The organism is Citrobacter braakii (genome assembly GCF_009648935.1).
In the GTDB taxonomy this organism is placed as follows: Bacteria; Pseudomonadota; Gammaproteobacteria; order Enterobacterales; family Enterobacteriaceae; genus Citrobacter; species Citrobacter braakii.
In genome coordinates, this window is sequence record NZ_CP045771.1 from 3,283,146 (window position 1) to 3,340,816 (window position 57,671).

The window sequence follows — 57,671 nt, forward strand, 5'->3', positions numbered from 1 at the left end:
AGCTTCCGGATTTGACCATCCGGGCGCATCTCTGCGCGATGTTGCTCTTTTTCGCCACATTAATACTCTTGCGCACGGTGATGTCTTCGGATTCAGGGAGTGCAATGACCGCGCCGCCATAGACTTTTTTACACACGCCATCTTTACTCAGTTCATGCAGGTCGCGGCGGATTGTATGTTCCGAAACGCCTAACCTGCTGGCGAGTTCGGAACAGATGACTCTGCCGTTTTCCTGCAGGATCTGATAGATAAGCGCCTGGCGCTGTTCAGGGAATGCTGCGTAATCGAGCATCAATACTCCAGTGAAATAAACATCGAGCAATAACAAGCATAATTGTGCATTATGGTTCTCGATGTCAACATCCCTTTAGGGAACCTATTGTTTGGATACAACAAGAAGAGGTTAGCTATGAAGGTTGCGCATATGGCGTTATGGACACGGGAGCTCGAGCAACAAGCTCAATTCTGGGTCACGTTTTTTGACGCAAAGATCAACGAAAAATACTGCAGTAAAACCAATCCAGGGTTTGAATCCTATTTTGTCAAAATTGGTGAGGATATCGCGATTGAGTTAATGACTAAGCCTGGACTGACAAAACATGCTCCCGACAATAACACCTCAGGCTGGGTGCATCTCGCCATTTCAGTTGGCGGCAGTGAAAACGTTGATGCCATGGCGATGCGAGCAAAAGGACAGGGAATATTAGTTTCTGGCCCGCGCACCACCGGTGATGGCTATTACGAAGCGGTGATACGCGATCCTGACGGCAATTTGATTGAAATTGTGGCCTAAGGCTTCACGCCATCTCCAGTAGAAACGTCGTATCTGTTACCGACTATTGATGAGCATGATTCATAAGGTTGTCCTTCTTTTCACCTCTAATCACCCGCCTGTCGAGTCTCTATAATTTTTATAGTTTTCAGCATCCGGTGGCGCGTGCTGCCACCGTTTTGGAGAGTCGAAATGCAAAATCAACGGAATACCGTCTCCAGCGCCGGCGCGGAGATTATGAATCAACAATTTGATGGTAACAGCGTCTTTCCTCGCGGAGAGAAAAATGAAGCGTATGCGAAATATTTCACTGGCGACAGCTATCTGACCATGCTCTCCATGGAAGGCGTGGTGATTGGTAACGTAGCATTTGAGCCGGGCTGTCGTAACTTCTGGCATATCCATCATCAAGGGGGACAAATCTTGCTGGTGACCGGCGGCAGAGGCTGGTATCAGGCGTGGAATCAACCGGCGCGTGAACTGAAAACCGGTGACGTCGTACACATCCCGGCGGGAATGAAACACTGGCACGGTGCCGCGCGTGATAGCTGGTTTGCCCATATCGCTGTGGAAATCCCGGCAGCTGGCGCATCGAACGAGTGGCTTGAACCGGTAAGCGACGCTGAGTACAACCTGCTCCCCTGAGCTGTGCGGGGCACGCGTTCTGCAAGTAAAGCCCGAAGTGAATCAGTTTGAGCTGATTATTGATACAGTCCCGTATCTACATGACCTGAATCCGTATATTCCAACGCTGACGCTGGTACTGCTTTGTCATTGATATTGCCTCATTGAAATAAGTGCAGAAAAAAGACGCGGATTTCCGCGCCTTTTCTTTTGTTAGTGTGTCGATGGCGATGCTTCAGGATTATCCATATACAGCGTCTGGCTGGGGAACGCAAAGTCGGCGTCGTTTGCCTTGACTATCGAAATAATCTTTAAATAAACGTCCTGCTGTACCGCAAGCCATTCCTGCCACACGGTGGTTTTCGTGAAGCAATACACCATGATATTCAGCGATGAATCGGCGAATTCATTAAAATAAACCAGCAGGGTTTGTTTCTGGTCTATTCCCGGATGGTTTTGCAGCATTTCTCTGACCGACTCGACAACGGCACTGACTTTATCAGCATCTTCATATCGTAACCCGATCACCGTTTTGATGCGGCGATTCGTCATCCTTCCTGGGTTTTCTACGCTGATAGAGGAGAAAATCGAGTTTGGGACATATAACGGACGATGATCGAAGGTGTTTATTTTGGTCATTCGCCAGCCGATTTCCGTAACTGTACCTTCAATATTGCGGTCCGGGGAGCGGATCCAGTCGCCGATGCTAAAGGGTCTGTCGAAGTAGAGCATAATCCCTGAGAAAAAGTTGCTCAGAATGTCTTTGCCTGCCATACCTACAGCGATACCGCCGATGCCGCCGAAGGTTAACAGGCCGGATAAGCTCATTCCGAAATGTTCGCCATACAGCAAAATGATGGCAACCACGATGGTAATCTTGATGATTCGCGACAGGATCCTCGCGCTGGTGATATCTCTGCCTTTATTAATCTGCGTCTTTTCAAACTGATTAATTACCAGAAAAAGTTTGATGGTAAGGATCAGCGCAATCAACGAGGTGCAGATAAAGTCGACCACGCTGGATGAGATAAATTTCAGGCTGTAATTTTCGATAACGTTATTAGCAATACTGCCTAACGTCCCGATGATAATGGCATAGACAAAAAATTGCGCGGCATGAAATATAAATCCTTTGCAGCGACGCTCTCCACGATGATACCAGACGCTCATCAGAACCAGCGCGGCACAGCAGCTGAGAATTACCGTCAAATTAAACGCATTATTTATAAACAGTTCAGCGATCATGATTCTTCCAACAGCTCCGTGGTAGTGAAATATCTTCTGATATCCTAATCCTCGAATATTTTACTCAGTTCTGGCGGTCAGATCATTAATCCATAGGGGAGATATATAATGCAATTAGCGCTATTTTCGGCGAAATAGCGCTGGTATCGACCCTGAAAGCGGTTTATGTAGCAGACAGTCAGTTGATGTCATGGTATTGTTAGCGCAAAGTAACAAGGTTTTCATCTGCAAAAGGACAGTACTATGATCATGGCTAAGCTGAAGACAGCGAAGGGACGGAAGTTTCTGTTGTGCCTGCTTGGGGTGTTTATTATCGCAGCGTCGGTCGTGACGCGAGCGACGATCGGTGGTGTGATTGAACAGTATGACATTCCGCTATCCGACTGGACCGCTTCAATGTACGCCATTCAATCGGCAATGATTTGTGTCTACAGCATGGTGTTTACGATTCTGTTGGCTATCCCGCTGGGAATCTATTTCCTCGGCGGCGAGGAGCAACACTAAGCGTTTGTTATGCCGGATGAGATCGCCATCCGGCATTGAGTTGTGTGGTTAATCGTCTTCTTCATCATCCAGTTCAACTGGCGTCTGATATTCATCCGGCTTGATGACCAGCAGGTCGCAGCGTAGGTGATCGATAACCTGTTCAGCGGTGTTACCAAGAAACGCGGCAGAAATACCGGTACGACCGACGGTACCCAGTACCACAATACCCGCCTGCAAGTGCTCGGCTAAATCAGGAATGACCTCTTCAGGTAATCCTTTTTCAACGTGCGTCACTTTCTCATCGATACTGAATTTCTGGCGCAACGCCTTCATGGCCAGCAGATGCTGTCCACGGATCGCGTCGTTATAAACGCTGGGGTCAAACTCAGGTAGTTCAATTGCGATATTGATTGGCGTAACAGGGTAGGCGCCAACCAGATGCACTTCAGTATGGTTAACCTGTTCTGCCAGTTGCAGCGTCTCTTTGACCAGTTTTTCATTGAGCGCGTTGTGATAAGGCTCTTCACTGGCGAGGTTCACCGCAACCAGCGCTTTACCCTCTTCAGGCCATGGCTGGTCTTTAACCATCCATACCGGGCTTGGACATTTGCGCAATAAATGCCAGTCGGTAGGCGTGAAAATTACGGCTTCGAGGCGGTCGTGTTGGTGTGCCATTTTGAGGACCAGGTCATGCTGAGCGCTAATGACTTCCTGGATGATGGCTTCAAAGGGACGGTTATGCCATACCACTTTAATTTCAAGAGGGATCCCTGCTTCGATGTAGTATTTTGCTTGTTCACGGATCCATGCTGTTCGCTGGCTGATGACCCCCTGACGCATTGCCGTACGCTCATCGGGCGACAGCAGGGTAGTCATCTCGTAGGAAAAGTCATAGATTGGCAAAAAGGCTTTAATTTTGCCACCAATCCGTTGATGCAAATAAACAGCTCGCCGTAATGCTGGTTGATCGTCCTGGTTTGGATCGATGACGACCAGCATATTTTTATACATAGCCATACAGGGTCTCCTTACAACTGTCATCGCAGTTTGTAATTAAAAGAGTAACCCAATAATGTGGATTGAAACAGGGGAGAACCTCCTGCCAGATCAATAAATCGGGAAAATCTATAGATTTCGTTCACATCTCGCTAAAACTAAACGACTTTTCTCATTATTTGTGCCCCTTTGGGAACCCCTGGGGGCAACGCTGTCGGCATGCGGTTATTTAGCATACTGATCTGATCCTGGTTCATATCACCAATCCATTTTGAATAGACTTCGTAAACCATACGCGCATCTTCGTGTCCCATCTGACTGGCAATAAACGAAGGATTTGCCCCAGCGGAGAGTTCGCAGCAGGCATAAGTGTGTCGGGACTGATAGGCGTGCCGGTTTCATCTATGAGCGAGCCTGATGCCACGGCGCCATCCATAAGAAATCGATGCTTTACAAAAATAGCCGTTCTTTTTTGGAGTTAGATCTTGGGACAAAAACAAACCTGATTGCCTGCTGCTCAGTTTTCCCGTGCTTTCTGTGATGCATGCTGAATGTTCTCTATGAGGGTACTGCCACCCACGAGCCCCTGAAGGGTATTAATGCCGGATTTTATGGTGATGAAGGATGCTGCGGATACCTCAAGCGCCTTAGATTCAGTAAATAGATTTCAGTAAATAGATCGTATAACTCTTTGAACGTTGTTATCCGCTTCGTACAGCTAACTTACTGAGTGCCTTTGTTTACATGGTTCAACAAAGTACGAGTCACGGAGGCTGTCTAAAGACTCACCGGGAGGCACCCGGCACCATACTCCATTAGCCCCGACTCCTCTGCTGAGGCTTTTTCATTCATATTGTATGTTTTCTGCTTATTTTTATTCCCAACTATTACTGTCACTCAGAGTGCCAGATATGAAAGAAATTATTTACAGCACTATGCTAATAAAGCATCGACCATTTCAGGATAACTGCGCTGGGCGGATTATTCACCTATGTCGCAATAGATAATATATCCATAATTATAATGAGTGTGATTTTAATGATTCATTTTTAATATAAAATATTTTTGTTGATATTTGTCAATATTCAATATTGTAGTGAGAGTATTAATAATGATGGCAATGCGTTAATAAATGAAATTTCTTGGTGCATGGAGGGAGTAATATGCTAGATAAAAAATCATGGGTGTATCCGGTATATAAAGTTGTTTATGACTCTTACAGGCGCGAAGTCGGAATGACAAATGAAGACTCGTTTATGGCACAAATACGCCCAATAGGTGTGAATGACTTATCAGTTCAGGAAAAGGGAAGGCCGGAAATTACAAATGGCAAAATGGAACTGATGGGCTGTGCAACTCTTCGGAATGATACAAATGAACCTCAAGTACTGACTTCAGGAGAGTTTGAGAAGGAAATTACTAGCTCATGGTCAACTACAGCCACAGACACAAGAACTTTTGGCGGGGAGTTAGAGTATAAGGCTTGCATAGGGCCAAGGTGGTTTCGTTCTGAAATTAGAGTGGAATTTCATCTTGAGTTTAGCCATTCTGAAGCAAAAACCCGGTCAGGTTCTGAGACACTGAGATATAAATTACCGGGACAATCTATTACTGTCCCGCCCCGAAGTGTTCGTTATATATCTTGTTATTTAGTCAAAGGGAATGCAGTGGGTGCAGTTGATTTATTAGTTAAAACTGAAGGTGCATACAGATCGAGTGGTGTTAACTGGAAAGGCGAAAAAATATCTAAAAATGGCTCGATTTATAATATTATTGATGAAATGAGCAAGGTTAGTGAATACCCAAAATTTAAATTAATACCGGCTGAAAAGAAAGTTCAGTTTGTTGGTACTGCTCAATATACAATTGATGCTGCGTTTGAAGTATCAGTTCAGGTAACTGATACTCCACCGAATATGGGTGAGAGTAACGATGGTGTTCTGGAAGAATACCGTGTAATACCAGAAATCTTAGCTAGTTAGACGTGTCTTAACCAATTAAGCCTACCTGCGTGGTGGGCTTTTTCTTGTGCACAGAAAACCCCCAGCTAGGCTGGGGGTTCCGGAAAGCTTTCAGCTTTGGGCCAGTTATTAAAACCCCTTTTGATTTGTTAAAACACATTGCGGTCTGGCAACTGCAAATGTTTAACAAGAAATCAAAAGGGGGTCCCAATGGGGGACGAAAAGAGCTTAGCGCACACCCGATGGAACTGTAAATATCACATAGTTTTTGCGCCCAAATACCGGAGACAAGCATTCTACGGTGAGAAACGCAGGGCGATAGACAGCATCTTAAGAAAGCTGTGTGAGTGGAAAAACGTGCGGATCATATCCATATGCTTGTGGAAATCCCACCCAAAATGAGCGTATCCGGCTTTATGGGGTATCTGAAAGGGAAAAGCAGTCTGATGCTGTATGAACAGTTTGGGGATATGAAATTCAAGTACAGGAATAGAGAGTTCTGGTGCCGGGGATACTACGTAGATACGGTGGGTAAGAACACGGTGAAGATACAGGAATACATAAAGCACCAGCTTGCAGAAGATAAAATGGGTGAGCAGTTATCGATCGCTTATCCGGGTAGCCCGTTTACGGGCCGTAAGTAACGAAGTCTGATGCAAATGTCAGATCGTATGCGCCTGTTAGGGCGCGGCTGGTAACAGAGCCTTATAGGCGCATCCGAAAAACCTCCGGCTATGCCGGAGGATATTTATTCCGAAAATCCCTTAGTTAACCATCAACTTTCGAGCTTGATCGTTAAACCCAATCTGCGGGATTTTCAGAAAAGCCCGTAAAGTAAATTGAATCCATGGCTTTCGTAATTGATGAATTTCTAAATGGATGTTAAGTACGTTATGCCATTGGGATGGCCATAACAGATAGCTGAGAGGGATTGTTAGGGCAAATTTGGGTCTCAGGGGCAGGTTTTGGGGCAAAAAAATAGCCGCTATTGTCAGAACCCACTGTTCTGTATGTGTATGAAATACAGGTAAATCATTGAAACAGGAGAAAACCTTCTGCCAGATCAATAAATCGGGAAAATTTAGCGATTTGACAGAAGGATAACAGAAATGCTTGCGGAAAGATTACGCAACGTTACGCGTGTGGCCAGCAAGAACTGCCAGCGCGTCGCTATTCTCAATAGTTATGTATTTGCCTTTCACTGCCAGCATGCCGCTTTTCTGGAAACGACCCAACAGGCGGCTGATGGTTTCAACCGTCAGACCCAGGTAGTTACCGATGTCGCCGCGGGTCATGGTCAGACGGAACTCACGAGGCGAGAATCCGCGCTGGGCAAAGCGGCGAGACAAGTTGTAGATAAAGGCCGCCAGGCGCTCTTCTGCATTTTTCTTCGACAACAGCAGGATCATATCCTGGTCGCCTTTGATTTCGCCACTCATCAGACGCATCATCTGCTGACGCAGATTCGGCATTTTTCCGGACAGGTCATCAAGGGTTTCGAAAGGAATTTCGCAAACCATTGAGGTTTCCAGCGCCTGGGCAAAGCTCGGGTGATGTCCGCTGCCAATCGCGTCAAAACCGACCAGATCACCCGCCAGATGGAAGCCGGTAATTTGCTCATCGCCTTGTTCGGTAATGGTATAGCTTTTAATCGTTCCGGAGCGGATAGCGTAGAGTGATTTAAGTTCATCACCTGCTTTAAAGAGCGTTTGCCCCTTTTGGATAGGCTTTTTGCGCTCGATGATGTTATCGAGCTGGTCAAGCTCATGCTCGTTAAGTGTGAACGGGATGCAAAGCTGGCTGATGCTGCAATCCTGGCAATGGATAGCACAACCGCCAGACTGAATGCGCCGTATAATTCGCTTTTCCGGGATCATAGGTCTGCTCAAGCCGTAATTGATATTTGTCAATTTTAACATCTTTTTGGTGAGCACGTAAGCCTGAGCTACTCCCAATAGAGAATAATTCAGGTATAACCGGAATGAATGTTTGTATCTCCTTGATTAACCGCATTAAATTTGTGGTCACATTATGCGAAAGTGTGACGAATAAGGCATTAATTGCCTGGAATCTAGAGTAGCAAATAGCCTTCGTGACGCAATAACCACTCTTTTCGCTGTACCCCGCCAGCATATCCAGTCATGGTGCCGTTACGCCCAATGACGCGATGGCAGGGGACCACAATGCTTACCGGGTTGGCGCCATTGGCCGCACCGACGGCTCTTGCAGCACCGGCGCGCCCTAACTGTTCGGCCAGTTGACCATAGTGCATGACCTGCCCACACGGGATAGTGCGTAATGCTTGCCAGACTTCACGCTGGAAAGGCGTGCCAGCCGTTGCCGTTTCCAGCGTGTCAATAATGCTGAGATTCCCGGCAAAATACTCCGACAGTTTATCGCTTAATCCGCCTGGGTTTTTAGCTGTAATACGCTGATAACCTTCTGTGCGGTAATGAATATCCAGCAATTGTTCCATGCGATCGCGGTGCTGATCCCATTCCACCGCGCGCAGGCGAAATTGCTCATCACAAATAACCCACAGCGGGCCCAGCGGCGTGTCGATGGTATCTTCCAGTAAGTTCAGCATCCGTTTCTCTCATTACAGCGTTCAGGCGAGGTTACACATTATCACGCCAGCGACAGTCGCAGCTATACCCCTAAAAACGGATATCTGTATGTCGTTAGTAGATCTTTTCAGCGGAGCGAGCCGGGTGAATTATTGGAAATAATCGTAAACCGTTGTCGGTATAATAGTGCGCGGTTATGATAATGCTCGTCGTAATTCGCTGGAGGAAGAAACATGAATCTTGATGATGCTTCGCTGTTTCTGGATGCTATGGGGGATGTCCAACCGCTGAAGGGCTGCGCCGATGTACATTGGCAGCCAACGCGTAATATCCGCACTCCGGCGCGTATCGATACGCTTCAACTGGATAACTTTCTCACGACGGGGTTTCTCGATATTATCCCGTTGAACGAGCCGCTGGAGTTTCGTCGCGAAGGTTTACAGCACGGCGTGACTGACAAACTGCGAACCGGAAAATATCCGCAGCAGGCGAGCCTTAATCTCATCCGCCAGCCCGTAGAAACATGCCGCCAGATGCTATTCAGTTTTATTCTACAGGCACAGCAAGATGGATTACGTAACGTGCTGGTGATACACGGTAAGGGGCGTGACGATAACGCTCATGCCAATATTGTTCGCAGCTATGTGGCGCGCTGGCTGACAGAATTTGATGACGTCCAGGCCTACTGCGCCGCTTTGCCGCATCACGGCGGCAGCGGGGCATGCTATGTGGCATTACGTAAAACCGCGCAGGCAAAACAGGAAAACTGGGAGCGTCACGCTAAGCGCAGCCGTTGAGCCACGTATTCATCAGGCGGCCAATACTCTGTTCCTGCCTTCGTGCTTGGCTTTGTACAACGCGTCGTCCACGCGTTTGAATAATTCATCAATACTTTCGTTCGTTTCGTGCCGCGCAACGCCAATGCTGACGGTAAAGCGGGGAAGACCAGGGAGAGTAACCTTGGCTACCGTCGCGCGGATCACTTCTGCAAGATTGAGGGCGACATCCAGCGAGGTTCGCGGTAGCAGCAGCACAAATTCTTCACCACCCCAGCGAAAAATAAGATCGTCTTTTCGTGCACAGGATTCCAGTGTGCGGGCCAGAGCGCAAAGCACTTCATCGCCTTTTAAATGACCGAAGAGATCGTTAATGCTTTTAAAACGATCGGTGTCGATCAACAACAGGCTGTAGTCCTGCGTCAATGACACCGCATGCGTCTGCTCCGGCTCGGTTACCTGATAAAAATGTCGGCGATTAAGTAATCCCGTTAAAGGGTCACGCAGAGCGGCATGCTCAAGTTCCTGTTCCAGCCGTTTTTGTTCGGTAATGTCATGAATAATGCACAACATGAGTTTATTACCGTAAATTTCAATCGGTCCGGCGTAGGTTTGCACATGACGTGAGGTGCCGTCTGCCAGTTTATGGACAAAGTGCAAAGGCTTATGGCCGCCGGGCAGATGGGCGATTTCATGCATCACCGGCAATATATGGCGGCCCAGCATGTTGATCTCCCAGGTATGTTTCTGGCACATCACATCAAGCTTGTAACCATAAAAATTCAGGGCACTGAGGTTTGCATCAACGATCAGGCCATCGCGGGACGGATCAATCAGTAACATTGGCGCGGAGTTTGTCTGGAAAAAACGCGCATAAAAGCCCTGTTTTTTTCGTTGATAAGTTGCTGAACGGCTGGCTTTCAGACCTTGCGCAGTAGGCGTTTCAATGCCTTCGAAAAGGATAACATCCCCCACGCCCGGCAGAGATTTAATGGACAGGCGGCTGGCCAACGCGATTTCCTCACCATCGCGGTAAACCGTGAGGATCTCAACAACGTGATGATGATTGCTCAAGTCACTGAGATACATGGTTAAATCATTTTGAGAATGCGTTGAGAATATGCCCTTGCGCAGTGGGGAAAAACAGAGATCCCGCATTAACTCACGTGCAACGATATTAGCGAACACCAGTTCTTCGGTTTGTGGCGAAACAATCCACACCGGAAAGGTTAACAAATCCAGTGAATGCAGCTCGGTTGTGCTCATCGATAATCCCGTTATCTTTATCTGCTGTGTTGCCCGTTTAATGGCGAATATTTTAGATATTACAGTCTCACAAAGTTATTGATTGTCGGTGAGACAAGGGTTGTACGACTGGCTTTTGTTTGATGCTGTTTTCTGATTGGATCAGTTCATGAATCTTATGCGCTGGCAGCGGTTTTGCAAACAGGAAACCTTGCAGCATGCTACACCCCATCTGGGTAAGAAGTATTTCCTGCTCCTGGGTTTCTATTCCTTCAGCCACCACGCGCATATTCATGGAGTGAGCTATGTCAATAATGGTAGACACAATTTTTGTATTTTTACTGTTCTCGCTAATATCTTTGACAAATATCCTGTCGATTTTTAATTCCCGTGCCGGCAGTGACTTCAACATCAATATATTTGAATAACCAGTGCCGAAATCATCAATAGAAACGGTGATCCCCAAAGCCGAAAAAGCATTCAGGATTTCAATACTGCGTTTTAAATTTTTAAGTGCAGTGCTCTCCGTGAGCTCCAGCGTGAGACAGGCCGGTGAAAGTTGGTATTGCGCCAGGGCGTTGCAAACAACATCAATAATATCATGCTGTTCAAACTGGGCGGGTGAGAGGTTAACGGCGAGCGTCCATTCTGTATTCCCTTGTAATGTCCACTGATGCAACTGCAAACATGCCTGTTGGATAACCCATTTGCCGACGGGAATAATCAGGCCCGTTTCTTCCAGCGCAGGCAGAAATTCAGCCGGTAGCAGCATGCCGCGCTCCGGATGATGCCAGCGTAATAACGCCTCAAAACCAGTCAGGGAATGATCTCCGGCGGTATATTTAGGCTGATACCATAGCTCAAACTGGTTGCGTTCAAGCGCTTGTGAAAGTTCCTGTAGAAATGTCGGCGGCGTATCAGCGATAGCTTCCATCTGGGGACTATAAATAGCCCAGCCGTTTCTGCCCGCCTGTTTGACATGATACATCGCCATATCGGCCTTCACTTTTAGCTCATGCAGAGTCGAACCATGTTCGGGATAAATACTGCTCCCCGCACTTAACGAAACCCGAATCGTATGACCGAATAAGGTAAAGGGGTCACCGATCGCATCTGAAATTCGCGTAAGCAAGGCGGAGATAGCCTGCGGGTTGCAGTCTGGAACCAGCAAGATAAATTCATCTCCCCCCAGTCTTGCCAGCGTCATTGAATCATCAAGGCAACTGTAGATACGCTGTGTACTGGCAATCAGCAGTTGATCACCGATGTGATGCCCCCAGGTATCGTTAACGACTTTAAAACGATCGAGGTCGATAAATACCAACGCGAAATGCTGTTGATGCAATTTGGAATGCCGCAGGCAGGCCTGTAAGCGGGTATCTATTTGCGTTCGATTAGCAAGTCCAGTCAGCGCGTCGAAGTGGACCTGATGTTCAAGCTGGCAGTTCAACTGATACAGGTTGTCAGCCAGTCGGGAAGTGCGCAGTTGTGAATCCACCATCGAGACGACCAGCATGATACCCAAAATAATCAGCGTGACGGCGCAGACCCAGACAGAGAGTTCCAGCGTACTGAGCCCATCGTGCGCAGTGTGTCCAAAATGGGTGAACGTTGCCGCTCCCATACCGGTGTAATGCATAGAAGCAATTGCCAGCGCCATAATAAGGGCAGCAATAAGTCGGTTAATCAGCACGCGACGGGTGTTTTGGCGTAAATGGAAGGCCAGCCATAAACCTACGCCAGACGCAACGACGGCAATAATTACAGAGAGCAAAATCAGCGAGAGATCCCATGAGATGGCCACATGTTCGATAATGGCATACATGCCAACGTAGTGCATCGTGACAACGCCGGCACTCAATATGCTGGTGGCAATGACCAGTCGTTTTGTTGATAGCGTATTACCGGAAATAGCGATATTGATGGCGAGGGTTGCAGAAATGAGCGCAATAAAGAACGAAAACGCGGTGAGTGATAGGTGATAATTGATCGGCATAGTCATTTTCATGGCCAGCATACCGATAAAATGCATCGACCAGATCCCCATACCCAGCGTAGCGCCGCCAGATAGCCGCCAGAAGGTAGATTCACGTTTGCTGGAGATTGCTACCTTACCCGCGCTGTCGAGGGCAATAAAGGAGGCAATAAATGCGACAACAAAGGAAATCCCAATCAATACAGGGTCCCACGACACGTGCAACATCTTACTACCTATCGAAAAAAAGCCGTGATGATAAATCTAGCAGGTTTTGTCCAGTTAACCTGATAAAACCAGGAATGTTCTTGTGTTTTTGCAATGAGTATTAGAGCGAAGGGCAAGATATTGAAAATGACAAGCCATTACTTATATAAACATTCATAAAAATTATGTTTCTGTGTGTTTTATGCTCGTCACGTGCTCGCCATCACAATAATCTGATGGTGGGGAACATTACAGCCATTGGCGGGATAAAGTGCTGACCTATTATGAATGACTAGTGTAATTTATTGACTTAAGTAAAAGGTCTTCTGGCTCTCATTGAAAGTTCAGCTTTCGTCACAGAGCAATGGAAATCTGTATTGCAGATGCTATAAAAATAACATCTACGTTATTTCTTGGTGCACAGGGTTAAAATGTTAAATGATATTAGCGTCAGAACCTTTATTATTTTATTTCTGCTCATTACGGCGGTTGCGCTCAATGTTGTTGAAATGATTTTTTCGGCTACCCCAGAAATTATTATTGGTACTAATGCGGTAAGCATTATTTCTATATTATGTTTGTGGTGGTACATGACGAAATATCTGGTCATGCCGATTAATACGGTTAAAAGAAGCATTGAAGAAGTAACATCCGGGAATCTGGCAATCAGTATTCCAGAATTTGGTAATAACTGTGCGGGTAGACTAATTCCTGGCATCAATAGTTTATCAAGTAATATTTCAGCACTCGTTAATGAGATCAGAACATCCTCGCAAACGGCGATGGCGCTTTCTGAACAGCTGGCGGAACGCAGCGCCGAGCTTTCAGTGAAAACAGAACAGCAATCCGGAGCATTAATGCAGACGGCTGCCAACATGGATGAAATAGCGGTTAATACACGGAATAATGCTGATAACACGCAAATAGCCAGCGCCCAGGCAACAATTGCCACGCAATGCGCCCGTCAGGGTGGCGAATTAATGGTGCAGGTTGCGACAAATATGCGTTCAATCACCGAATGCGCACAGCAAATGACAGAAATTATTACGCTGATAGATGGTATTGCATTCCAGACAAATATTCTGGCATTGAATGCTGCTGTGGAAGCTGCAAGGGCCGGTGAACATGGCAAAGGTTTTTCTGTGGTGGCCGGTGAGGTAAGAATGCTTGCACACCGCAGTGCAGATGCCGCTAAGAATATTAAGCAACTGATTGCCCAAACCCATCAAAATGTTCAGCAAGGCGCTGCTATTGTGCGTGAAGCTGAAAAAAACATGCATGATATTGTCGGGGGGGCAGGGCAATTAAACCAACTGATGGGCGAGATATTAACCACTACGCAGGAGCAGGAGAAAGGGATTATCAGAATTACCCATGCTCTGGCCGAACTGGAGAACGTCACTCAAAGTAATGCCATTATGGTTGATGAGCTTTCTGACTCCTCAGGTATCCTGAAAAACCAGGTGATTGACCTTCAATCGCGAACGCATAAATTTCGCTTAAGTCATACGCTTGAATCAGAGAGACGCCAGCGGGCCTGAGAGGGGCATCTCGTAACCAGCGCCGCATTCGTCGGCGCTTTTCTTATTATCAGATACTTTTTATGAATCATTTCAGCACAATGGGACAATGAGATATTGCTTAACATATTCTGACAGCTAGACTAACGAAAAAAGCTGAATGTTTGTGGAGGCGCTGTGGAAGCCATTAAGGGAACGGATGTTAATGTGCCGGATGCCGTGTTTGCCTGGCTGTTGGATGGCCGTGGTGGGGTGAAACCACTGGAAGATAACGATGTTATCGACAGTCAACATCCCTGCTGGCTGCATCTTAATTATACCCATCCTGAAAGCGCGCAATGGCTGGCGACAACGCCTTTACTTCCCAATAACGTGCGTGATGCGCTGGCGGGTGAAAGCACGCGCCCACGCGTAAGCCGGGTAGGGGAAGGTACGTTGATTACGCTGCGCTGTATTAACGGCAGCACCGACGAGCGACCTGACCAACTGGTTGCGATGCGCTTATATATGGATGAACGTCTGATTGTCTCAACGCGTCAGCGTAAAGTCTTGGCGCTGGATGATGTGGTCAGCGATCTCCAGGAAGGCACGGGAGCGGCTGATTGTGGTAGTTGGCTGGTGGATGTTTGCGATGCACTAACCGATCATGCCAGTGAGTTTATCGAACAACTGCACGATAAGATTATCGATCTGGAAGATAACCTGCTCGATCAGCAGATTCCGCCGCGTGGTTTCCTTGCATTGCTGCGTAAGCAGTTAATTGTGATGCGCCGCTATATGGCGCCTCAACGCGATGTCTATTCCCGGCTGGCGAGCGAACGTTTTTCCTGGATGACCGACGACCATCGGCGGCGGATGCAGGATATCGCTGACAGGCTAGGGAGAGGGCTGGATGAAATAGATGCCTGTATTGCCAGGACCGGTATTATGGCGGATGAAATTGCGCAGGTTATGCAGGAGTCTCTGGCTCGCCGAACGTATACAATGTCATTGATGGCAATGGTTTTTCTTCCCAGCACATTTTTAACCGGGCTGTTTGGCGTTAACCTCGGCGGTATCCCTGGCGGTGGCTGGCAGTTTGGCTTCTCACTTTTTTGTATTCTGTTAGTGGTCCTGATTGGTGGTGTTACTTTATGGTTGCATCGTAGTAAATGGTTGTAACAACAACGTTTTTTAGTGACTTTTGCGCATGAAAACGTCCTGGTTTTTGAGCGAAGTCAATAAACCATCTACCTATTCGGGGCAATATCTCTCTCGCAGGTGAATGCAACGTCAAGCGATGGGCGTTGCGCTCCATATTGTCTTACTTCCTTTTTTGAATTACTGCATAGCACAATTGATTCGTACGACGCCGACTTAGATTAGTCGGCTTTTTTTTGCCTGCAGGAAATCAGCGTCTACCCTAAAAGAGCCAACCTGCATAACTGGAGGGGTATATGAACTGTCTGATTGCAACGCCGCACACTGATTCGCTACCGACCGACCCGGTTCCCATTCCCGATCCCATACCTCGTCCGCAGCCAATGCCGGATCCGCCACCGGATGAAGAGCCGATTAAATTGTCGCATCGCGGGCGCAGATCTGCGAGGATACGCGCCTGCTGATTGTGAGTTTTTACCGCGAGATTAAATTGTGACCGCTTTTTCAACCCTGAATGTTTTACCTGCTGCCCAACTCGAGAATCTTAACGAGCTGGGTTATCTTGAAATGACGCCTGTTCAGGCTGCTGCGTTACCGGCAATTCTGGCGGGGAAAGATGTTCGCGTGCAGGCTAAAACCGGCAGTGGCAAAACGGCGGCTTTTGGTCTTGGATTATTACAGCATGTTGATGTCGCGCTGTTTCAGACGCAGTCCCTGGTGCTGTGCCCAACGCGCGAGCTTGCTGACCAGGTGGCGGGTGAGCTGCGTCGCTTAGCGCGCTTTCTGCCTAACACCAAGATCTTAACGTTGTGCGGTGGGCAGCCCTTTGGCGCACAACGTGACTCCCTGCAGCATGCGCCACATATTATTGTCGCCACGCCGGGGCGTTTACTCGACCATCTGCAAAAAGGCACTGTTTCTCTGGATGCCCTGAATACGCTGGTGATGGATGAAGCCGATCGCATGCTGGATATGGGCTTTAGCGATGCGATTGATGATGTCATTCGCTTTGCGCCAGCTTCGCGTCAGACCTTACTGTTTTCTGCGACCTGGCCGGAAGCCATTGCCGCCATTAGTGGCCGGGTGCAACAAAATCCATTAACGATCGAAATTGATACCGTTGACGCGCTGCCGGCGATTGAGCAGCAGTTTTTCGAAACTTCCAGCCACGGCAAAATTCCGCTGCTGCAAAAATTGCTCAGTCAGCATCAACCTGCATCATGCGTAGTTTTTTGTAATACCAAAAAAGATTGTCAGGCCGTGTGTGACGCACTGAATGCGGCGGGGCAAAGCGCGCTCTCACTGCATGGCGATCTTGAGCAGCGCGATCGCGATCAGACGCTGGTACGTTTTGCCAACGGCAGCGCGCGCATTCTGGTTGCTACCGATGTGGCCGCGCGTGGTCTGGATATTAAATCACTTGAGCTGGTGGTTAACTTCGAACTGGCGTGGGATCCGGAAGTCCACGTCCATCGTATCGGACGTACCGCGCGTGCCGGCAACAGTGGTCTGGCGATTAGCTTCTGTGCACCGGAAGAAGCGCAGCGGGCCAATATTCTTTCTGAAATGCTGCAACTGAAGCTGAACTGGCTGCCAGCCCCAGCTAACGGCCCAATCCTGCCGCTGGAAGCTGAGATGGCGACGTTATGCATTGATGGCGGTAAAAAGGCTAAAATGCGTCCCGGCGATGTTCTCGGCGCGCTGACCGGTGATATTGGTCTGGAAGGCGCCGATATCGGCAAAATTGCCGTTCATCCGGCGCATGTCTATGTCGCTGTTCGCCAGACTGTAGCGCATAAGGCATGGAAGCAATTGCAAAACGGTAAGATAAAAGGCAAGACTTGCCGGGTTCGGTTATTGAAATAACCACTCGTCGGAGCGCCTGATGGCGCTCCGCTTATCCGGCACTATCGACTTACTTCACTTCCACGACGTTCAGGCGCAGCTCATCCAGTTGAGCATCATCTTCTTCTGGCTGCCACCCCGCAGGCTGCAACGGGATCTCTTCACGATCGAACGCTAAATCACCGCCGTCCACAACCTCTGAACCGTGCCTGATGCCTTTAAAATCGAACAGATTGATATCGCTCAGATGTGAAGGTACAACGTTCTGCATTGCGCTGAACATGGTTTCAATACGCCCTGGATAGCGTTTGTCCCAGTCGCGCAGCATATCGGCAATGACCTGGCGCTGCAGGTTAGGCTGTGAGCCGCACAGATTACATGGAATAATCGGGAAACCTTTCGCTTCGGAGAAACGCTCGATATCTTTCTCACGGCAGTAAGCCAGCGGACGGATAACGATATGTTTACCGTCATCGCTCATCAGCTTCGGCGGCATACCTTTCATCTTCCCGCCGTAGAACATGTTTAAGAACAGCGTTTGCAGGATGTCGTCGCGATGGTGACCGAGCGCAATCTTGGTGATGCCTAACTCAGTTGCCGTGCGGTACAGAATGCCGCGACGCAGGCGAGAACAGAGCGAGCAGGTCGTTTTGCCTTCAGGGATTTTATCTTTGACGATCCCGTAGGTGTTTTCTTCGACAATCTTATACTCCACGCCCAGTTGTTCCAGATATTCCGGCAGAATATGCTCCGGGAAGCCTGGTTGTTTCTGATCGAGGTTAACCGCAACTAAGGAAAAACTGATCGGGGCGCTTTGCTGCAAATTACGCAGGATCTCCAGCATGGTATAGCTGTCTTTCCCCCCGGAAAGGCACACCATAATGCGATCGCCGTCTTCGATCATATTGAAGTCGGCAATCGCTTCGCCCACGTTACGGCGCAGACGTTTTTGCAATTTGTTCAGGTTGTATTGTTCTTTCTTGCTAATATCTTGATTTTGCGACATTTAATAGAGGCTCAATTCATAGTGTGGCATCAGAAGAGTATGCATCACGCCGGATAGTCCGGCAAAAGAAGTCTGATATAAAAACTGTGGCGTGTATGGTACGGATAAGCGGGAAAAATGTCAGCACATTTAGGACAGGAATCGTGGGGTATAAGAGGTAGAAACAAAAAGCCCGCAGCGATGTGCGGGCCAGACAGCTTAGCGGACTACCAGTACCGAACACTCCGCATGACGCACCACGGCTGCGGCGTTAGACCCCAGCAGGTAGGTGGTGATGTCAGGTCGATGTGAGGCAATAATGACCATATCAGCCGGTAATTTTTTGGCCATCTCCAGAATCTTATCTTTTGGCGCACCTTCTGTGACATGAACGTGCACTCTGTCCGTTGGGATATTGAACTTCTTGATAATCTCTTCCAGTTGAGATTTTGCTTCGGCTTTCAGATCTTCCATGGCCGGTAACTCTGCCGAGTAGGCCAATCCCAGGGAAGCATAATAGGGCAGTGACGGAATTACGGTCAAAAAATGAACCTGTGCATCGTCAATTTTTGCCTCTGCTTCAACATGGGCAATAACACGTTGAGTTAATTCTGAGTCTGAAATATCGATGGGTACAAGAATCGTTCTGTTCATAAAACCTCCTGTTTAAGTATCCACCCAAAGCTTACCGCGTAATGGCACTTTATGTACAATGACAAAGATCACATTTTGGCATCACTTTATTTTTATTTCAGGAAACTTTCCTTTTATTACTCCATCGTAAAATCGACCTTTAGAAACGACGCTCAGGAAATCACGAAAAATACGAGCAGGGACATGCTGATATTGCAGAGTAGACAACTGGTGAAAGCGAATTTCTAGCGTGCGGGAGGATTCGTCATAGCCGACGGATGCAATACGGGATGATTTTACAGGATGATGATTCATTGCAGGTATCCTCTACTACAGGTCTTAATGCAAGATATCATCTATCAAAGATGTGTTTTAGCGCAACAGATATAATGTTTTGATCTGGATAAAACAGAATTGTTAGAACATAAAGAGAGCCCGCTGTTGCCAGCGGGCTGACGGATTAGAACTGGTAAACCATACCCAGTGCTACTACGTCATCGGTAGAGATGTCGTTTTGGCTGTAGAAGTTTTTATCTTCATCCAGCAGGTTGATTTTGTAATCAACGTAGGTGGAGAAGTTTTTGTTGAAGTAGTAAGTAGCGCCAACGGATGCATATTTCACCAGATCCTGGTCGCCATCAGATCCGTTTACACCCAGATCCTTACCTTTAGACATCAGGAAAGAAACTTCCGGACGCAGACCGAAGTCGAACTGGTATTGCGCAGTCACTTCAAAGTTCTGAGTTTTGTTGGCAATCGTATTATCACTACCGTTTGAGCCACCATAAGGGGTCATGTTGCGGGTTTCGGAGTACATGGTTGCCAGATAGATGTTGTTCGCGTCGTATTTCAGACCGACTGTCCACGCGTCAGCTTTATCACCGCCCGCGGTAGAATCGTTAACCTGCTCGTTAGTACGGTCAGAAGAGGTGTATGCTGCACCGAAGCTTACACCCATACCCAAATCGTAGGTCGAGGAGATACCGAAGCCGTCACCGTTAGAGTTCTTCATGTTACGATCGTCGCCACCGTTATTGGTGCCTTCCTGCTCTGGTGACTGATTTTCGTTCGCGCCCTGGTACTGCAACGCCACGTTCAGACCGTCAACCAGACCAAAGAAGTCGGTATTACGGTAGGTCGCCACGCCGTTCGCACGACCGGTCATGAAGTTGTCTGCTTTGGTGTAAGAGTCGCCACCGAATTCCGGCAGCATATCGGTCCAGCCTTCAACGTCGTACATTACGCCGTAGTTACGGCCGTAGTCGAATGAGCCGTAGTCGCCGACTTTAATACCTGCGAATGCCAGACGAGTCCAGGAGTCGCCTTTATCACCTTCGGTGCCGTTAGCCTGAACCTGATATTCCCACTGGCCGTAACCGGTGATCATATCGTTAACCTGAGTTTCGCCTTTGAAGCCCATACGCATATAAGTCTGATCGCCATCACTGTTAGCGTCATCAGAGAAATAATGCAGGCCGTCTACTTTGCCATAGAGATCTAATTTGTTGCCGTCTTTATTATAAACTTCAGCAGCGTGAGCAGCGCCTGCAGCCAGCAGGGCAGGAATTACGAGAGCCAGTACTTTTCTGTTCATTGAAATAATCCTTTAGTTTTTTTATTAACCTGTGACTACCCATGTAGGGAGTAAAAGCATGCTAAAGGAGAAGTTCCGTAAAGGGATAAATATGAATTGTTACGCCTTAAGTAAAACCTTAAAGAAATAATTCTACGGAAATGATGATAATTGTGGTGAATGTATGGATGGTAAATATATAAAATAAAAATTATACAAGTGAAGTGTGTTGGGCTATTCTGCGCCTGTTATATGCCTTTATTGTCACGTTTTATTTTTCGTTGACGTATTGATAGCTATTATTAATTAGCCAGCGAATAAATTGACAAGCCCGAACAACTGTTCGGGCTTTTTTTTGGGTTCCAGGTTAATACTGAGATAAACGCATTACTCGGTACCGCTCTTTTCCGCTTTTCCAGCCAACTGCGCAAGGAAGTCGTAGCGTTTTTGCAGATCGGCTGCGGCGTCTTTCCAGAGCTGTTCTGCGACTTCTGGCTGTTGGGCATTCAGGCGACGGAAGCGCTGCTCGTTAAGCAATGTTTCGGCCAGGGCGTCTGACGGTGGCCGAGAGTCCAGCGCCAGCGGCAGCTTACCTTCATCTGCTCGACGTGGATCAAAGCGGTACAGCGGCCAGAACCCGGTTGCCGTGAGCTGACGCATCTGATCATGGCTTAGTGCGAGATCGTAACCATGCTCTTCACATGGGCTATAGGCGATAATCAGCGACGGACCTGGATAGGCCTCCGCTTCCTGGATAGCTTTCACCGTCTGGTTCAACTGCGCGCCCAGAGATATTTGTGCAACATACACGTGCCCGTACATCATCATACTGACGCCAAGATCTTTGCGAGCTTTGCGCTTGCCATGCTCACCAAATTTAGTGACGGCCCCAAGCGGCGTAGCTTTCGACGCTTGTCCGCCTGTATTGGAGTAACACTGGGTATCCAGTACCAGAATATTGACGTTCTCGGTCAGGCTCAGGACGTGATCCAGTCCCCCAAAACCAATATCGTAAGCCCAACCATCACCGCCAATCAGCCAGATAGATTTCTCGACCAGCGCATCGGCATCGGTTAACAACTGCTGTGCGCCTTCGACATCTTTCAGGTGCTGGCGCAGTGCTGCAACTTGCTCACGGCGCACCTCTGGCGTAGCTTCAGCGTGCAGGGCGTCATTCAGTTCAGCCGGAATGTTATCGGCAAACTGTTCCACTAAACGCATGACGCGTACACGGTGCTGATCCACCGTCAGGCGGAAGCCCAGCCCAAACTCGGCGTTATCCTCAAACAGGGAGTTTGCCCACGCAGGCCCGCGACCATTGGCGTCGGTGGTATAAGGCGTTGAGGGCAGGTTACCGCCATAAATTGATGAACAGCCGGTCGCATTGGCGATCAGCATACGGTCGCCGTACAACTGCGTAAGCAATTTGATATACGGCGTTTCACCACAGCCAGAGCAGGCCCCAGAGTACTCAAACAGCGGTGTTATCAACTGCGAGGTACGAATATCAATGCGTTCCAGTTTAGTGCGATCGATTTCCGGCAGATTGAGGAAGTAGTCATAGTTAACTTTTTCTTCTTCCACGTGCTCAAGGCGCGACATCATATTGATGGCCTTGATCTCCGGGTTCTGGCGATCTTTCGCCGGGCATACTTCAACGCACAGATTACACCCGGTGCAATCCTCTGGCGCAACCTGCAGGACATATTTCTGACCGCGCATATCGCGTGATTTCACATCCAGAGAATGCAGGCTGGCAGGGGCATTTTCCATCGCTTCTGGTGAAACCACTTTGGCGCGGATAGCCGAGTGCGGGCAGGCGGCTACGCAGTGGTTGCACTGGGTACACAGCTCTTCTTTCCAGATGGGGATCTCTTCAGCGATATTGCGTTTTTCCCAACGCGTGGTGCCCATCGGCCAGGTGCCGTCTGGCGGCAGCGCTGAAACGGGGAGGGCATCGCCCAGACCGGCGAGCATTGCCGCGGTGACGGTTTTCACGAAATCAGGTGCGGCATCAGAAACCACCGGTGGGCGATTAGCGCTATGTGGATCAACCGGCTGAAGCGCCACTTCGGCGACGGATTCACGCGCCAGGGCCAGCGCCTGCCAGTTACGTTCAACCAGATCCTGCCCTTTGCTGCTATAGCTTTTCGCAATCGCACCCTGCAATTCAGCCAGAGCGCTGTCGCCTGGTAAGATTTGCGTCAGATGGAAGAACGCCATCTGCATAACGGTGTTAATACGTGCAGCCAGACCGCACTCGCGGGCGATTTTGGCCGCATTAATCACGTAGAAACGCGCTTTCTTCTGATTCAGAACAGCCTGAACTTCCTGCGGCAGACGTGTCCAGACTTCATCCACACTGTACGGGGTATTAAGCAGGAATATACCGCCAGGTTTCAGGCGCTCAGCCATCTGATACTTATCGATAAATTGCAACTGGTGACAACCAACAAAATCGGCTTGCGACACCAGATACGCTGAGCGAATAGGTTGTTCACTAACGCGCAGGTGAGAAACCGTCAGACCGCCTGCTTTTTTCGAGTCATAGACGAAATAACCCTGCGCATACCACGGCGTGGAGTTACCGATAATCTTGATGTTGTTTTTGGTGGCCGACACGCTACCGTCACTGCCCAGCCCGTAAAACAGTGCCTCGAGCTTCGCGGTACCGGGCAGGGTGTTTTCCGGTAACGGTAGCGACAAGTTGGTGACATCATCATAGATACCGACCGTAAAGCGAGATTTCGGCTTCGCGCTACTCAGCTCATTAAAGACCGCCATGACGCAGTCCGGGCCAAACTCTTTGGAAGAAAGGCCATAACGCCCGCCAATCACCCGCGGTAGCGTTTCTCGTTCGCCGCAGTTAAAGGCTTCCGCCAGCGCGGTCATTACATCCAGATACAACGGTTCAGCTTGCGCGCCGGGCTCTTTGGTGCGATCCAGGACGGCGATGCTCCGTACCGTTTCCGGCAGGGCGCGCAGTAAATGTTTGGCAGAGAATGGGCGGAACAGACGCACTTTCAGAACGCCAACTTTCTCGCCGCGTGCCAGCAGCTCTTCGACGACTTCTTCACTGGTTCCAATCGCCGAGCCCATCAAAATAATGACGCGTTCTGCCTGCGGATGACCGTAGTATTCAAATGGCTGGTACTGACGGCCCGTCGCAGCAGAGAAATCGTTCATCGCCTGTTCTACGTGATCGTAAACCGCGTTGTACCACGGGTTTGTTGCTTCGCGTGACTGGAAGTAGGTGTCCGGGTTCGCAGACGTACCGCGAATAACCGGATGCTCCGGGTTGAGCGCGCGCGCGCGATGAGCATCGATTTCTGCCTGCGGCATCAGCCCGAGGATTGTGTCATCGGCCAGCGGCACTATTTTATTAATTTCATGCGATGTGCGAAAACCATCAAAGAAATGAATAAACGGGACCCGGCTTTTCAGGGTGGCCATTTGCGAAATTAGCGCAAAGTCCTGAGCTTCCTGAACGCTGCTGGCGCACAGCATTGCGCATCCCGTTTGGCGCACCGCCATCACGTCGGAATGATCGCCAAAGATGGATAATGCGTGAGTGGCAATCGTACGCGCCGCAACGTGCAGCACAAACGGAGTCAACTGACCGGCCAGTTTGTACAGCGTCGGGATCATCAGCAACAGGCCCTGCGATGAAGTAAACGACGTAGAGAGCGCACCGGTATGCAACGCGCCGTGAACGGTCGCTATCGCACCGCCTTCCGACTGCATTTCTACGACACGAGGGGTATCCCCCCACACGTTTTTAAGCCCGTTCCCGGCCCAGGCATCTGCCTGTTCAGCCATCGTCGAACTGGGCGTAATCGGGTAGATGGCGATAACCTCGCTGGTACGAAATGCGACCGAAGCAACCGCACCATTACCGTCAATTGTGATCATACTGACACCCTTACATTGCGCAAAAAAAGGGACACGCGTAACAGCGGCGAATCCTGTAGTTATCCTTTTAGTTTAGCAAAAGCGCTAAAGACAGATTTTCGCTTTTGTGTCCCTCGAATAAACAGAATGAATGGTTTGATCAAAGGAGCAGCCAAAAAATTGCCAGAAAATGTAAACAGTGCGCATAAATGCGCATATTGCCTCTCGACGGCGGTGTTTCCGCTGCCTATTATTTATGGCTGTGTCGTTTGGTTAATATTCAGAGGGGAGTAAGATGCGTGCAGCGTTTTGGGTAGGGTGTGCCGCGTTATTATTATCGGCTTGTAGTAGTGAACCTGTTCAGCAGGCAACCGCCGCGCATGTCGCACCGGGGATGAAGGCCGCAATGTCCAGTTCTGGAGAAGCTAATTGCGCCATGATTGGTGGTTCGCTCTCCGTTGCCCGTCAGCTGGATGGTTCAGCTATCGGAATGTGTGCGTTACCCAACGGCAAACGCTGTAGTGAGCAGTCGCTTGCCGCCGGAAGCTGTGGCAACTATTAAGCCACCGTGTTTCCTACATTAAATCCGCGAGTTTATACGTCAGCGTTTGTTCTGCTGTCGCCAGTGTTAACTGGTCAGCAGTCAGATCGACCTGTGCGCCTTGCTTAAACATGTCGCTGACGATCCCGTCGAGCGCGTTAAGCTGTGGATCGGCGCACATCATGCGGGTCATCGCCATATCTTTAACCTTCAACTCGCCGTCGGACAGTTTGCCCTGACCGTGGAATTGATTACACATCTTTCCCGATACCGTCATGTTTTCGCCAAAACTCAATTCGGGTGGGTTATTGGCGACGGTGACGGCTTTACCATTCACGCTTTGCAAAACGAAGCGGTGATGCTGCAACTGTTCGCGATTGACGGAAACTTTTCCATTGCTCACACAGCCAGCCATTAGCATGCTGAGCGCAATCAACGTGACAACTTTTTTCATTCAATTTCTCTACGTTTGTGACGGGAATACATTCAATATAATAATGATACTGAAGATTTTAGCATCGGTGATTATCTGAAAATGCCCCCCTGAATCCAGGGGAGCACAGGGATTAGAAGAGGGCGTTTGGACAGGTTTCGCCTTTAGAGATCTGTGCCAGATTTTGCAGCGTGGTCTCAGAAATGCTGGTCAATGCTTCGGCCGTCAGGAACGCCTGGTGACCGGTGAACAGCACGTTATGACAGGCCGACAGGCGGCGGAACACATCATCCTGAATCACGTCATTGGATTTATCTTCAAAGAACAGGTCGCGTTCGTTTTCATACACGTCCATACCCAGAGAACCAATTTTCTGGTTTTTCAGCGCATCGATAGCGGCTTGTGAATCGATCAATGCCCCGCGGCTGGTGTTAATAACCATCACGCCATTTTTCATTTGCTCAAAGGCTTCGTGATTGAGCAGGTGATAATTCTCCGGCGTTAACGGACAGTGCAGGGAGATGACATCGGACTCCGCGAACAGCGTTTTAAGATCGACATATTCAACGCCTAACTCCAGTGCGGCAGCGCTTGGGTAGGGATCAAACGCCAGCAGGCGCATCCCAAAACCTTTCAGGATCCGCAGTGCCGCAATCCCAATCTTACCGGTACCGATCACCCCAGCCGTTTTGCCATACATGGTAAAGCCGGTCAGCCCCTCAAGAGAGAAGTTGGCATCACGAGTACGCTGATAGGCGCGGTGAATACGGCGATTCAACGTCATCATCATGCCAATCGCATGTTCAGCGACGGCTTCGGGTGAATAGGCTGGCACACGGACGACCTGCAGGCCGAGCTCTTTTGCCGCGTCGAGATCGACGTTATTGAAGCCGGCGCAACGCAGCGCAATATATTTCACGCCATGCTTTTTCAGCTCTTCCAGAACCGGGCGGCTGCCATCGTCGTTGACGAAGATACAGACGGCTTCACAGCCATGGGCTGTTTTGGCTGTTTTCTCCGTCAGCAGAAAGTCAAAGAATTCAAGTTCAAAACCAAAAGCCTCGTTAACCTGCTGCAGATACTTCTTGTCGTACTGTTTTGTACTATAGATGGCGAGTTTCATAAGACTTTCTCCAGTGATTTTGACGTCACATTAATCCAATTCAAATTATTTTACAAAATCTAAAAAGTTATTGATAGTCATAGGCGTAATGAATAATTTCAGCGCATCTGTTGTTAGTGTGGGCAGGTTACTCAATTTCAACAACTGGATATTTTTCCGTCCAACTCAATACCCGTAATCGATGCAGGTAAAAAGCCAGCCGAATCACATCCAGACAGCTACGCTTATACAGGTAGCAAATATCGGGAGGGGTCATGTTAACTCACTCTGAAGCAAAGCGATGGGCCACCTTAATGCTTAAGGCGGCATTATGTGATGGTATGAAACCTGAGGAGATTTCCCGGCAGGTACATCTGGTCTGCGATCATCATGGTAGGGAGTGCCTCGAAGAGCTCATTGAGGAAATTCTGATAGAAGCTGGTCGTTTAGGACCTAAACATAGCGATGGAGAACTGAGGCCTCATTGAGTCTGAGTTCTTTATATTCCCGACGGCACGTGTAACAGCGTGCCATATAAAATCATGCGTTATCTAATTGAATTAACTATTATTTTATTAATTCTCGTTGATTGATAAATAGTGCATATACTTCATGGGAATTTATTCTTAATGTGGGCATATCCTGTTAAACATGCCACAATACTGGCCTAAACCGGCTTAAATTTTCGCTAAATCAGGATATTAACTACCCATGAAGGGTAAATATAAAGCCGCTCTGGCACTTCTCTTATTATTGATTCTCGTGCCGCTGACGTTGGTGATGACGCTTGGCCTGTGGGTTCCTACGCTGGTGGGCGTCTGGTTACCTGTTGGCACGCGCATCGCGCTAGATGAGAGCCCACGGCTGACACGGCATGGGCTGCATATCCCGGAACTCCGCTATCTGGTCGATGATTGCCCGCTAGCGCGCATTACTCAGGCCGATCTTTCCCATCCCAGCCGCTGGTTGCTTAATGTCGGGACAATTGAGCTGGATTCCGCTTGCCTGGCTAAATTACCGCAGACAGAAGCGTCTCCGGCAGCGCCCAAAACGCTGGCTGAATGGCAATCGATGCTGCCCAATACCTGGATTAACATCGACAAAGTTATTCTCTCCCCCTGGCAGGAGTGGCAGGGAAAACTGTCTCTTTCGCTAACGCCATCGACCCAGCAACTGCGCTACCAGGGTGAAAAAGTGAAATTCCAGGGGCGTCTGCACGGGCAAAATCTCACGGTAAATGAGCTGGATATAGCCGCGTTTGAAGGGCAACCGCCGGTAAAACTGGTCGGTGAATTTACCATGCCGCTGGTTCCTGATGGACTACCGGTGAGCGGTCATGCGGTTGCTACTCTGAGCTTGCCGCAGGAGCCCTCACTGGTGGACGCAGAACTGGAGTGGCAAGAAAACAGCGGACAACTGATCGTTATGGCGCGGGACAATGCCGATCCGTTGCTCGATCTTCCGTGGGAAATAACCCGTCAGCAATTAACCATCAGCGACGGTCGCTGGAACTGGCCTTATCAGGGATTCCCGCTCAGCGGGCGGTTGGGCATGAAAGTTGAAAACTGGCAGGCCGGGCTGGAAAATGCGGTGGTGAGCGGGCGTCTGAACATACTGACCCAAGGCGATGCAGGTAAAGGAAACGCCGTATTAACGCTGGGGCCGGGTAAGCTGGGTGTGGATAGTAGCGACATGCCGTTACAGTTGATAGGCGAGGCGAAACAGGGTGACCTGATCTTCTACGCCAAATTACCCGCCAGACTCACCGGAAGCCTGAACGACCCGCAGCTGGCTTTCGAGCCAGGAGCGCTGCTGCGTTCGCGTGGACGGGTGATTGACTCGCTGGATATTGACGAAATTCGCTGGCCGCTGGCGGGCGTAAAAGTAACGCAGCGCGGCGTAGATGGCCGTCTGCAGGCTATATTGCGCGCGCATGAAAACCAGATGGGCGGTTTTGAATTGCATCTGGATGGTCTGGCAAATGATTTTCTCCCTGACGCGGGTCGCTGGCAGTGGCGGTACTGGGGCAAAGGCAGCTTTACGCCAATGCATGCGCGTTGGGACGTGGCGGGTAAGGGCGAATGGCATGACAACACCCTGAAGCTTTTTGATCTCTCCACCGGATTTGACCACCTGCAATACGGCACCATGAAGGTAGAAACCCCACGCCTGGTGATGGACGAGCCGATCATCTGGGTACGGGATGCCAACAAACCGACTTTTAGCGGCGCGCTGTCGCTGGACGCAGGGAACACCACCTTTACCGGGGGGAGCGTGTTACCGCCGTCAACCCTGAAGTTCAGCGTGGAAGGCACCGACCCGACGATTTTCCAGTTTAAAGGCCAGCTTCACGCGGGCGCGATAGGTCCCGTACAGGTAAATGGCCGTTGGGACGGGATCCGCCTGCGCGGACAGGCCTGGTGGCCAAAACAATCGCTCACCGTATTCCAACCGCTCATCCCACCAGACTGGAAAATGAAGCTACGTGAAGGTGAACTGTATGCGCAGGTTGCGTTTTCCGCTGCCCCGGAACAGGGCTTTGAAGCGGGCGGTCATGGGGTATTAAAAGGCGGTAGCGCCTGGATGCCCGATAACCAAATTAATGGCGTCGATTTTGTGTTGCCTTTCCGGTTTAGTGAAGGCGCATGGCAACTGGGTACGCGTGGACCTATTTCACTGCGTATTGCGGAAGTGGTGAATCAGGTGACGGTGAAAAATATCGCCGCCGATCTACAGGGGGCGTATCCCTGGAGTGAAGACAATCCGTTACTGTTAAGCGATGTCAGCGCCGAACTGCTGGGGGGCAAAGTCATCATGCAACAACTGCGGATGCCGCAGCACGATCCGGCATTATTACGGGTGCAGAATATCTCTTCCAGCGAGCTTATCAGCGCGGTTAATCCCAAGCAATTCGCCATGTCTGGCCCGGTCAGCGGTGCGTTGCCGTTATGGCTGGATAACGAAAAGTGGATCATTAAAGACGGCTGGCTGACCAACCCGGGGCCTATGACGCTGCGTATTGATAAAGACACGGCGGATGCCGTCGTCAAAGATAATATGGCAGCCGGTGCGGCCATTAACTGGCTGCGTTATATGGAAATAAGCCATTCCTGGACGAAAATAAATTTGGATAATCTCGGTGTCTTAACCATGCAGGCAACCGTAACTGGCAATAGCCGGGTGGATGGCAAAGTGGGGACGGTTAATTTGAATTACACCCATGAGGAAAACGTCTTTACGCTATGGCGTAGTTTGCGTTTTGGCGACAATTTACAGACATGGCTTGAACAAAATGCAGCGCTGCCGGAATCCCATTGCCCGGAAGGCAAGGAATGTGAGGAACAACAATGAAAACGATAGCTGCCATGCTGGGTCTGCTGGCTTCATCTCTGCTGATCGGCTGCACACCCAGAATCGAAGTGGCTGCGCCTAAAGAGCCGATCACTATTAATATGAACGTCAAAATCGAGCATGAGATCCATATCAAAGTCGATAAAGACGTTGAGAGCTTATTAAAATCGCGCAGCGATTTGTTCTGAGGTCACGATGAAAAAACAGCTTGCAGTGATCCTGATGGCATTGAGTTTATTCAGTGGCAATGGGTGGGCATTGACCTTGAATGAAGCCAGATCCCAGGGACGGGTGGGCGAAACGCTTAATGGTTATCTGGTGGCATTGCAAACCGACGCCGAAACGCAGGCGCTGGTGAGTGAGATTAATAAAGCACGCAGCGCCAGCTATCAGCAACTGGCTGAGAGAAATAACATTCCTCCAGATGAAGTGGCGAAAATGGCCGGACAAAAGCTGGTCGCTCGGGCTAAACCAGGGGAGTACGTCCAGGGCATCAATGGTAAGTGGTTGAGAAAATAATGACGAAGTTGTAGATAGAATCCGATTTGTTTTTACACCAAAGGAAAGTATTAGGCGGGTATTGATAATTAATTCACTATAGTCAAGACCGTAAATTATCAAGGAGTGATGATGACGCTTTATCAGATCAAGCCCGCCTTTCAGACACTTTTACGCCCATTGATGTTTTGGCTACATAAGAATGGCGTCACGGCGAATCACGTAACTCTCGCCGCAATGGCGCTTTCTTTTGTGACCGGCGGCGTACTGGTGATTTTCCCCCAACCCGAATATTTTGTTGTTCTGCCCATCGTGCTGTTTATCCGAATGGCGCTTAATGCGCTCGACGGCATGCTGGCGCGTGAATGTCACCAACAATCGCGCCTTGGGGCTATTCTAAACGAAAGCGGGGATATTCTTTCTGATATAGCGCTTTATCTGCCGTTTATGCTTCTCCCTGACAGTAACGTAATACTGGTTATGGTGATGCTGTTTTGTGCGGTAATGACGGAGTTTTGCGGCGTTCTGGCGCAAACGATTAATGGTGTTCGCTGCTATGCCGGACCGCTGGGCAAAAGTGACCGGGCGCTGGTATTTGGCGCATGGGGCCTGGCACTGACTCTGTGGCCGCAGCTTGTACAGTGGAACAATGTGTTGTGGGGTATTGCTACCCTCCTGCTGATATGGACGGTGGTTAATCGCTGTAAGAGCGCATTATGCGAAGAGGGGACGAAATGATGCTGCTGGAGCAGTCACTTGCGGTCATTTTTGCACTGCTGCTGGTTGCAACGGTGGTGAATGGCTTACTGGTGTGGCGACGGCCGGATAAAGACTGGCGGGAACTGACGTTACGTATTCGCACCTGGTGGCTAATCATCATCCTGTTTTCTCTGGCGATTTTAAGCCCACACTGGTTGGCACTGATCTTTTTCGCGCTGGTCAGCTTCATGGCGTTAAAGGAGTTTTTAACGCTGGTGCCGTCGCGTCAGACCGATCGCATGCCGTTGCTGTGGATGTTCATTGCTATTCCGATTAACTACTGGCTGATTGGCATTAACTGGTACGGTATGTTTGTGGTGTTTATCCCGGTCTACGCTTTTTTATTCTTACCCGTGCGGATGGTCATTGCGGGCGATACTCATGGCTTCTTGCGCTACGCCTCGCAGCATCACTGGAGCCTGATGACTACCGTGTTTGCCTTCAGCCATGTCGCTTTTTTGCTGGTTTTGCCTGATGACGGCAAACAAACCGGTGCATTGCTGGTACTGTTCCTGGTTGGCTTAACGGAATTCAACGATATTGCGCAGTACCTTTGGGGTAAATCAATTGGGCGCATCAAAGTCATGCCCAAAGTCAGTCCTAATAAGACGCTGGCGGGACTGGTCGGCGGCGTAGCGACCACCACGCTAATGGCGGCGCTGCTTGGGCCACTGATGACGCCGTTAAGCATTCCATTGTCATTGTTGGCGGGTTTTATTATCGGCATCAGTGGTTTTTGTGGAGATGTGGTGATGTCAGCAATCAAACGCGATATCGGCGTGAAGGACAGCGGAACATTGCTGCCGGGTCATGGTGGGCTCCTTGACCGGCTGGATTCTCTGATCTTCACCGCGCCGGTGTTTTTCCATTTCATTCGTTACTTTTGCTACTAACTTATGCTGAGTTCAATTCTGCGAACGCTGTTTACGCTGTGTATTGTCTGGCCGGTGATTTGGCTGTGGCTGGGGTTACGTATCAAGCACCGGGAACGTTTACCTGCATGCGGTCCGGCAATTATCGTTGCCAATCACAACAGCCATATGGATGTTTTTGCGCTGCTTTCGCTCTTTCCGCTGCGCCGCCAGTCGTCGGTCCATCCGGTGGCTGCCGCTGACTATTTCCTGCGTAATAAAGCAATGGCCTGGTTTGCGCTTAATATTCTCAACATTATTCCCATTTCGCGAAAAGGCGGAGAAACTAATCCGTTAGCGCAGTGTGAACAGGCATTACGCGACGGAAAGATTCTGATCCTCTTTCCGGAAGGTACGCGGGGTGAACCTGGAAAATTGTCATCGTTGAAATCTGGATTGTGGCATCTGAGCCAGCATGTACCGGAGGTACCGATCATTCCCGTCTGGCTACGTGGCACAGAATCTGTGATGGCGAAAGGGAACCGTATACCGCTGCCGCTGTTTATTGACGTCAATATTGGCAGAACGTTGCATTTTCATGGGGATAAACACCTCTTTATGAACGGACTCAGACAGCAACTGTTGCTGTTGGAGCAACAAACTAAAGGATTACATTCGCATGACTAATACACGAATACCTGACGAACGACATTTTGTGACCAGCGACAACACTGAACTGTTTTTCCGCCACTGGCCGGCTACGGCGCCGGGTGCGACGACGAAAGTGATCGTCATGTTCCATCGCGGTCACGAACATTCCGGACGGTTGCAGCATATTGTGGATGAGCTGGCGATGCCGGACACCGCATTCTATGCCTGGGATGCTCGTGGTCACGGCCACTCTCCAGGCCAGCGCGGTTATAGCCCTTCTCTGGCGCGTTCGGTACAAGATGTTGAAGAGTTTGTGCGTTTCGCTGCCGCTGACAGTAATGCCGCAATGGAAGATGTGGTGGTCGTGGCTCAGAGCGTTGGCGCGGTATTGGCCGCAACCTGGGCTCATGACTATGCCCCCGCTATTCGTGGATTAGTACTGGCATCACCGGCTTTCAAAGTTAAATTGTATGTGCCGTTTGCCCGTCCAGGACTGGCGCTGATGCAACGACTGCGCGGTCTGTTTTTCGTTAACTCTTATGTTAAAGGAAAATACCTGACGCACGATGTCGATCGTGTAGCGAGCTTTAATCTTGATACCCAGATCACCCGTGCCATTGCGGTGAACATTCTGCTGGATCTCTACAAAACGGCAGAACGCATTGTCAGTGATGCTGCCGCCATTACGATGCCTGTGCAATTGCTGGTGTCCGGGGATGATTTTGTCGTGCATCGCCAGCCGCAAATTGATTTTTATCAGCGCCTGAGAAATCCTCTCAAGGAGCTGCACGTGTTGCCGGGGTTTTATCACGATACGCTGGGGGAGAAAGACCGGCATCTTGCGTTCGACAAAATGCGTAATTTCATTACCACCTTATATGCTATGCCACTGCAGCGTTTTGATTACAGCAACGAAGATCGCTGGAGCCCTGGCGCTGATACCTGGCGGATGCTCAGCGGGGGACCCGCGCCATATTCTCTCGACGACATTGCGTATCGTGGCCTGCGCTATGGCATGAAGCTTCTCGGGACACAATCGACAGGCGTTCGTTTGGGATTTGAAACCGGCTTTGATTCGGGGAGTACGCTGGATTACGTCTATCGCAATCAGCCGCAGGGCAGCAGCGCGCTGGGGCGTTTGATTGACAAAAACTACCTCAACAGCGTGGGCTGGAAAGGGATCCGTCAACGTAAGATTCATCTGCAGATGTTGATTAGCCAGGCGGTTGCACAACTGGCGGAGCAGGGCACGCCGGTACATGTGGTGGATATTGCTGCCGGACACGGGCGTTATGTGTTCGATGCGTTGGCTGGCGAATCGGCGGTACGCTCAATTTTACTGCGCGATTACAGTACATTGAATGTGAATATAGGTCGGGAAATGATCGCCAGCAGAGGTCTGACTGACATTGCACGCTTTGAACAAGGCGATGCCTTCAACCGTGAAGAACTGGCGGCATTGGAACCTCGTCCTACTCTGGGGATTGTCTCTGGTTTGTACGAGCTGTTTCCAGAGAATTTGCTGGTCAAAAACTCTCTGGCCGGGCTTGCGGATGCGATAGCGCCAGGGGGCCTATTGATATACACCGGGCAGCCGTGGCATCCACAGCTTAAAACGATAGCCTGGTCGCTGACCAGTCATAAAGACGGCAAAGCATGGGTTATGCGCGTGCGTACGCAGGGTGAAATGGATGCGCTGATTCGCGAGGCGGGCTTTGAGAAGTGCACCCAACTGATTGATGAATGGGGGATTTTCACCGTTTCTATGGCGGTACGCCGTGCTTCCTGAACAGCGTAAAGTTACGGTGCAGGCGGTGGGCTGGTTACTGCTGCTGGCACCATTTTTTTTCCTTACGTACGGCAAGGTGAATCAGTTTACCGCCTGGCAAGATGCTCAGTATCAGAACGTTGGTAGCATCGTCTTTGGTTGGGAATCTGCTATTCCTTTTATTCCGTGGACCATCATCCCGTACTGGAGTCTGGATCTGTTTTACGGGTTATCCCTGTTTGTTTGCACCACGCGTTTCGAGCAGCGTCGGTTGGTGCTCAGACTGGTACTGGCATCGTTGATTGCCTGCGGCGGTTTTTTACTGTTCCCGTTACAGTTTAGCTTTACCCGCCCCGAAGTGACGGGCGCGGCGGGTTGGCTGTTTGCACAGCTCGAACAGTTCGATCTGCCCTATAACCAGTCGCCGTCGCTGCATATCATTCTCTGCTGGCTGCTGTGGCGGCATTTCAGTCGCCATCTGTCCGGCGGCTGGCGCAGACTGTGCGATGGCTGGTCATTACTGATCGCGCTATCGGTGTTGACCACCTGGCAGCATCACTTTATCGATATTATTACCGGGCTGGTGGCAGGCATGCTGATTGACTGGATGGTACCGGAACAATGCCGCTGGCGCTGGAGCAAACCGGATGCAGCCTGTCTGAGGCTGATGCGCCGCTACCTGCTGGGCTCGGCATTATGTTTTATTACCGCTGTGTTGCTGACGCCATGGTTGTTATGGCCAGCGCTGGGCTTGTTGATGGTCGGCTGCGGTTACGCTGGATTCGGCGCGGTGGTGACGGCGAAAGATTTACAGGGTCGACTGCCTCCCTCTGTTTACTGGCTATCATTACCGTGGCGTTCAGGAATGTGGCTGTCGATGCTCTGGTTCACCCGCCGTATACCGGCAGTAAGTCCGATTGCGGCTGGCGTATATCTCGGCAGTTTTCCGCGCTGCGCGCCTGCGCAAAAGGCGGTGCTCGACTTAACCTTTGAGTTTTCGCGTGGACGGGCGACAGCCTCGCACACTTATCATTGTGTACCGATGCTGGATTTAGTGATCCCACATGAAGCCGAGCTACAGCAGGCGGTGGACAGTCTGGAAACTCTGCGTGTGCGGCAGGGAACTGTGCTGGTGCACTGTGCCTTAGGATTGTCGCGCAGTGCAATGGTGGTCGCAGCGTGGCTGTTGCGTTATGGCCATGCGCCGACGGTAGAGCATGCCGTGGTGCAAATTCGAGCAAGTCGACCACATGTGGTGCTGACTGATAAACATCTGGAGATGCTGCAACAATGGCAACGGAAAGTGACAATGTAACAGATGCTGAGGTGCTTCAGCACGCTTTGCTACGGCACACGCTGGCAAGCTGGCGCTTCATTCTGCTTTTTTCCCTCCCGCCGATGGTGTGGGCGCTGTTTGTTGCTTCACCAGGTGTCGTGCGCGCCGTCATTGCATTGCTGTGCGCTGTGGTCTGGTTTGGTTGTTGGCGACTGTGGCTCGACCAGCGCTATTTTTCGCTGATTAATAAGCAAAACAACAAGCAGGCCGGAAACGCGTTGTACTTTATCTGGCGACGCGAACGGCTGAAAGCCCTGACGCTGGCTGAACGCCAGTCAGGTGCATTGCGACAATGTCGAAAAACGCTCTGTCTTGTTACAGTTCTGTGGGCTTTCTGGCTGGTGCTGCTACTGTAGTATTCATCTGACTTATTCATCGACATCGCAATAGTTGCCACACGGCATCAAACTGAGGCTGATATAGTTCAACACCGGTCGCGTTGCGGAGTTAAATCATGTGGCTTTTCAAGTGGTATGTCTGGAATCGTTGGATATTCAAGCTGTTAAGCCGGGATGTTGCCGAGCCAGAACAATTTTTGCTGCATTGCTGGGAAGAGAATCTGGCGAAGTGCAGAGATTATGCAACCATCTGGCGTGATATTAACCGCATTCACGGCAAACAGGTGCAGGTAAAGAAGTAAATGCTGGAGAAACCCTCCCACCGTATGGTGAGAGGGTGAATTATCAGGCAGCGACGACGCTGTCGATAGCGGCTTTCGCATCGGACTGCGCTTTGGACGCCACTTCCGGGCCGTACGCAATGCCTTCAGCAAAGACGACGTTCACGTCGGTGATGCCGATAAAGCCCAGGAATACGTTCAGATACGGCGTGATCAGGTCAGTCGGCGTATCTTTATGGATACCACCACGGCTGGTCAACACGACTGCGCGTTTACCCGTCACCAGACCTTCCGGACCTTTCTCGGTATAACGGAAAGTCACACCTGCACGGGCAATCAGATCGAAATAGTTTTTCAGCTGGGTTGGGATGTTGAAGTTATACATCGGCGCGGCGATAACAATCACATCATGCGCTTTCAGCTCAGCAATCAGCTCATCGGACAACGCCAGCGCTTCCTGCTGACGCGGTGTCAGCGGCGCATCGCTCGGGCGCAGCGCACCCACCAGTTCGCCATCCAGTACCGGAACAGGATTTGCAGCCAGGTCACGGACGGTGATTTCATCAGCGGAGTGCTTTTCACGCCACTGTTCAACAAAATAATCAGACAACTGACCAGACTGAGAGTACCCTGCCAGAATACTGGATTTAAGAACTAATACCTTGCTCATGGGTGTTTCCTTTTATGTGTTTGAAGGGGGAGTGCCCCGTTGCTTGTTGACACTTTATTCACAATCCTGTCGCAGTGATAGCGCAATATATCGAATCCTATGTTCGAAATTATTGAACAACACATGAAAAGCGCTGATGTGGTACTCTATACCTATCATCTAAAAGAGATTTAACCCGGCAGAGCACTGCCTTTTAACGCTATGACAGAACAACAAAAATTAACCTTCAACATGTTGCAGCAACAGCTGGATTCACTGATGCTGCGTGACAGACAGCGTTTTGCCCGCCGCCTGCAGGGCGTGAAGAAGGTTAAAAATCCTGATGCACAACAGGCCATTTACCAGGAGATGGCAAAAGAGATTGATCACGCTGCAGGTAAAGTTGTGCTGCGTGAAGCTGCGCGTCCGGTCATCAGCTACCCGGAAAACCTGCCCGTCAGTCAGAAAAAACAGGATATTCTGGAAGCGATACGCGATAACCAGGTGGTGATTGTCGCCGGGGAAACGGGGTCAGGGAAAACCACTCAGTTACCCAAAATCTGTATGGAGCTCGGGCGCGGGGTAAAAGGGCTGATCGGCCATACCCAGCCGCGTCGTCTGGCGGCGCGTACCGTGGCGAACCGTATTGCAGAAGAGCTGCAAACCGAGCCGGGCGGTTGTATCGGTTATAAAGTCCGTTTTAGCGATCATGTCAGCGACAACACCATGGTTAAGCTGATGACGGACGGTATCTTGCTGGCGGAAATCCAGCAGGATCGGCTGCTGATGCAGTACGACACCATCATCATCGATGAAGCGCATGAGCGCAGCCTGAATATCGATTTTCTGCTCGGCTATCTGAAAGAGCTTCTGCCGCGCCGTCCGGATCTAAAAATTATCATCACTTCGGCGACCATCGATCCGGAGCGTTTTTCAAAGCATTTCAATAATGCACCGATTATCGAAGTCTCTGGTCGAACCTATCCGGTGGAAGTTCGCTATCGTCCAATTGTTGAAGACGCAGATGACACCGAGCGTGACCAATTGCAGGCAATTTTTGATGCCGTAGATGAGTTAGGCCGTGAAAGTCAGGGCGACATTTTGATCTTCATGAGCGGCGAGCGCGAAATCCGCGATACCGCCGATGCGCTGAATAAGCTGGATTTGCGCCATACCGAAGTGCTACCGCTGTATGCGCGTCTTTCCAACAGCGAGCAGAATCGTGTGTTCCAGTCGCACAGCGGTCGCCGTATCGTGCTGGCGACCAACGTGGCGGAAACCTCGCTGACCGTTCCGGGGATCAAGTATGTGATTGATCCGGGTACTGCGCGTATCAGCCGTTACAGTTACCGCACCAAAGTTCAGCGCTTGCCGATTGAACCGGTGTCGCAGGCCTCTGCCAACCAGCGTAAAGGCCGTTGCGGTCGTGTTTCGGAGGGGATCTGTATTCGTCTGTATTCCGAAGACGATTTCCTGTCGCGCCCGGAGTTTACCGACCCGGAGATCCTGCGTACCAACCTGGCGTCCGTTATTTTGCAGATGACCGCCTTGGGGCTGGGCGATATCGCGGCGTTTCCGTTTGTTGAAGCGCCGGATAAACGTAACATTCAGGACGGTGTACGCCTGCTCGAAGAACTGGGGGCGATAACCACCGACGAACAGGCAACCGCTTACAAACTGACGCCATTGGGTCGTCAGCTCTCGCAACTGCCGGTGGATCCACGCCTGGCGCGCATGGTGCTGGAAGCGCAAAAACATGGCTGCGTACGTGAGGCGATGATTATCACCTCGGCGCTGTCTATTCAGGATCCGCGCGAGCGCCCGATGGACAAGCAGCAGGCCTCCGACGAGAAGCATCGCCGTTTCCACGACAAAGAGTCTGATTTCCTCGCATTTGTGAATCTGTGGAACTATCTCGGCGAGCAGCAGAAAGCGCTGTCGTCAAACCAGTTCCGTCGTCAGTGCAAACTTGATTTTCTGAACTACCTGCGCGTGCGTGAATGGCAGGATATCTACACGCAACTGCGCCAGGTGGTGAAAGAGTTAGGGATTCCTGTTAACAGCGAACCCGCTGAATACAGAGAGATCCACGTCGCGTTGCTGACCGGTTTACTGTCACATATCGGGATGAAAGATGCCGATAAACAGGAATTTACCGGGGCGCGTAACGCTCGCTTCTCGATCTTCCCAGGCTCTGGTCTATTTAAAAAACCGCCGAAGTGGACGATGGTAGCGGAGCTGGTGGAAACCAGCCGCCTGTGGGGACGTATTGCTGCACGCATCGATCCTGAGTGGGTCGAACCGGTTGCCCTGCATCTGATCAAACGTTCATACAGTGAACCGCACTGGGAACGTGCGCAGGGCGCGGTGATGGCAACAGAAAAGGTTACCGTCTACGGTTTACCGATTGTTGCAGCCCGTAAGGTGAACTACAGCCAGATCGATCCCGCGTTGTCGCGTGAACTGTTCATCCGCCATGCGCTGGTGGAAGGCGACTGGCAAACGCGCCATGCATTTTTCCGTGACAATTTGAAGTTACGCGCTGAGGTGGAAGAGTTAGAGCACAAATCGCGCCGTCGCGACATTCTGGTTGATGATGAGACGCTATTTGAGTTTTACGACCAACGCATTAGCCATGATGTGGTCTCCGCGCGTCACTTTGACAGCTGGTGGAAAAAGATCAGCCGTGAAACGCCGGATCTGCTCAACTTTGAAAAGAGCATGCTCATCAAAGAGGGCGCGGAAAAAATCAGTAAGCTGGATTACCCGAACTTCTGGCATCAGGGCAATCTCAAACTACGGTTAAGTTACCAGTTCGAACCTGGAGCCGATGCGGACGGTGTGACCGTACATATTCCGCTCCCGCTGCTCAATCAGATCGAAGAGAGCGGTTTTGAATGGCAAATTCCGGGGCTGCGCCGTGAACTGGTTATCGCCCTGATTAAGTCTCTGCCGAAACCGGTACGACGCAACTTTGTGCCCGCGCCAAACTATGCGGAAGCGTTTTTAGGCCGCGTCACGCCGCTGGAACTGCCGCTGCTGGACTCGCTGGAGCGTGAACTGCGCCGCATGACCGGCGTGACCGTTGACCGTGAAGACTGGCATTGGGATCAGGTGCCCGATCACCTAAAAATCACCTTCCGGGTAGTGGATGATAAGAACAAAAAGCTGCAGGAAGGACGTTCGCTGCAGGATCTGAAAGACGCATTGAAGGGTAAAGTGCAGGAAACATTGTCTGCGGTGGCGGATGACGGTATCGAACAGAGCGGGTTGCACATCTGGAGCTTCGGTCAGCTTCCGGAGAGTTACGAGCAAAAACGCGGCAACTATAAGGTCAAAGCCTGGCCAGCGCTGGTGGATGAGCGTGACAGCGTTGCCATCAAACTGTTTGATAATCCGCTGGAGCAACAGCAGGCGATGTGGTGCGGTTTACGCCGCCTGTTGTTGCTGAATATTCCTTCACCAATCAAATATTTGCATGAGAAACTGCCCAACAAAGCCAAGCTGGGGCTGTATTTTAACCCGTACGGTAAAGTGCTGGATTTGATTGACGACTGTATATCCTGTGGTGTGGATCAACTGATCGACGCCAACGGTGGTCCGGTGTGGACCGAAGAAGGCTTTGCGGCGCTGCATGAAAAAGTGCGGGCTGAACTGAACGATACGGTGGTGGATATTGCTAAGCAGGTCGAACAAATTCTGACCGCGGTGTTTAATATCAACAAACGTCTGAAAGGGCGCGTGGATATGACCATGGCGCTGGGGCTTGCGGATATCAAATCGCAGATGGGCGGGCTGGTGTACCGTGGATTTGTTACCGGCAATGGTTTCAAGCGTCTGGGCGATACGCTGCGTTATTTGCAGGCTATCGAAAAGCGTCTGGAAAAACTGGCTATCGACCCGCATCGTGACCGTGCGCAGATGCTGAAAGTGGATAGCGTGCAGCAGGCCTGGCAGCAGTGGTTCAATAAACTGCCTCCCGCGCGCCGTGAAGATGACGATGTCAAAGAGATCCGCTGGATGATAGAAGAGCTGCGCGTCAGCTATTTTGCCCAGCAGCTTGGTACGCCGTATCCGATTTCCGATAAACGTATTTTGCAGGCGATGGAGCAGATTTCGGGATAAATCGGTACCAGACAGCATACCGGGTAAGGTGACGTCACCGCCCGGTATGCAACCCGATAAAGTATTAAGATCAGGAGTCATGAGTATGAGCCAGTTTCCGACACTTTCCGCAACCACGCTTGCGGCGATCAATACCGTAGGGCGATGGTTGGCGCAGAATGATTTTACGGGGAATATCACCGTTCAGTCAGATTGCGTGATTCTGGCAGGGAACGCGGTTATTCCGACCATCGACGCCGCCTGCCGGATCGCGAAAGAGCAACAGGTTCCCTTGTTGATTAGCGGTGGCATCGGTCACTCCACACGATTTCTGTATGACGCGATTGCAGAGCATCCTCGTTACAACATCATTCGTACCACCGGGCGCGCGGAAGCGGCGATCCTTGCCAATATCGCACATCAGTTCTGGCAAATCCCGGGGGAGAAGATTTGGGTGGAAGACCAGTCAACAAACTGCGGTGAGAATGCCCGTTTTAGCTGTGCATTATTGAATCAGGCGACGGAAAGTATTCATACCGTCATTGTGGTACAGGATCCCACTATGCAACGTCGTACGATGGCAACCTTTCAGCGCGTAACCCGCGATGAGCCGCATGCGCCGCGCTGGTTGAGTTTCCCTGGATTCATCCCTGAGCTGGCCCCACAGCAAGACGGCGTGGATTTTGTGCCAGCAGCAGAAGGTTTGTGGTCAGTGGATCGCTATCTGTCTCTCATTACCGGTGAGCTTCCTCGCCTGCGTGATGATGCCACCGGTTATGGGCCGTGTGGCCGCGATTTTATTGCCCATGTTGATATTCCTCAGAACGTTGAGCAAGCCTGGCAGCAGTTGCAAAATGACATCGTGCTGACTGACTTACTGGAGAGCCGCTCTCTGTAATTCCTGTTGCCCGTTTGTCGGCGTTTTGCGGCAAACGGGCAAAAATCACACCTGTTTTTTCCCTTCATCATCACTTTGCCAGACGCTTTTATGAAGCCGCTCACAGAACAGCCACTCCAGCCATAATACGACCTGCATGATTGATATTAATTAACAATAGTTTTACTTGTTAAAAACAAATTAATCACAGGAGAGCCGCATGTCAGTACCCGTACAACATCCTATGTATATCGATGGGCAGTTTGTGACCTGGCACGATGATGCCTGGATTGATGTCGTCAATCCTGCCACGGAAGAGGTGATCTCGCGTATTCCCGATGGACGTGCCGAGGATGCGTGTAAAGCGATCGATGCCGCACAGCGCGCTCAGCCGCAATGGGAAGCGCTGCCCGCCATTGAACGGGCGAACTGGTTACGCAAAATTTCTGCGGGTATCCGTCAGCGAGCCAGTGAAATCAGTGCGCTGATTGTGGCGGAGGGTGGAAAAATACAGCAACTGGCTGAGGTCGAAGTCTCGTTTACCGCCGACTATATCGATTACATGGCGGAGTGGGCGCGTCGCTATGAAGGCGAGATCCTGCAAAGCGATCGTCCGGGCGAGAATATTCTGCTGTTTAAGCGCGCTTTGGGCGTGACTACGGGCATTCTGCCGTGGAACTTTCCGTTTTTCCTGATTGCCCGCAAACTGGCTCCCGCACTGTTGACGGGTAATACCATTGTCATTAAGCCGAGTGAATTTACACCGAATAACGCCATCGCCTTTGCCAAAATTGTTGATGATATTGGCTTGCCGCGCGGCGTATTTAATCTGGTGCTGGGACGTGGTGAAACGGTCGGTCAGGCGCTGGCCGCAAACCCGAAGGTGGCCATGGTGAGCATGACCGGTAGCGTCGGGGCGGGTGAGAAAATTATGGCTGCGGCGGCTAAAAATATCACCAAAGTTTGTCTGGAGTTGGGCGGTAAGGCCCCGGCTATCGTGATGGATGATGCCGATCTTGAACTGGCCGTAAAGGCAATTGTTGACTCGCGGGTGATCAACACCGGACAGGTATGCAACTGTGCCGAGCGCGTGTACGTTCAGAAAGGTATTTATGACCAATTCGTCAATCGTCTGGGAGAGGCGATGAAAGCCGTGCAGTTTGGCAATCCGGCTGAGCGCAATGATATTGCAATGGGGCCGCTGATTAACGCCTCTGCGCTGGAGCGTGTAGAGCAGAAAGTTGCACGAGCGGTGCAGGAAGGCGCCAGAGTGGTGCTGGGCGGTAAGGCCGTTTCCGGCAAAGGGTATTACTATCCACCGACGTTACTGTTAGACGTGCGCCAGGAGATGGCGATTATGCACGAGGAGACGTTTGGTCCGGTGCTACCGGTGGTAGCGTTTGATACGCTGGAACAGGCGCTGACGATGGCCAATGACAGCGATTACGGTCTGACCTCATCGATCTATACGCAGAATCTGAATACGGCGATGAAGGCGATCAAAGGGCTGAAGTTTGGCGAAACCTATATTAATCGTGAAAACTTCGAGGCGATGCAGGGCTTTCATGCTGGCTGGCGCAAGTCCGGGATTGGCGGGGCTGACGGTAAACACGGTCTGAACGAATATCTGCAAACGCAGGTGGTGTATCTGCAGTCCTAAGTTTTCGCCGGGTGAGCCTGTACGCCACCCGGCGCAATTCTCACACTTTGCTGGCGATCCAGTTCATCATCAATTCCGGCCAGATGGCCAGCGGCAATCCCTGCGCATCGCGAATACCAAATCCGTGCTTACCGCGTTCAAACAGATGCATTTCGACCGAAACCCCTGGCCTACGTAGCGCATTAAAGAAGACCAGGCTGTTTTCCACCTTCACCGCCGGATCGTCAATGGCGTGTAGCAAGAACGTCGGCGGCGTTGTGTTATCCACTCGCTCTTCAAGAGAATAGCGCTGCAGGTCTTCCTTTTCGGGCGTTGCGCCAACCAGCTCAAGGCGAGAGCCTGGGTGACCGATATCTTCGCGCAGGGTGATCACCGGGTACACCAGCGCCATAAAAGCAGGGCGCGCAGATTGTTCGTCTATGCTATCAATCGGCGTATAAACCGATTCGTCAAACCGGGTTCCCAGACTGGCGGCCACGTGTCCCCCGGAGGAGAAGCCCAACACGCCGATACGGTCAGGGTTGATTTTCCATTCATGAGCGTTGGCGCGAATGTAGCGCATGGCGCGTTGGGCATCGGCCAGCGGCGCATTTGCGCCTTCCTCGTGACCATCGCCCGGCATGCGGTAGGTCATCACAAACAGGGTATAACCGTGAGCGTTAAAGAACGGTGCCAGTGCGCTGCCTTCTTTATCCATCACCACGCGACGATAAGAGCCGCCAGGGGTAACAAGGATCCCTGTGCCGTTAGGTTTTGCAGGGGCGTAAACGGTAATTTCTGGTGCACGAATGCCGGTTACCGCACGATCATAAGCAGACGTTCCGGTATGCCGGGGTTCAGGCGTGAATACCGCATCGCTGTTTTTTGCTCCGGGGGCTTCACCCTGCGGCCAGCATGAGAAGGTGGCCGCGTGGGCAACGGCTTGCTCCATCATGTTTTCTAACGCTTCACGACTCAGTGCTTCCATTACTATGCTCCCTCAGTGGCAAAGGTTAGCTATAACATAGTTAATGAATTGAAAACGGGGAGAGACTCACGACGTATTGAATTCGCGGGAAATGAAAGACGGTGGAGGCGAATCTCCGCCGGAAGGCGAGAGCCTGATAAATTTATCCCGCGTACGAATAAGCCGGGTGAGCAAAAGTTAATGAATTTTTAACAAAAGCCCGTTATGGTGACGCATTATTGTTTTTATTCAGGAAGTGGTATGGGGAATAAGTATTCTGGCCTGCAAATTGGCATTCACTGGCTGGTCTTTTTGTTGGTCATTGTGGCCTACAGCGCTATGGAGTTTCGCGGATTTTTCCCGCGCAGCTATCGTCCCTTATTTAACATGGTGCACGTATCCTGTGGCATCACTATTTTAACGCTGATGGTGGCGCGTCTGCTGGTCAGGCTAAAATATCCGGCACCGCCGATTGTGCCAAAACCGAAGCCGATGATGACCGGAATGGCGCATCTGGGGCATCTGGTTATCTATCTGCTGTTTATTGTTCTGCCGATTATTGGACTGGTGATGATGTACAACCGGGGTAACCCGTGGATTGCATTCGGCATCGTTATGCCGCATGCGGCAGAGGCCAATTTTGATGTAGTGGATATGCTGAAGTCCTGGCACGTGACGCTGGCAAATCTGGGCTATTTTGTTATTGCTCTGCATGCCGCTGCGGCCCTGATGCACCACTATTTCTGGAAGGACAATACGCTGCTGCGCATGATGCCGCGAAAACGCTCCTGATGTAATGCCCCGCAAATGCGGGGTATTTTTTTAGCCGATTATTTTTCCAGACATCATAAAAACTTACCGACAAGATGGTTAAACAACGTCCAGTTCATCACACTCGCTACTTGATTGCTGCTCTTATTAAAACTACTGTATATAAATACAGTGAATGAGAGGCAGATTATTATGTTGTTTTTCCAGCCTGCGGAACGCCGCGAAATTAAACACTTTCCGTTATTTAGCGATCTTGTGCCCTGCGGTTTTCCATCTCCTGCACAGGACTACGTTGAGAAACGTATCGACCTCAATGACCTGCTGGTACGGCATCCCAGCGCAACCTATTTTGTTAAATCATCTGGCGACTCTATGAGGGGGGCAGGGATCGGCGAGGGCGATTTACTGATTGTCGACAGCGCCAGAAAACCTGCCCATGGAGACATTGTTATTGCCGCCGTTGAGGGCGAATTCACCGTTAAACGCCTGCAATTACATCCGGTTGTGATGCTGAAGCCAGAGAACAGCGCCTACGCGCCGATCATGATTAGCAGCGAGGACACGCTGGATATATTTGGCGTGGTGACATTTATCATTAAAGCAGCGGGCTGATGATGTTTGCACTGGTGGATGTTAACGCGTTTTATGCCAGCTGTGAGTCGGCATTCCGGCCTGATCTGAAAGGGAAGCCCGTTGTCGTTCTTTCAAACAACGATGGCTGCGTTATTGCCAGCAGCGTAGAGGCAAAGGCGCTTGGCGTTAATATGGGCGCTCCGTACTTCAAACAGAAAGATCTGTTCAGGCGCTATGGCGTGTTCTGTTTTAGTTCGAACTACGAGCTGTATGCGGATATGAGCAGCAGGGTGATGTCGATTCTGGAGGAGTTATCGCCACGCGTGGAGATATACAGTATTGATGAAGCCTTTTGTGATTTAACGGGCGTGCGAAACTGCAGGGATCTTACGGATTTTGGTCAGGAAATCAGAGCAACCATTTTGCAGAAAACACGTCTCACGGTTGGGGTCGGTATCGCTCAGACCAAAACCCTGGCCAAACTGGCAAACCATGCGGCCAAAAAGTGGCAGGAACAGACGGGCGGAGTCGTGGATCTCTCAAATATTGAACGCCAGCGTAAGCTGATGGCAGCACTCCCGGTTGATGAAGTCTGGGGCATCGGACGCCGTATCGGCAAGAAACTGGACGTCATGGGCATTAAAACGGTTCTCGACCTGGCGGATACCGATATTCGCTTCATTCGTAAACATTTCAGCGTCGTGCTTGAGCGAACCGTCCGGGAATTGCGCGGTGAGCCTTGTCTGGCGCTGGAAGAATTTGCGCCGGATAAGCAGGAAATTATCTGCTCAAGATCGTTTGGTGAAAAACTCACGGATTACAACGCCATGAGAGAGGCCATTTGCACCTATGCTTCACGTGCTGCGGAAAAGCTGCGCAGAGAACACCAGTACTGCCGGTTTATCTCTACGTTTATCAAAACCAGTCCGTTTGCCCTGAATGAACCTTATTATGGTAACAGCGCATCGATAAAACTGCTGACGCCAACTCAGGATAGCCGGGACATTATTACAGCAGCCACGCGCAGCCTGGACGCCGTTTGGCGAGAGGGGCTACGTTATCAAAAAGCGGGCGTTATGCTGGGGGATTTTTTTAGCTCTGGCGTTGCACAGCTGAATCTTTTTGATAATAACGCCCCGCGGCGTAACAGCGATAAATTGATGGACCTACTGGATACTCTTAATGCTGAAAAGGGGAAAGGAACGCTCTACTTTGCCGGGCAAGGGATACAGCAGCCGTGGGCGATGAAGCGAGACATGCTTTCACCACGTTATACAACGAGATACAGTGATTTGCTGCGGGTAAATTGATAGCCAAACAAGGCTTCCGCCCACCTTATTTATACCGGATCAATTATCCTTTCAATGACAGGACGTTGTAAATTGCCAACGATTCCATAACCTTGGATACCTTTCCAGTGCGGCTAAATTAGCGCTCCTTTAATACTTCGATAAGAGACAAAGTTGATATTCAAAAAGTTGGATTGTTGTGAACTCAGGAGTAGGATTATTTCTATCTGATAGAACCAGTTATCGAACTGGCTTATACGAGTTGTTTGTTTTTCACTTACGAAAAGGTGGTGCTGGTAATGAGTACATTCATCATTCGTTTATTATTTTTTTCTCTCTTATGCGGTTCTTTCTCAATACATGCTGAAGAGCAGAACGGTATGAAACTTGAGCGGGTTGTGATAGTGAGTCGTCATGGAGTAAGAGCACCTACGAAGTTCACTCCAATAATGAAAGATGTTACACCCGATCAATGGCCACAATGGGATGTGCCGTTAGGATGGCTAACGCCTCGTGGGGGAGAACTTGTTTCTGAATTAGGTCAGTATCAACGTTTATGGTTCACGAGCAAAGGTCTGTTGAATAATCAAACGTGCCCATCTCCAGGGCAGGTTGCTGTTATTGCAGACACGGATCAACGCACCCGTAAAACGGGTGAGGCGTTTCTGGCTGGGTTAGCACCAAAATGTCAAATTCAAGTGCATTATCAGAAGGATGAAGAAAAAACTGATCCTCTTTTTAATCCGGTAAAAATGGGGAAATGTTCGTTTAACACATTGAAGGTTAAAAACGCTATTCTGGAACGGGCCGGAGGAAATATTGAACTGTATACCCAACGCTATCAATCTTCGTTTCGGACCCTGGAAAATGTTTTAAATTTCTCACAATCGGAGACATGTAAGACTACAGAGAAGTCTACGAAATGCACATTACCAGAGGCTTTACCGTCTGAACTTAAGGTAACTCCTGACAATGTATCATTACCTGGTGTCTGGAGTCTTTCTTCCACGCTGACTGAGATATTTCTGTTGCAAGAGGCCCAGGGAATGCCACAGGTAGCCTGGGGGCGTATTACGGGAGAAAAAGAATGGAGAGATTTGTTAAGTCTGCATAACGCTCAGTTTGATCTTTTGCAAAGAACTCCAGAAGTTGCCCGTAGTAGAGCCACACCATTACTCGATATGATAGACACTGCATTATTGACAAATGGTACGACAGAAAACAGGTATGGTATAAAATTACCCGTATCTCTGTTGTTTATTGCTGGTCATGATACCAATCTTGCAAATTTAAGCGGGGCTTTAGATCTTAACTGGTCGCTGCCCGGTCAACCCGATAATACCCCTCCTGGTGGGGAGCTTGTATTCGAAAAGTGGAAAAGAACCAGTGATAATACGGATTGGGTTCAGGTTTCATTTGTTTATCAGACGCTGAGAGATATGAGGGATATACAACCGTTGTCGTTAGAAAAACCTGCCGGCAAAGTTGATTTAAAATTAATTGCATGTGAAGAGAAAAATAGTCAGGGAATGTGTTCGTTAAAAAGTTTTTCCAGACTCATTAAGGAAATTCGCGTGCCAGAGTGTGCAGTTACGGAATAAGTAACTAATTATTATATATATAGCGTATTAAAAAATAGAAACCCCCGGTTTGTAGTCGGGGGTATTCGTATTGATCATAATTACATGAGTCTTTCAATTGCCTGTTCTTTGCGAGTGACAATCCAGTTACGCTGCTCCAGAAAAAATCCGGACTGTTCAGCGATGCAGAATCCATCGACAAAGCGCTCGGTGTTGCGGCTCTAAAACCGCTTTACACGGTGATATGTCTAAATGTGCTGTTTGTGCAACGTATTAAAGAATAACAAGTTATTTATTTTACAATTAGTTAAAAAGACTGATAGTATACCCCCCTATAGTATTTGGAGGGCGTATGCCGCATTCACCCGAAGATAAAAAACGCATTCTCACCCGTGTACGCCGTATTCGCGGTCAGGTTGATGCGCTTGAGCGCGCGCTGGAGTCCGGCGAGCCGTGTTTGGCTATCCTGCAACAAATTGCCGCCGTGCGCGGCGCATCCAATGGCCTGATGGGCGAAATGGTTGAGATCCACCTGAAAGACGAACTGGTCAGCGGGGAAACAACCCCAGACCAGCGTGCCGTGCGCATGGCTGAAATCGGCCATCTTCTGCGTGCTTATCTAAAATAACACCATCACCTCGCAATAATGGGAAGAGACAAATGAAATCACGTGCAGCAGTTGCATTCGGCCCTGGCCAACCGTTAAAAATTGTCGAAATCGATGTCGCACCGCCAAAGAAAGGTGAAGTGCTGGTTAAAATTACCCACACCGGCGTGTGCCATACTGATGCTTTTACGCTCTCAGGCGACGATCCGGAAGGGGTTTTCCCGGCGGTGCTCGGCCATGAAGGTGGCGGCATTGTGGTTGAAGTGGGTGAAGGCGTTACCAGCCTGAAACCGGGCGATCATGTGATCCCGCTATACACCGCAGAATGTGGCGAGTGTAAGTTCTGTAAATCGGGTAAAACTAACCTGTGTCAGGCCGTACGTGCGACCCAGGGCAAAGGTCTGATGCCGGATGGCACCACCCGTTTCTCGTATAACGGCGAGCCGATTTATCACTATATGGGCACCAGCACCTTCAGCGAATACACCGTTTGCGCGGAGATCTCTCTGGCGAAGGTTAACCCGCAGGCTCCGCTGGACAAAGTGTGTCTGCTGGGGTGTGGCGTGACCACCGGTATCGGAGCGGTCCATAACACCGCAAAAGTGAAAGAAGGTGATACCGTCGCCGTATTTGGTCTGGGCGGCATTGGCCTGGCGGTGATTCAGGGCGCGGCGCAGGCGAAAGCCGGGCGTATTCTGGCCGTTGATACCAATCCGGAAAAATTTACGCTGGCAGGTGAAATGGGCGCGACCGATTTCATCAATCCGAAGGATTACGACAAACCGATTCAGGATGTGATTGTCGAGCTTACCGATGGCGGCGTGGACTTTAGTTTCGAATGTATCGGTAACGTTAACGTGATGCGCGCGGCGCTGGAATGCTGCCATAAAGGATGGGGCGAAAGCATCATTATTGGCGTGGCAGGAGCCGGACAAGAGATCAAAACACGCCCGTTCCAGTTAGTTACCGGGCGTGTCTGGCGCGGTTCCGCGTTTGGCGGCGTGAAGGGGCGTACTCAGCTTCCTGGTATGGTTGAAGATGCGATGAGCGGGAAAATTCAGTTGGATCCGTTTATTACCCACCGTTTACCGCTGGAGCAGATTAACGACGCGTTCGATTTAATGCATCAGGGTAAATCCATCCGTACCGTTATCCACTTTGGCGATAACTGATTCATTGGCCAGCGGATTTCACCGCTGGCACTTTCCTGAATTTTTTAGAATTATGTTGTGAAAGTGTGACGAATCCGGCGCTTTTCACGGTAAGTAAACTTCCCGGATTGCCGATGACTATCTAACGGGCGTGTTTTCACGCATAAACCCTACAAGAGAGTCGACGGTCATGGACAACACTACATCGATGCAAGCCCAGCATAAACTGGGCTTTCTGCATCAAATCCGGCTGGTTCCGCTGTTTTCCTCCATTCTCGGTGGCATCCTTCTGCTGTTCGCCTTAAGTTCCGGGCTGGCAAGCTATTTTCTTATGCAGGCCGATCGCGATCAGCGTGACGTGACCGATGAGATTCAGGTCAGGATGGGGTTATCTAACAGCTCTAACCACTTGCGTACCGCGCGTATCAACATGATCCACGCCGGCGCGGCGAGCCGTATTGCCGAAATGGATGACATGAAGGCCAATATCGCCGAGGCAGAAAAACGGATTAAGCAGTCGCAGGACGGTTTCAATGCTTATATGTCACGCGCGGTAAAAACGTCTGCCGATGAAGCGTTAGACGCTGAACTGAGCGCCAGCTTCAAAGCCTATACCGACGGCTTACAGCCGATGCTGAAGTACGCTAAAAACGGCATGTTTGAAGCGATCATCAACCATGAAAATGAACAGGCCAGACCGCTGGACTCTGCGTACAACAAGGTGCTGTTAAAGGCGATCGACATTCGTACCACCAGGGCGAATCAGTTAAGCGAACAGGCGCATCAGCGTACACAGCTTGGTATGGCTTTTATGCTGGGCGCATTTGTTCTTGCGCTGGCGCTGACCGTGATGACGTTCATTGTTCTGCGCCGTACCGTCATTCATCCTCTGTTGCGTGCCGCCCAGCGCATTGAGCAAATTTCAGCGGGGGATCTGACCATGCCGGAGGAACCGACCGGGCGCAGCGAAATTGGTCGCCTGAGCCGCCATCTGCAAACAATGCAACGTTCGCTGGGGAAAACGGTAGGCACGGTGCGTCAGGGCGCGGAAGAGATTTATCGCGGTACCAGTGAGATTTCGGCGGGGAACACCGATCTGTCTTCACGTACCGAACAACAGGCTGCGGCGATTGAACAAACGGCGGCCAGCATGGAAGAGTTGACGGCGACGGTGAAGCAAAACGCCGACAACGCGCATCATGCGAGCAAGCTGGCAGAAGATGCCTCAGGTAAGGCCAGTCGGGGCGGTCAGATGGTTTCTGGCGTGGTCAAAACCATGGGCAATATCTCAACGAGTTCAAAGAAAATCTCCGAAATCACAGCCGTTATTAACAGCATTGCTTTTCAGACCAATATTCTGGCGCTGAACGCAGCGGTTGAAGCGGCGCGGGCAGGAGAGCAGGGCCGTGGGTTTGCCGTGGTTGCCAGTGAGGTGCGCACGCTGGCAAGCCGCAGCGCTCAGGCGGCAAAAGAGATTGAGGGATTGATCAGCGAATCAGTCCGACTGATTGACCAGGGCTCCGGAGAAGTGGTCGCCGCGGGCAATACGATGACGGATATTGTCGATGCGGTAAAACGCGTCACCGACATTATGCTGGAAATTGCAGCGGCCTCTGATGAGCAGAGCCGGGGTATCGTCCAGGTGAGTCAGGCAATTTCAGAAATGGATAAGGTAACGCAGCAAAATGCTTCGCTGGTTGAAGAAGCCTCTGCCGCTGCGGCATCGCTGGAAGAGCAGGCGGCGCGCTTAACGGAAGCTGTTGGCACATTCCGTTTAACAGGGACAAGTGCTATTAAACGCGCGCCGGTGACGACAAAGCCTGACCATTCACGCCCGCAGGCGGCAACTGCCAGTGGCGATAACTGGGAAACGTTTTAACAATAAAATCAATTAAGGGACCTGATGGTCCCTTAATTTTTGGCATCAAAACGGCACGGTTTTGCGTATTGCGGCGATCAGGATCTGTGCGGCCTGAGAGAGCTGCACATCGACACGGGTAAGAATGCCGATGGGTTCACCCGCACCGTGGGTGGGTATCGGCAACGACACCAGCGTCGCCTGGCGTAAATCTTCTCTAACCGCGCCTGAAGGGACAAACCACACATAGTCATAATCGACCGTCAGTTGGCGGGAGAGCGATGCTGACAGCGTTTCAATACAGCCCGGCGGCATTTTGCAGCCCTGACTTTGCAACAACGCCTCTGCGTGCTGGCGAGGGGCGGTTCCTTTTGGTGAAACCACCACCGGCCACTCCATCACCCGACTCAGCGTGATGGTTTCCTGCAACAACGGGTGGTTAGGGCGCACGACCAGTTTGAGCGATTCCAGAAATAACAGCTCGTAGTTCAGACCAACCATCAATTCCGGATCGGCCATACGGCCAATGCCGAGATCAATTTCCCCTGACTTTAAACCCGCCAGGATCATGGGATTGCTCATGGTGGCAACCTGCAGCGTGGTCTCCATTTGCTGCTTATGGAACGGGCCAATGACCGCCGGCAGAATGCCCAGGGCCGCGGTGGGTAAGGCGCCAATCCGTACGACATCCGTCTGTGACTCTTCGCGCTGGTTTAAGGCTTGTCCGGCGGTGTTGAGCGCATCCAGCACTCTGACTGCGTGGGTAAGAAACTGTTCTCCGGGCAGCGTTAATTGTGCGCCAAGGCGACCACGCTCAAAGAGCCGGGTACCGGTCAGTTGCTCCAGTTCATTCAGCGTTTTGGAGAGGGCTGGTTGGCTCAGGTTAAGGGTCTCAGCCGCGCGGCCCAACGTTCCCTGCTGTGCAACGGCGACAAAAGTATGAAGGTGGCGCAAGCGAATGCGCTGATTGAACAGAACATTTTTTTCCATAAGCGATGTTAAAAACAGAGTTGTATCGGTGACAAGTGAAGTTGTTTGATTTTGATAACTTGATAGCAAAATATTATTAACATTTATCCTATTTTACTTACAACTGATTTATTTTGCTTATGTTTTGTACAGCGCCACCGGGTGGTGGGATCATGGAAAGAATCCGTCCAGTCGATATACTTTCGTTATTGTTTGCTTTTGAACCATTCTCTTCACAAGGCACTGATTAATGATAGATGTAATAGGGCACCTTAACCCCGATAGCGATGCCATTTGTACCGCCGCCATGACGGCGCGTTGGCTTACTTTACGTGGCCAGCAGGCGACGGCATGGCGTCTGGGCGAACCTAACCGCGAAACGCAATTTATCTTTGAGCATGCGGGACTGACGATGCCCGAACGGCTGACGTTTGAACTGACCGATCGTGATGTGTGGCTGGTCGATTTCACCGAGCCTGCCCAGGGGCCGGCATCGCTGGCTGAAAGTAACGTCGTGGGAATTATCGATCATCACCGACTCGGTGGATTAGTCACTCGTCTGCCACCTGAAGTATGGGTGAAGCCAGTCGGCAGTAGCGCGACGCTGTTATGGCAACTGATGACGGAAGAGGAGCGCAGCCAGTTGTCTGCCGCTGAGGCCGTTTTATTGCTGGGTGCCGCATTGAGTGACACTGTCACGCTTCGTTCGCCAACGACCACCTCTGACGATCGCCTGGCGGTGGAGGCCCTGGCCCAAAAAACCGGTGTGGATCTCGAGGCGTTTAGTCGCGACCTGCTGTCTGCTAAAACAAGCGTGGAAGGCATGAGCGCTCGCGAGCTTCTGCAGAAAGACATTAAAACCTTCACCATTCATGGACATTCGGTTTGTGTGGCGCAGCTTGAACTGTATGCGCTGCAACAGGTGGATGCGGTGCTGGACGATCTCCGTCTGGAAATGGCGCGCTATGCAGAGGAAAAGAATGCCGCTCTGGTTGTACTGATGCTCACCGATATCAATCTGGGCGACACCAGCCTGTGGTTTGCCGGTCCAGCGCTGTCAGACATCCCGCAGCCCTGTAAGGTGGAGGGGATGCTCAGCCGTAAAAAACAGATGTTGCCCTGGCTGGAAAGTCATTTAAAACCACGCCAGTAGATTCTGTTCACCGTCTGTAGGGGTGGGAAATTTACGCGGGGTCACACTTTGTAAATTCTTCCCACCGGAGTCAGCGGCGTTTTCTACACTCCAGGTAATATTCACTGGAGGCATGACATTATGGCGAACACCATCACGGCAGATGAGATTCGGGAACAATTTTCGCAGGCAATGTCAGCAATGTACCAGCAGGAAGTCCCGCAATATGGCACGTTGCTGGAACTTGTCGCTGATGTGAATCTGGCGGTACTGGAAAATAATCCTACGCTGCATGAAAAACTGGCGAATGCAGATGAGCTGGCCCGGCTAAACGTTGAGCGCCACGGCGCCATTCGGGTGGGCACTGCGCAGGAGCTTTCTACGCTACGCCGGATGTTTGCCATTATGGGCATGTATCCGGTGAGTTATTACGATCTCTCCCAGGCCGGTGTTCCCGTGCATTCCACCGCGTTTCGTCCCATTGACGATGCGTCGCTTTCGCGCAACCCGTTTCGGGTATTCACCTCGTTATTGCGGCTCGAATTAATCGAAAACGCCGCGCTACGGCAAAAAGCCGCGGAGATCCTCGCGAAACGCGATATTTTCACCCGTCGTTGTCACGAACTGCTGGATGAGTTTGATGTGCAGGGCAGTTTTACGCCTGAGCAGGCGCAGGAGTTTGTGCAAGAAGCGCTGGAAACTTTCCGCTGGCATCAGCATGCCACGGTCGATGAGGCGACCTATCACGCATTGCACAATGAGCACCGGCTGATTGCTGATGTGGTGTGTTTCCCTGGGTGTCATATCAACCATCTGACGCCGCGTACGCTGGATATCGACCGGGTTCAGTCGATGATGCCGGAGTGCGGCATTGAACCCAAAATACTGATTGAAGGGCCACCGCGCCGCGAGGTGCCCATTTTATTGCGTCAGACCAGTTTTAAAGCGCTGGAAGAGCCGGTGTTATTTGCCGGTGAAATGCGTGGCACTCACACGGCGCGTTTTGGTGAAATCGAACAGCGCGGCGTGGCCCTGACGCCGAAAGGCAGAGCATTGTACGACGAATTGCTGAATAAAGCGGGAACGGGAAAAGACAACCTGACACATCAGCTGCATTTGCAGGAGGTGTTCAAAGCATTCCCGGACAGCGAATTTCTGCTGCGCCAGCAGGGGCTTGCCTGGTTCCGCTACCGGCTGACGCCGTCGGGCGAGGCGCATCGACAGGCGATTCGCCCGGATGACGACCCGCAGCCGCTCATTGAGCGGGGCTGGCTGGTTGCTCAACCCATTACCTACGAAGATTTTTTACCGGTGAGCGCCGCGGGGATTTTCCAGTCTAATCTGGGGAATGAAACTCAGGCCCGTAGCCACGGTAATTCCAGCCGCGACGCGTTTGAACAGGCGCTGGGTTGTGCGGTTTATGATGAGTTTGCGCTGTATCAGGAGGCGCAAGATCGCAGTAAACGGCGGTGTGGTTTACTTTAATTGAATTTACATGGGATTCGGTCTGTTCCCATCGACATAAAATATTTTCGATTTTGTACAGATAATCGGCGACCAACAATTGGATTATTAATGAATTTTGTCTAGAGTGAGCGGTCAGAAATGTGCACTCTCTTGCCGCTGATTATGGCCGGCGCGGGACCATTTACACGACCAGAAGGACTTACTTTCAGGCATGAATCGCAGACGATTTATTAAAGGTTCAATGGCAATGGCCGCCGTGTGCGGAACCAGTGGTATTGCATCACTCTTTTCCAGCGCCGCCTTTGCGGCAGAGTCTGACATTGCAGACGGAAAAACCGTACGTTTTGATTTTTCCGTTCTGCAATCGATGGCCCATGACTTAGCACAGAAGCCCTGGGGCGGCGCACCGCGCGCGTTACCTGACACGCTGGCCAAACTGACGCCTCAGGCCTACAACAGCATTCAATATGACGCAGAGCAGTCTCTGTGGAACAATGTTGAAAATCGTCAGCTTGATGCGCAGTTCTTCCACGTGGGGATGGGCTTTCGTCGCCGTGTACGCATGTTCTCGGTTGATGGCAGCACGCATATGGCGCGCGAAATCCACTTCCGCCCGGAACTGTTTAAATACAATGATGCGGGTGTGGATACCAAACAGCTGGAAGGGCAGACTGACCTCGGGTTCGCCGGGTTCCGCGTGTTTAAAGCGCCAGAATTAGCCCGTCGCGATATCGTTTCTTTCCTGGGCGCCAGCTATTTCCGCGCCGTGGATGACACCTATCAGTACGGTTTATCGGCCCGCGGTCTGGCGGTAGATACCTACACCGACAGCAAAGAAGAGTTTCCTGATTTCACCTCTTTCTGGTTCGAAACGGTCAAACCGGGCGCAACCTCCTTTACCGTGTATGCGCTTCTCGATAGCCCCAGCGTAACCGGTGCATTTAAGTTCGTGATCCACTGCGAGAAAACGCAGGTGATCATGGATGTACAAAACCACATCTATGCGCGCAAAGACATCAAGCAGCTCGGTATTGCACCGATGACCAGCATGTTTAGCTGCGGCAACAACGAACGTCGGATGTGTGACACCATTCACCCGCAAATTCATGATTCCGACCGTCTGGCGATGTGGCGGGGCAATGGCGAGTGGATCTGCCGCCCGCTGAATAACCCGCAAAAACTGCAGTTCAACGCCTATACCGATAACAACCCGAAAGGGTTTGGCTTGCTGCAGCTCGATCGCGACTTCTCCCATTACCAGGATATCATGGGCTGGTACAACAAGCGTCCGAGCCTGTGGGTCGAACCGCGTAACCAGTGGGGCAAGGGGACTATCGGCCTGATGGAGATCCCGACGACCGGCGAAACGCTGGATAACGTCGTCTGCTTCTGGCAGCCTGAAAGGTCGATCAAAGCGGGCGATGATCTGGAATTCAAATATCGCCTGTACTGGAGCGCACAGCCGCCGGTGCGTTCACCGCTGGCTCGCGTGATGGCGACCCGAACAGGCATGGGCGGCTTCCCGGAAGGATGGGCGCCGGGCGAGCACTACCCGGAAAAATGGGCGCGACGTTTTGCTGTTGATTTCGTCGGTGGCGATCTAAAAGCCGCCGCGCCGAAGGGTATTGAACCGGTGATTACGCTCTCCAGCGGTGAAGCGAAACAGATTGAGATCCTTTACGTGGAAC

The 57,671-nt window shown here is 50.6% G+C and carries 50 protein-coding genes and 2 pseudogenes (2 of these 52 cut by a window edge); 34 read left to right on the forward strand and 18 right to left on the reverse strand.

Going from position 1 to position 57,671, the window contains the following annotated elements; genetic code table 11:
* Window positions 1–292: the 5' end (the start) of a DeoR/GlpR family DNA-binding transcription regulator gene (locus GFC06_RS15325; protein ID WP_047500391.1), read on the reverse strand. It extends 479 nt beyond the left edge of the window; only the first 292 of its 771 coding nucleotides appear in the window; the start codon lies at window positions 290–292; the stop codon falls past the left edge of the window.
* A gap of 117 nt (window positions 293–409) precedes the next feature.
* On the opposite strand from GFC06_RS15325, the gene GFC06_RS15330 reads away from it, so the two are divergent.
* Both GFC06_RS15330 and GFC06_RS15335 read left to right on the forward strand, forming a co-directional pair.
* Window positions 410–793, forward strand: a complete 384-nt coding sequence (locus GFC06_RS15330; protein ID WP_153690326.1) for a VOC family protein — start codon at window positions 410–412, stop codon at window positions 791–793.
* A gap of 216 nt (window positions 794–1,009) precedes the next feature.
* Complete coding sequence (locus GFC06_RS15335; protein WP_181012498.1) at window positions 1,010–1,417, forward strand: cupin domain-containing protein; 408 nt, start codon at window positions 1,010–1,012, stop codon at window positions 1,415–1,417.
* 192 nt (window positions 1,418–1,609) lie between these two features.
* On the opposite strand, the gene GFC06_RS15345 is transcribed toward GFC06_RS15335, so the two are convergent.
* Window positions 1,610–2,641 (reverse strand): mechanosensitive ion channel family protein, encoded by a 1,032-nt coding sequence (locus tag GFC06_RS15345; RefSeq protein WP_153690327.1) that lies wholly within the window; start codon window positions 2,639–2,641, stop codon window positions 1,610–1,612.
* Between the two features lie 243 nt (window positions 2,642–2,884).
* Between GFC06_RS15345 and GFC06_RS15350 the strand changes: the two genes are divergently transcribed.
* Window positions 2,885–3,145 carry a DUF2534 family protein gene (locus GFC06_RS15350; protein ID WP_003020403.1) on the forward strand — a complete coding sequence of 87 codons (261 nt, stop codon included), beginning with the start codon at window positions 2,885–2,887 and terminating at the stop codon, window positions 3,143–3,145.
* Between the two features lie 48 nt (window positions 3,146–3,193).
* Here GFC06_RS15350 and uspE read toward each other — a convergent pair whose 3' ends face one another.
* Window positions 3,194–4,144, reverse strand: coding sequence for a universal stress protein UspE (uspE, locus tag GFC06_RS15355; RefSeq protein WP_016153204.1), 951 nt, complete (start codon window positions 4,142–4,144; stop codon window positions 3,194–3,196).
* Between the two features lie 137 nt (window positions 4,145–4,281).
* Window positions 4,282–4,666: pseudogene (locus tag GFC06_RS23405) on the reverse strand (site-specific integrase); the annotation flags it as partial.
* Between the two features lie 620 nt (window positions 4,667–5,286).
* On the opposite strand from GFC06_RS23405, the gene GFC06_RS15360 reads away from it, so the two are divergent.
* Both GFC06_RS15360 and tnpA read left to right on the forward strand, forming a co-directional pair.
* Window positions 5,287–6,105 carry an ETX/MTX2 family pore-forming toxin gene (locus GFC06_RS15360; protein ID WP_153690328.1) on the forward strand — a complete coding sequence of 273 codons (819 nt, stop codon included), beginning with the start codon at window positions 5,287–5,289 and terminating at the stop codon, window positions 6,103–6,105.
* A gap of 189 nt (window positions 6,106–6,294) precedes the next feature.
* A pseudogene (tnpA, locus tag GFC06_RS15365) lies at window positions 6,295–6,728 on the forward strand (IS200/IS605 family transposase).
* A 480-nt stretch (window positions 6,729–7,208) separates the two neighbouring features.
* On the opposite strand, the gene fnr reads toward tnpA, so the two are convergent.
* Both fnr and ogt read right to left on the reverse strand, forming a co-directional pair.
* Entirely contained in the window at window positions 7,209–7,961 is a 753-nt protein-coding gene (gene fnr / locus GFC06_RS15370; protein WP_003020397.1) for a fumarate/nitrate reduction transcriptional regulator Fnr, read from the reverse strand.
* 194 nt (window positions 7,962–8,155) lie between these two features.
* Complete coding sequence (gene ogt, locus GFC06_RS15375) at window positions 8,156–8,671, reverse strand: methylated-DNA--[protein]-cysteine S-methyltransferase (RefSeq protein ID WP_016153203.1); 516 nt, start codon at window positions 8,669–8,671, stop codon at window positions 8,156–8,158.
* A 213-nt stretch (window positions 8,672–8,884) separates the two neighbouring features.
* Here ogt and smrA point away from each other — a divergent pair, with 213 nt between their 5' ends.
* Complete coding sequence (gene smrA / locus GFC06_RS15380) at window positions 8,885–9,448, forward strand: DNA endonuclease SmrA (protein WP_016153202.1); 564 nt, start codon at window positions 8,885–8,887, stop codon at window positions 9,446–9,448.
* Between the two features lie 12 nt (window positions 9,449–9,460).
* On the opposite strand, the gene GFC06_RS15385 is transcribed toward smrA, so the two are convergent.
* Together GFC06_RS15385 and GFC06_RS15390 are read right to left on the reverse strand one after the other, a co-directional pair.
* Window positions 9,461–10,693 (reverse strand): GGDEF domain-containing protein, encoded by a 1,233-nt coding sequence (locus GFC06_RS15385; RefSeq protein WP_153690329.1) that lies wholly within the window; start codon window positions 10,691–10,693, stop codon window positions 9,461–9,463.
* Between the two features lie 67 nt (window positions 10,694–10,760).
* Complete coding sequence (locus tag GFC06_RS15390) at window positions 10,761–12,875, reverse strand: putative bifunctional diguanylate cyclase/phosphodiesterase (RefSeq protein ID WP_153690330.1); 2,115 nt, start codon at window positions 12,873–12,875, stop codon at window positions 10,761–10,763.
* A 410-nt stretch (window positions 12,876–13,285) separates the two neighbouring features.
* Here GFC06_RS15390 and GFC06_RS15395 point away from each other — a divergent pair, with 410 nt between their 5' ends.
* The 4 genes from GFC06_RS15395 to dbpA all read left to right on the forward strand — a co-directional run bounded on the left by GFC06_RS15395 (window position 13,286) and on the right by dbpA (window position 17,380).
* Window positions 13,286–14,395, forward strand: coding sequence for a methyl-accepting chemotaxis protein (locus GFC06_RS15395; RefSeq protein ID WP_153690331.1), 1,110 nt, complete (start codon window positions 13,286–13,288; stop codon window positions 14,393–14,395).
* A gap of 156 nt (window positions 14,396–14,551) precedes the next feature.
* Window positions 14,552–15,535 (forward strand): zinc transporter ZntB, encoded by a 984-nt coding sequence (gene zntB / locus GFC06_RS15400; RefSeq protein WP_016153198.1) that lies wholly within the window; start codon window positions 14,552–14,554, stop codon window positions 15,533–15,535.
* 275 nt (window positions 15,536–15,810) lie between these two features.
* Window positions 15,811–15,978: a proline-rich small protein YnaL gene (gene ynaL / locus GFC06_RS15405; RefSeq protein ID WP_016153197.1), complete on the forward strand. Its 168-nt coding sequence runs from the start codon at window positions 15,811–15,813 to the stop codon at window positions 15,976–15,978.
* Window positions 15,979–16,006: 28 nt separating this feature from the next.
* A complete protein-coding gene (dbpA, locus tag GFC06_RS15410) occupies window positions 16,007–17,380 on the forward strand; it encodes an ATP-dependent RNA helicase DbpA (protein WP_104652046.1) in 1,374 nt (457 codons plus the stop codon).
* A 49-nt stretch (window positions 17,381–17,429) separates the two neighbouring features.
* On the opposite strand, the gene ttcA is transcribed toward dbpA, so the two are convergent.
* The 5 genes from ttcA to nifJ all read right to left on the reverse strand — a co-directional run bounded on the left by ttcA (window position 17,430) and on the right by nifJ (window position 24,462).
* Entirely contained in the window at window positions 17,430–18,365 is a 936-nt protein-coding gene (gene ttcA / locus GFC06_RS15415; protein ID WP_153690332.1) for a tRNA 2-thiocytidine(32) synthetase TtcA, read from the reverse strand.
* 198 nt (window positions 18,366–18,563) lie between these two features.
* Window positions 18,564–18,998: a universal stress protein UspF gene (uspF, locus tag GFC06_RS15420; RefSeq protein WP_016153190.1), complete on the reverse strand. Its 435-nt coding sequence runs from the start codon at window positions 18,996–18,998 to the stop codon at window positions 18,564–18,566.
* An 81-nt stretch (window positions 18,999–19,079) separates the two neighbouring features.
* Window positions 19,080–19,292, reverse strand: a complete 213-nt coding sequence (locus tag GFC06_RS15425) for a KTSC domain-containing protein (protein WP_016153189.1) — start codon at window positions 19,290–19,292, stop codon at window positions 19,080–19,082.
* Window positions 19,293–19,437: 145 nt separating this feature from the next.
* Entirely contained in the window at window positions 19,438–20,571 is a 1,134-nt protein-coding gene (ompC, locus tag GFC06_RS15430) for a porin OmpC (protein ID WP_016156616.1), read from the reverse strand.
* A 366-nt stretch (window positions 20,572–20,937) separates the two neighbouring features.
* Window positions 20,938–24,462, reverse strand: coding sequence for a pyruvate:ferredoxin (flavodoxin) oxidoreductase (gene nifJ, locus GFC06_RS15435; RefSeq protein WP_153690333.1), 3,525 nt, complete (start codon window positions 24,460–24,462; stop codon window positions 20,938–20,940).
* A gap of 274 nt (window positions 24,463–24,736) precedes the next feature.
* Between nifJ and GFC06_RS15440 the strand changes: the two genes are divergently transcribed.
* Window positions 24,737–25,003 (forward strand): putative hemolysin, encoded by a 267-nt coding sequence (locus GFC06_RS15440; protein ID WP_003020360.1) that lies wholly within the window; start codon window positions 24,737–24,739, stop codon window positions 25,001–25,003.
* Between the two features lie 13 nt (window positions 25,004–25,016).
* Here GFC06_RS15440 and hslJ read toward each other — a convergent pair whose 3' ends face one another.
* Both hslJ and GFC06_RS15450 read right to left on the reverse strand, forming a co-directional pair.
* Window positions 25,017–25,436, reverse strand: coding sequence for a heat shock protein HslJ (gene hslJ / locus GFC06_RS15445; RefSeq protein ID WP_016153186.1), 420 nt, complete (start codon window positions 25,434–25,436; stop codon window positions 25,017–25,019).
* A gap of 112 nt (window positions 25,437–25,548) precedes the next feature.
* The gene (locus GFC06_RS15450; protein ID WP_003833196.1) at window positions 25,549–26,538 is read right to left on the reverse strand and encodes a 2-hydroxyacid dehydrogenase; all 990 of its coding nucleotides are present in this window, start codon (window positions 26,536–26,538) and stop codon (window positions 25,549–25,551) included.
* A gap of 690 nt (window positions 26,539–27,228) precedes the next feature.
* Between GFC06_RS15450 and GFC06_RS15460 the strand changes: the two genes are divergently transcribed.
* The 10 genes from GFC06_RS15460 (at window position 27,229) to GFC06_RS15505 (ending at window position 36,371) form a co-directional block, all read left to right on the forward strand.
* Window positions 27,229–29,868 (forward strand): YdbH family protein, encoded by a 2,640-nt coding sequence (locus tag GFC06_RS15460; RefSeq protein WP_153690334.1) that lies wholly within the window; start codon window positions 27,229–27,231, stop codon window positions 29,866–29,868.
* Window positions 29,865–30,056, forward strand: a complete 192-nt coding sequence (locus tag GFC06_RS15465; protein WP_016156612.1) for a YnbE family lipoprotein — start codon at window positions 29,865–29,867, stop codon at window positions 30,054–30,056. The genes GFC06_RS15460 and GFC06_RS15465 overlap by 4 nt, the downstream gene beginning before the upstream one ends.
* A 7-nt stretch (window positions 30,057–30,063) precedes the next feature.
* Window positions 30,064–30,387, forward strand: a complete 324-nt coding sequence (locus GFC06_RS15470) for a YdbL family protein (protein ID WP_153690335.1) — start codon at window positions 30,064–30,066, stop codon at window positions 30,385–30,387.
* A 111-nt stretch (window positions 30,388–30,498) separates the two neighbouring features.
* A complete protein-coding gene (locus tag GFC06_RS15475) occupies window positions 30,499–31,104 on the forward strand; it encodes a CDP-alcohol phosphatidyltransferase family protein (protein WP_153690745.1) in 606 nt (201 codons plus the stop codon).
* Window positions 31,101–32,018: a phosphatidate cytidylyltransferase gene (locus tag GFC06_RS15480; RefSeq protein WP_153690336.1), complete on the forward strand. Its 918-nt coding sequence runs from the start codon at window positions 31,101–31,103 to the stop codon at window positions 32,016–32,018. Before GFC06_RS15475 ends, GFC06_RS15480 begins: the two co-directional genes overlap by 4 nt.
* Before the next feature lie 3 nt (window positions 32,019–32,021).
* Window positions 32,022–32,663, forward strand: a complete 642-nt coding sequence (locus tag GFC06_RS15485) for a lysophospholipid acyltransferase family protein (protein WP_047501707.1) — start codon at window positions 32,022–32,024, stop codon at window positions 32,661–32,663.
* A complete protein-coding gene (locus tag GFC06_RS15490) occupies window positions 32,656–34,416 on the forward strand; it encodes a bifunctional alpha/beta hydrolase/class I SAM-dependent methyltransferase (protein ID WP_153690337.1) in 1,761 nt (586 codons plus the stop codon). Before GFC06_RS15485 ends, GFC06_RS15490 begins: the two co-directional genes overlap by 8 nt.
* Entirely contained in the window at window positions 34,406–35,710 is a 1,305-nt protein-coding gene (locus tag GFC06_RS15495) for a phosphatase PAP2/dual specificity phosphatase family protein (RefSeq protein WP_153690338.1), read from the forward strand. The genes GFC06_RS15490 and GFC06_RS15495 overlap by 11 nt, the downstream gene beginning before the upstream one ends.
* Entirely contained in the window at window positions 35,686–36,087 is a 402-nt protein-coding gene (locus GFC06_RS15500) for a hypothetical protein (protein ID WP_016156605.1), read from the forward strand. The genes GFC06_RS15495 and GFC06_RS15500 overlap by 25 nt, the downstream gene beginning before the upstream one ends.
* Window positions 36,088–36,185: 98 nt before the next feature.
* Window positions 36,186–36,371 (forward strand): hypothetical protein, encoded by a 186-nt coding sequence (locus tag GFC06_RS15505; protein ID WP_016153181.1) that lies wholly within the window; start codon window positions 36,186–36,188, stop codon window positions 36,369–36,371.
* 43 nt (window positions 36,372–36,414) lie between these two features.
* On the opposite strand, the gene azoR is transcribed toward GFC06_RS15505, so the two are convergent.
* Window positions 36,415–37,020: an FMN-dependent NADH-azoreductase gene (gene azoR, locus GFC06_RS15510; RefSeq protein WP_006684422.1), complete on the reverse strand. Its 606-nt coding sequence runs from the start codon at window positions 37,018–37,020 to the stop codon at window positions 36,415–36,417.
* A 201-nt stretch (window positions 37,021–37,221) separates the two neighbouring features.
* On the opposite strand from azoR, the gene hrpA reads away from it, so the two are divergent.
* The 3 genes from hrpA to aldA all read left to right on the forward strand — a co-directional run bounded on the left by hrpA (window position 37,222) and on the right by aldA (window position 43,640).
* On the forward strand, window positions 37,222–41,124 hold the full coding sequence (hrpA, locus tag GFC06_RS15515; protein ID WP_153690339.1) for an ATP-dependent RNA helicase HrpA: 3,903 nt from the start codon (window positions 37,222–37,224) through the stop codon (window positions 41,122–41,124).
* Between the two features lie 85 nt (window positions 41,125–41,209).
* A complete protein-coding gene (locus GFC06_RS15520) occupies window positions 41,210–42,001 on the forward strand; it encodes a YdcF family protein (protein ID WP_049259795.1) in 792 nt (263 codons plus the stop codon).
* 199 nt (window positions 42,002–42,200) lie between these two features.
* Window positions 42,201–43,640 (forward strand): aldehyde dehydrogenase, encoded by a 1,440-nt coding sequence (gene aldA, locus GFC06_RS15525; RefSeq protein WP_153690340.1) that lies wholly within the window; start codon window positions 42,201–42,203, stop codon window positions 43,638–43,640.
* 40 nt (window positions 43,641–43,680) lie between these two features.
* Here aldA and GFC06_RS15530 read toward each other — a convergent pair whose 3' ends face one another.
* Complete coding sequence (locus tag GFC06_RS15530; RefSeq protein WP_049282409.1) at window positions 43,681–44,607, reverse strand: alpha/beta hydrolase; 927 nt, start codon at window positions 44,605–44,607, stop codon at window positions 43,681–43,683.
* A gap of 240 nt (window positions 44,608–44,847) precedes the next feature.
* Here GFC06_RS15530 and cybB point away from each other — a divergent pair, with 240 nt between their 5' ends.
* The 7 genes from cybB to GFC06_RS15565 all read left to right on the forward strand — a co-directional run bounded on the left by cybB (window position 44,848) and on the right by GFC06_RS15565 (window position 52,436).
* Window positions 44,848–45,378 (forward strand): cytochrome b561, encoded by a 531-nt coding sequence (gene cybB, locus GFC06_RS15535; protein WP_019076843.1) that lies wholly within the window; start codon window positions 44,848–44,850, stop codon window positions 45,376–45,378.
* Window positions 45,379–45,549: 171 nt separating this feature from the next.
* Window positions 45,550–45,969, forward strand: coding sequence for a translesion error-prone DNA polymerase V autoproteolytic subunit (locus GFC06_RS15540; RefSeq protein WP_016153176.1), 420 nt, complete (start codon window positions 45,550–45,552; stop codon window positions 45,967–45,969).
* A 2-nt stretch (window positions 45,970–45,971) separates the two neighbouring features.
* A complete protein-coding gene (locus GFC06_RS15545) occupies window positions 45,972–47,240 on the forward strand; it encodes a Y-family DNA polymerase (protein WP_029139549.1) in 1,269 nt (422 codons plus the stop codon).
* Between the two features lie 278 nt (window positions 47,241–47,518).
* The gene (locus GFC06_RS15550) at window positions 47,519–48,820 is read left to right on the forward strand and encodes an AppA family phytase/histidine-type acid phosphatase (RefSeq protein WP_153690341.1); all 1,302 of its coding nucleotides are present in this window, start codon (window positions 47,519–47,521) and stop codon (window positions 48,818–48,820) included.
* Between the two features lie 331 nt (window positions 48,821–49,151).
* Entirely contained in the window at window positions 49,152–49,427 is a 276-nt protein-coding gene (locus tag GFC06_RS15555) for a metal/formaldehyde-sensitive transcriptional repressor (protein WP_003833178.1), read from the forward strand.
* A 32-nt stretch (window positions 49,428–49,459) separates the two neighbouring features.
* A complete protein-coding gene (locus GFC06_RS15560) occupies window positions 49,460–50,578 on the forward strand; it encodes an S-(hydroxymethyl)glutathione dehydrogenase/class III alcohol dehydrogenase (protein WP_016153173.1) in 1,119 nt (372 codons plus the stop codon).
* A gap of 169 nt (window positions 50,579–50,747) precedes the next feature.
* Window positions 50,748–52,436, forward strand: coding sequence for a methyl-accepting chemotaxis protein (locus tag GFC06_RS15565; RefSeq protein WP_153690342.1), 1,689 nt, complete (start codon window positions 50,748–50,750; stop codon window positions 52,434–52,436).
* 45 nt (window positions 52,437–52,481) lie between these two features.
* Here GFC06_RS15565 and pcaQ read toward each other — a convergent pair whose 3' ends face one another.
* On the reverse strand, window positions 52,482–53,405 hold the full coding sequence (gene pcaQ / locus GFC06_RS15570) for a pca operon transcription factor PcaQ (RefSeq protein ID WP_003020288.1): 924 nt from the start codon (window positions 53,403–53,405) through the stop codon (window positions 52,482–52,484).
* Between the two features lie 229 nt (window positions 53,406–53,634).
* Here pcaQ and GFC06_RS15575 point away from each other — a divergent pair, with 229 nt between their 5' ends.
* The 3 genes from GFC06_RS15575 to GFC06_RS15585 all read left to right on the forward strand — a co-directional run.
* On the forward strand, window positions 53,635–54,537 hold the full coding sequence (locus tag GFC06_RS15575) for a manganese-dependent inorganic pyrophosphatase (RefSeq protein WP_094169348.1): 903 nt from the start codon (window positions 53,635–53,637) through the stop codon (window positions 54,535–54,537).
* Window positions 54,538–54,657: 120 nt separating this feature from the next.
* Window positions 54,658–56,001, forward strand: coding sequence for a 2-oxoadipate dioxygenase/decarboxylase HglS (gene hglS, locus GFC06_RS15580; protein WP_016156596.1), 1,344 nt, complete (start codon window positions 54,658–54,660; stop codon window positions 55,999–56,001).
* A 193-nt stretch (window positions 56,002–56,194) separates the two neighbouring features.
* A protein-coding gene (locus tag GFC06_RS15585; protein ID WP_153690343.1) for a glucan biosynthesis protein D crosses the window boundary here: on the forward strand, window positions 56,195–57,671 show its 5' portion. It continues 179 nt past the right edge of the window; the window shows 1,477 of its 1,656 coding nt (coding positions 1–1,477); it begins with the start codon at window positions 56,195–56,197; the stop codon falls past the right edge of the window.

Coding starts and splice junctions, on each gene's coding strand:
- GFC06_RS15330 (WP_153690326.1), top strand. CDS start 410: ATGAAGGTTGCGCATATGGCGTTATGGACACGGGAGCTCGAGCAACAA.
- GFC06_RS15335 (WP_181012498.1), top strand. CDS start 1,010: ATGAATCAACAATTTGATGGTAACAGCGTCTTTCCTCGCGGAGAGAAA.
- GFC06_RS15345 (WP_153690327.1), bottom strand. CDS start 2,641: ATGATCGCTGAACTGTTTATAAATAATGCGTTTAATTTGACGGTAATT.
- GFC06_RS15350 (WP_003020403.1), top strand. CDS start 2,885: ATGATCATGGCTAAGCTGAAGACAGCGAAGGGACGGAAGTTTCTGTTG.
- uspE (WP_016153204.1), bottom strand. CDS start 4,144: ATGGCTATGTATAAAAATATGCTGGTCGTCATCGATCCAAACCAGGAC.
- GFC06_RS15360 (WP_153690328.1), top strand. CDS start 5,287: ATGCTAGATAAAAAATCATGGGTGTATCCGGTATATAAAGTTGTTTAT.
- fnr (WP_003020397.1), bottom strand. CDS start 7,961: ATGATCCCGGAAAAGCGAATTATACGGCGCATTCAGTCTGGCGGTTGT.
- ogt (WP_016153203.1), bottom strand. CDS start 8,671: ATGCTGAACTTACTGGAAGATACCATCGACACGCCGCTGGGCCCGCTG.
- smrA (WP_016153202.1), top strand. CDS start 8,885: ATGAATCTTGATGATGCTTCGCTGTTTCTGGATGCTATGGGGGATGTC.
- GFC06_RS15385 (WP_153690329.1), bottom strand. CDS start 10,693: ATGAGCACAACCGAGCTGCATTCACTGGATTTGTTAACCTTTCCGGTG.
- GFC06_RS15390 (WP_153690330.1), bottom strand. CDS start 12,875: ATGTTGCACGTGTCGTGGGACCCTGTATTGATTGGGATTTCCTTTGTT.
- GFC06_RS15395 (WP_153690331.1), top strand. CDS start 13,286: ATGTTAAATGATATTAGCGTCAGAACCTTTATTATTTTATTTCTGCTC.
- ynaL (WP_016153197.1), top strand. CDS start 15,811: ATGAACTGTCTGATTGCAACGCCGCACACTGATTCGCTACCGACCGAC.
- ttcA (WP_153690332.1), bottom strand. CDS start 18,365: ATGTCGCAAAATCAAGATATTAGCAAGAAAGAACAATACAACCTGAAC.
- uspF (WP_016153190.1), bottom strand. CDS start 18,998: ATGAACAGAACGATTCTTGTACCCATCGATATTTCAGACTCAGAATTA.
- GFC06_RS15425 (WP_016153189.1), bottom strand. CDS start 19,292: ATGAATCATCATCCTGTAAAATCATCCCGTATTGCATCCGTCGGCTAT.
- ompC (WP_016156616.1), bottom strand. CDS start 20,571: ATGAACAGAAAAGTACTGGCTCTCGTAATTCCTGCCCTGCTGGCTGCA.
- nifJ (WP_153690333.1), bottom strand. CDS start 24,462: ATGATCACAATTGACGGTAATGGTGCGGTTGCTTCGGTCGCATTTCGT.
- GFC06_RS15440 (WP_003020360.1), top strand. CDS start 24,737: ATGCGTGCAGCGTTTTGGGTAGGGTGTGCCGCGTTATTATTATCGGCT.
- hslJ (WP_016153186.1), bottom strand. CDS start 25,436: ATGAAAAAAGTTGTCACGTTGATTGCGCTCAGCATGCTAATGGCTGGC.
- GFC06_RS15450 (WP_003833196.1), bottom strand. CDS start 26,538: ATGAAACTCGCCATCTATAGTACAAAACAGTACGACAAGAAGTATCTG.
- GFC06_RS15460 (WP_153690334.1), top strand. CDS start 27,229: ATGAAGGGTAAATATAAAGCCGCTCTGGCACTTCTCTTATTATTGATT.
- GFC06_RS15465 (WP_016156612.1), top strand. CDS start 29,865: ATGAAAACGATAGCTGCCATGCTGGGTCTGCTGGCTTCATCTCTGCTG.
- GFC06_RS15470 (WP_153690335.1), top strand. CDS start 30,064: ATGAAAAAACAGCTTGCAGTGATCCTGATGGCATTGAGTTTATTCAGT.
- GFC06_RS15475 (WP_153690745.1), top strand. CDS start 30,499: ATGACGCTTTATCAGATCAAGCCCGCCTTTCAGACACTTTTACGCCCA.
- GFC06_RS15480 (WP_153690336.1), top strand. CDS start 31,101: ATGATGCTGCTGGAGCAGTCACTTGCGGTCATTTTTGCACTGCTGCTG.
- GFC06_RS15485 (WP_047501707.1), top strand. CDS start 32,022: ATGCTGAGTTCAATTCTGCGAACGCTGTTTACGCTGTGTATTGTCTGG.
- GFC06_RS15490 (WP_153690337.1), top strand. CDS start 32,656: ATGACTAATACACGAATACCTGACGAACGACATTTTGTGACCAGCGAC.
- GFC06_RS15500 (WP_016156605.1), top strand. CDS start 35,686: ATGGCAACGGAAAGTGACAATGTAACAGATGCTGAGGTGCTTCAGCAC.
- GFC06_RS15505 (WP_016153181.1), top strand. CDS start 36,186: ATGTGGCTTTTCAAGTGGTATGTCTGGAATCGTTGGATATTCAAGCTG.
- azoR (WP_006684422.1), bottom strand. CDS start 37,020: ATGAGCAAGGTATTAGTTCTTAAATCCAGTATTCTGGCAGGGTACTCT.
- hrpA (WP_153690339.1), top strand. CDS start 37,222: ATGACAGAACAACAAAAATTAACCTTCAACATGTTGCAGCAACAGCTG.
- GFC06_RS15520 (WP_049259795.1), top strand. CDS start 41,210: ATGAGCCAGTTTCCGACACTTTCCGCAACCACGCTTGCGGCGATCAAT.
- aldA (WP_153690340.1), top strand. CDS start 42,201: ATGTCAGTACCCGTACAACATCCTATGTATATCGATGGGCAGTTTGTG.
- GFC06_RS15530 (WP_049282409.1), bottom strand. CDS start 44,607: ATGGAAGCACTGAGTCGTGAAGCGTTAGAAAACATGATGGAGCAAGCC.
- cybB (WP_019076843.1), top strand. CDS start 44,848: ATGGGGAATAAGTATTCTGGCCTGCAAATTGGCATTCACTGGCTGGTC.
- GFC06_RS15540 (WP_016153176.1), top strand. CDS start 45,550: ATGTTGTTTTTCCAGCCTGCGGAACGCCGCGAAATTAAACACTTTCCG.
- GFC06_RS15545 (WP_029139549.1), top strand. CDS start 45,972: ATGTTTGCACTGGTGGATGTTAACGCGTTTTATGCCAGCTGTGAGTCG.
- GFC06_RS15550 (WP_153690341.1), top strand. CDS start 47,519: ATGAGTACATTCATCATTCGTTTATTATTTTTTTCTCTCTTATGCGGT.
- GFC06_RS15555 (WP_003833178.1), top strand. CDS start 49,152: ATGCCGCATTCACCCGAAGATAAAAAACGCATTCTCACCCGTGTACGC.
- GFC06_RS15560 (WP_016153173.1), top strand. CDS start 49,460: ATGAAATCACGTGCAGCAGTTGCATTCGGCCCTGGCCAACCGTTAAAA.
- GFC06_RS15565 (WP_153690342.1), top strand. CDS start 50,748: ATGGACAACACTACATCGATGCAAGCCCAGCATAAACTGGGCTTTCTG.
- pcaQ (WP_003020288.1), bottom strand. CDS start 53,405: ATGGAAAAAAATGTTCTGTTCAATCAGCGCATTCGCTTGCGCCACCTT.
- GFC06_RS15575 (WP_094169348.1), top strand. CDS start 53,635: ATGATAGATGTAATAGGGCACCTTAACCCCGATAGCGATGCCATTTGT.
- hglS (WP_016156596.1), top strand. CDS start 54,658: ATGGCGAACACCATCACGGCAGATGAGATTCGGGAACAATTTTCGCAG.